General features: G+C 69.6%; 38 protein-coding genes and 1 pseudogene. 26 read left to right on the forward strand and 13 right to left on the reverse strand.

The annotated features are described in order from the left end of the window. The 4 genes and pseudogenes from MEICH_RS30145 to MEICH_RS0108525 form a co-directional block, all read left to right on the forward strand. Positions 1-926, forward strand: a pseudogene (locus MEICH_RS30145) (hypothetical protein); the annotation flags it as partial. 84 nt (positions 927-1,010) lie between these two features. Beyond that, entirely contained in the window at positions 1,011-3,680 is a 2,670-nt protein-coding gene (locus MEICH_RS0108515) for a coiled-coil domain-containing protein (RefSeq protein ID WP_218916395.1), read from the forward strand. 223 nt (positions 3,681-3,903) lie between these two features. Continuing rightward, positions 3,904-6,132 carry a RelA/SpoT family protein gene (locus MEICH_RS0108520; protein ID WP_027892253.1) on the forward strand — a complete coding sequence of 743 codons (2,229 nt, stop codon included), beginning with the start codon at positions 3,904-3,906 and terminating at the stop codon, positions 6,130-6,132. 204 nt (positions 6,133-6,336) lie between these two features. Then, on the forward strand, positions 6,337-6,981 hold the full coding sequence (locus tag MEICH_RS0108525; protein ID WP_027892254.1) for a DUF92 domain-containing protein: 645 nt from the start codon (positions 6,337-6,339) through the stop codon (positions 6,979-6,981). Here MEICH_RS0108525 and MEICH_RS0108530 read toward each other — a convergent pair whose 3' ends face one another. From MEICH_RS0108530 to MEICH_RS0108540, 3 genes are all read right to left on the reverse strand, one after another. After that, the gene (locus MEICH_RS0108530) at positions 6,982-7,422 is read right to left on the reverse strand and encodes a hypothetical protein (RefSeq protein WP_027892255.1); all 441 of its coding nucleotides are present in this window, start codon (positions 7,420-7,422) and stop codon (positions 6,982-6,984) included. Between the two features lie 72 nt (positions 7,423-7,494). After that, positions 7,495-8,250: an exodeoxyribonuclease III gene (locus MEICH_RS0108535; protein WP_027892256.1), complete on the reverse strand. Its 756-nt coding sequence runs from the start codon at positions 8,248-8,250 to the stop codon at positions 7,495-7,497. 35 nt (positions 8,251-8,285) lie between these two features. Further along, entirely contained in the window at positions 8,286-8,900 is a 615-nt protein-coding gene (locus MEICH_RS0108540) for a lysophospholipid acyltransferase family protein (RefSeq protein WP_027892257.1), read from the reverse strand. A 60-nt stretch (positions 8,901-8,960) separates the two neighbouring features. Here MEICH_RS0108540 and MEICH_RS0108545 point away from each other — a divergent pair, with 60 nt between their 5' ends. Then, positions 8,961-9,404: a copper chaperone PCu(A)C gene (locus MEICH_RS0108545; protein ID WP_051304057.1), complete on the forward strand. Its 444-nt coding sequence runs from the start codon at positions 8,961-8,963 to the stop codon at positions 9,402-9,404. A gap of 471 nt (positions 9,405-9,875) precedes the next feature. Next, positions 9,876-11,201 carry a ribosome biogenesis GTPase Der gene (gene der / locus MEICH_RS0108550; protein WP_027892259.1) on the forward strand — a complete coding sequence of 442 codons (1,326 nt, stop codon included), beginning with the start codon at positions 9,876-9,878 and terminating at the stop codon, positions 11,199-11,201. A gap of 422 nt (positions 11,202-11,623) precedes the next feature. On the opposite strand, the gene MEICH_RS0108555 is transcribed toward der, so the two are convergent. After that, positions 11,624-12,370, reverse strand: a complete 747-nt coding sequence (locus MEICH_RS0108555; RefSeq protein WP_027892260.1) for an SIR2 family NAD-dependent protein deacylase — start codon at positions 12,368-12,370, stop codon at positions 11,624-11,626. Positions 12,371-12,435: 65 nt separating this feature from the next. Between MEICH_RS0108555 and MEICH_RS0108560 the strand changes: the two genes are divergently transcribed. After that, on the forward strand, positions 12,436-13,425 hold the full coding sequence (locus tag MEICH_RS0108560; RefSeq protein WP_027892261.1) for a potassium channel family protein: 990 nt from the start codon (positions 12,436-12,438) through the stop codon (positions 13,423-13,425). A 79-nt stretch (positions 13,426-13,504) separates the two neighbouring features. Then, a complete protein-coding gene (plsY, locus tag MEICH_RS0108565; protein WP_218916412.1) occupies positions 13,505-14,113 on the forward strand; it encodes a glycerol-3-phosphate 1-O-acyltransferase PlsY in 609 nt (202 codons plus the stop codon). Positions 14,114-14,349: 236 nt separating this feature from the next. Here the strand turns inward: plsY and MEICH_RS0108570 are convergent, their stop codons facing one another. Then, the gene (locus MEICH_RS0108570) at positions 14,350-14,967 is read right to left on the reverse strand and encodes a hypothetical protein (RefSeq protein ID WP_027892263.1); all 618 of its coding nucleotides are present in this window, start codon (positions 14,965-14,967) and stop codon (positions 14,350-14,352) included. Positions 14,968-15,086: 119 nt separating this feature from the next. On the opposite strand from MEICH_RS0108570, the gene bshB1 reads away from it, so the two are divergent. The 6 genes from bshB1 (at position 15,087) to glyA (ending at position 23,312) form a co-directional block, all read left to right on the forward strand. Next, positions 15,087-15,767, forward strand: a complete 681-nt coding sequence (gene bshB1 / locus MEICH_RS0108575; protein ID WP_027892264.1) for a bacillithiol biosynthesis deacetylase BshB1 — start codon at positions 15,087-15,089, stop codon at positions 15,765-15,767. Positions 15,768-15,977: 210 nt separating this feature from the next. Continuing rightward, positions 15,978-16,496 carry a cytochrome c nitrite reductase small subunit gene (nrfH, locus tag MEICH_RS0108580; protein WP_027892265.1) on the forward strand — a complete coding sequence of 173 codons (519 nt, stop codon included), beginning with the start codon at positions 15,978-15,980 and terminating at the stop codon, positions 16,494-16,496. 12 nt (positions 16,497-16,508) lie between these two features. Then, positions 16,509-17,939, forward strand: a complete 1,431-nt coding sequence (locus tag MEICH_RS0108585) for an ammonia-forming cytochrome c nitrite reductase subunit c552 (protein ID WP_013158408.1) — start codon at positions 16,509-16,511, stop codon at positions 17,937-17,939. Between the two features lie 574 nt (positions 17,940-18,513). Next, positions 18,514-19,695 (forward strand): acetate kinase, encoded by a 1,182-nt coding sequence (locus MEICH_RS0108590; RefSeq protein ID WP_027892266.1) that lies wholly within the window; start codon positions 18,514-18,516, stop codon positions 19,693-19,695. 29 nt (positions 19,696-19,724) lie between these two features. Beyond that, on the forward strand, positions 19,725-21,806 hold the full coding sequence (gene pta / locus MEICH_RS0108595; RefSeq protein WP_027892267.1) for a phosphate acetyltransferase: 2,082 nt from the start codon (positions 19,725-19,727) through the stop codon (positions 21,804-21,806). Between the two features lie 273 nt (positions 21,807-22,079). Then, positions 22,080-23,312, forward strand: a complete 1,233-nt coding sequence (gene glyA / locus MEICH_RS0108600; RefSeq protein WP_027892268.1) for a serine hydroxymethyltransferase — start codon at positions 22,080-22,082, stop codon at positions 23,310-23,312. A gap of 60 nt (positions 23,313-23,372) precedes the next feature. Here glyA and MEICH_RS0108605 read toward each other — a convergent pair whose 3' ends face one another. Both MEICH_RS0108605 and MEICH_RS0108610 read right to left on the reverse strand, forming a co-directional pair. Continuing rightward, a complete protein-coding gene (locus MEICH_RS0108605; protein ID WP_147372784.1) occupies positions 23,373-23,609 on the reverse strand; it encodes a hypothetical protein in 237 nt (78 codons plus the stop codon). A 12-nt stretch (positions 23,610-23,621) separates the two neighbouring features. Further along, the gene (locus tag MEICH_RS0108610; RefSeq protein ID WP_027892270.1) at positions 23,622-23,843 is read right to left on the reverse strand and encodes a hypothetical protein; all 222 of its coding nucleotides are present in this window, start codon (positions 23,841-23,843) and stop codon (positions 23,622-23,624) included. Positions 23,844-23,959: 116 nt separating this feature from the next. Between MEICH_RS0108610 and MEICH_RS0108615 the strand changes: the two genes are divergently transcribed. Further along, positions 23,960-25,207 (forward strand): SLC13 family permease, encoded by a 1,248-nt coding sequence (locus tag MEICH_RS0108615; RefSeq protein ID WP_027892271.1) that lies wholly within the window; start codon positions 23,960-23,962, stop codon positions 25,205-25,207. Between the two features lie 40 nt (positions 25,208-25,247). Here the strand turns inward: MEICH_RS0108615 and MEICH_RS27920 are convergent, their stop codons facing one another. Beyond that, positions 25,248-25,409, reverse strand: a complete 162-nt coding sequence (locus MEICH_RS27920) for a DUF1328 domain-containing protein (RefSeq protein WP_027892272.1) — start codon at positions 25,407-25,409, stop codon at positions 25,248-25,250. 176 nt (positions 25,410-25,585) lie between these two features. On the opposite strand from MEICH_RS27920, the gene MEICH_RS0108625 reads away from it, so the two are divergent. The 4 genes from MEICH_RS0108625 (at position 25,586) to MEICH_RS0108640 (ending at position 30,155) form a co-directional block, all read left to right on the forward strand. Further along, positions 25,586-26,479: a hypothetical protein gene (locus tag MEICH_RS0108625; protein ID WP_157202678.1), complete on the forward strand. Its 894-nt coding sequence runs from the start codon at positions 25,586-25,588 to the stop codon at positions 26,477-26,479. Positions 26,480-26,800: 321 nt separating this feature from the next. Further along, entirely contained in the window at positions 26,801-27,220 is a 420-nt protein-coding gene (locus tag MEICH_RS0108630) for a gamma-glutamylcyclotransferase family protein (RefSeq protein ID WP_027892274.1), read from the forward strand. A 62-nt stretch (positions 27,221-27,282) separates the two neighbouring features. After that, positions 27,283-28,623, forward strand: a complete 1,341-nt coding sequence (locus MEICH_RS0108635; RefSeq protein WP_027892275.1) for a glycogen synthase — start codon at positions 27,283-27,285, stop codon at positions 28,621-28,623. Between the two features lie 323 nt (positions 28,624-28,946). Further along, on the forward strand, positions 28,947-30,155 hold the full coding sequence (locus MEICH_RS0108640; protein WP_027892276.1) for an aminotransferase-like domain-containing protein: 1,209 nt from the start codon (positions 28,947-28,949) through the stop codon (positions 30,153-30,155). A gap of 348 nt (positions 30,156-30,503) precedes the next feature. Here MEICH_RS0108640 and MEICH_RS0108645 read toward each other — a convergent pair whose 3' ends face one another. Next, positions 30,504-31,934: a PEGA domain-containing protein gene (locus MEICH_RS0108645; RefSeq protein WP_036218468.1), complete on the reverse strand. Its 1,431-nt coding sequence runs from the start codon at positions 31,932-31,934 to the stop codon at positions 30,504-30,506. An 82-nt stretch (positions 31,935-32,016) separates the two neighbouring features. Between MEICH_RS0108645 and MEICH_RS27065 the strand changes: the two genes are divergently transcribed. From MEICH_RS27065 to MEICH_RS0108660, 3 genes are all read left to right on the forward strand, one after another. Further along, the gene (locus MEICH_RS27065) at positions 32,017-32,700 is read left to right on the forward strand and encodes a uracil-DNA glycosylase (protein ID WP_051304058.1); all 684 of its coding nucleotides are present in this window, start codon (positions 32,017-32,019) and stop codon (positions 32,698-32,700) included. Positions 32,701-32,886: 186 nt separating this feature from the next. After that, on the forward strand, positions 32,887-33,687 hold the full coding sequence (locus MEICH_RS0108655) for a fructosamine kinase family protein (RefSeq protein WP_027892278.1): 801 nt from the start codon (positions 32,887-32,889) through the stop codon (positions 33,685-33,687). A gap of 64 nt (positions 33,688-33,751) precedes the next feature. After that, entirely contained in the window at positions 33,752-34,510 is a 759-nt protein-coding gene (locus tag MEICH_RS0108660) for a DUF4388 domain-containing protein (protein WP_027892279.1), read from the forward strand. A 239-nt stretch (positions 34,511-34,749) separates the two neighbouring features. On the opposite strand, the gene MEICH_RS0108665 is transcribed toward MEICH_RS0108660, so the two are convergent. Next, positions 34,750-35,457 (reverse strand): tetratricopeptide repeat protein, encoded by a 708-nt coding sequence (locus tag MEICH_RS0108665; protein ID WP_245587636.1) that lies wholly within the window; start codon positions 35,455-35,457, stop codon positions 34,750-34,752. A gap of 59 nt (positions 35,458-35,516) precedes the next feature. Continuing rightward, complete coding sequence (locus tag MEICH_RS0108670) at positions 35,517-36,662, reverse strand: deoxyguanosinetriphosphate triphosphohydrolase (RefSeq protein ID WP_027892281.1); 1,146 nt, start codon at positions 36,660-36,662, stop codon at positions 35,517-35,519. 150 nt (positions 36,663-36,812) lie between these two features. Here MEICH_RS0108670 and MEICH_RS27070 point away from each other — a divergent pair, with 150 nt between their 5' ends. Genes MEICH_RS27070 through MEICH_RS0108685 form a run of 3 tightly spaced genes read left to right on the forward strand, consistent with a single transcriptional unit; the run spans position 36,813 to position 41,628 of the window. Next, the gene (locus MEICH_RS27070) at positions 36,813-40,271 is read left to right on the forward strand and encodes a PAS domain S-box protein (RefSeq protein ID WP_157202679.1); all 3,459 of its coding nucleotides are present in this window, start codon (positions 36,813-36,815) and stop codon (positions 40,269-40,271) included. 4 nt (positions 40,272-40,275) lie between these two features. After that, entirely contained in the window at positions 40,276-41,292 is a 1,017-nt protein-coding gene (locus tag MEICH_RS0108680) for an HD domain-containing phosphohydrolase (RefSeq protein ID WP_027892282.1), read from the forward strand. A gap of 24 nt (positions 41,293-41,316) precedes the next feature. Beyond that, on the forward strand, positions 41,317-41,628 hold the full coding sequence (locus MEICH_RS0108685) for a hypothetical protein (protein ID WP_157202680.1): 312 nt from the start codon (positions 41,317-41,319) through the stop codon (positions 41,626-41,628). A 159-nt stretch (positions 41,629-41,787) separates the two neighbouring features. Here the strand turns inward: MEICH_RS0108685 and MEICH_RS0108690 are convergent, their stop codons facing one another. After that, on the reverse strand, positions 41,788-43,383 hold the full coding sequence (locus MEICH_RS0108690) for a polysaccharide biosynthesis tyrosine autokinase (RefSeq protein WP_027892284.1): 1,596 nt from the start codon (positions 43,381-43,383) through the stop codon (positions 41,788-41,790). 793 nt (positions 43,384-44,176) lie between these two features. Here MEICH_RS0108690 and MEICH_RS0108700 point away from each other — a divergent pair. Beyond that, positions 44,177-45,235, forward strand: a complete 1,059-nt coding sequence (locus MEICH_RS0108700) for a TIGR04053 family radical SAM/SPASM domain-containing protein (protein ID WP_027892286.1) — start codon at positions 44,177-44,179, stop codon at positions 45,233-45,235. A 90-nt stretch (positions 45,236-45,325) separates the two neighbouring features. Here the strand turns inward: MEICH_RS0108700 and MEICH_RS24330 are convergent. Next, positions 45,326-45,937 (reverse strand): protoporphyrinogen/coproporphyrinogen oxidase (locus tag MEICH_RS24330; protein WP_174422431.1); only part of this gene is annotated, 612 nt, incomplete at its 5' end.

Genomic DNA, 45,937 nt, shown 5'->3' on the forward strand with positions numbered 1-45,937 from the left:
CCGGCCCGGTCCGGGCGGCGACGGACGGCCACGAGGAGCGCTACGAGGGCAAGCTCGACGCCGGGACCCAGGCCCGGGTGAACGCGGTGCTGGCGCGGCTGGGCTTCGCCGGCCTGGGCGACTGGGTGCGGGCCATGAACCTCGACCTGCGCGCCCGCCTGGGCGAGGCCACCGCCCACGTCAAGACCGGCAACTTCGAGGAGGTGCGCGAGTACCTCGAGCTCTCCCACGACGCCTACAAGGAGCGCTACTACCCCGTGGTGCAGGTCCTCGACCCGGCCTTCGCCGACCGCTTCGACCGGCTGCTGGGGCGCATGCAGGACGCGGTAGGCCTGCGCGCCACCGACCTGGCCGTGGCCCTGGCCGAGGTGCAGGAGATCGAGGAGCGGCTGGAGGGGCGCAGCCTGGGCTTCAACCACACCCTGCAGGTGCAGCTCGAGCTGTTGCTGCTGGGCATCCCCCGGGCCTTCTTGTTCATCCTGGCGGCGCTTTTGGCGGTGTTCCCGCTCTACCTCGTCAACCTTACCTTCGGCGGGCGCAACGCCTACTGGCGCCTGTTGGGCCTGGCCTTCTTCTTCCTCTTCCTGCCCGCCATGATCGAGGGGCTGGCCTACGTCAGCGCCATCCTGGCCGACCCCCGCTTCGGCAACCTGACCTTCCTGGCGCCCCTCTCGACCTTCTCGATCCAGGGCAGCCTGATCGCCCAGCTCCTGTGGGGCCTCACGCTCTTCCTGGTGATCGGCCTCTCGGCGGCCGGCTTGCGGGGGATCGCCGTGCAGTTCGGGCTCATCCAGGACCGCCGCGCCCGCAACACCACCACCGTGGTCCAGACCAACCCGGGCCTCGCCGCCACCGCGCCCATGCGCGCCGCGCCCGACCCCAAGCTCACCAGCGAGACCATCGTGGAGTGGGACGAGGAGTTTTAATCGTCCCTGAAGGAACCTGGCCCTCGGCGGCGGAACCCGAGAGTGCAGCGGGCTTGAGGTAACTTAGAGCTGGAGGCGTCGCAAGTGTCTTTGTACCAGAACCTGTATCAGTCGCTCGAGCCCCTGCTCGGCGCCAAGACCCAGTCCATCCTGGAGGAGGGCGTGCGGCGGCTGGGGGTCGACCCCGACCGCCTGGACGTCGGACAGGCCGAGAGCATCCTCAAACGCCTGGTCTACCGCGAGCTGCAGGCCAACCGCACCCCCGCCGAGGCCCGCAGCCTCGTCGACGGCCTGCTCAAGGAGCTGCGCGAACAGGCCGGGGCCGAGGTCGGGGGCGGGCTGGCGGCGCTGGAGTCGGGCTTCAAGCGCTTCAGCCTCTACCTCGACTGGCCCGAGGTCGCCCGCCTGCGCGGCATCCTCAGCGTGCTGCGCAAGGAGCCCGAGGGCGCCGAGGCCACCCGCATGCTGCGCGAGGGCCAGGAGCTGCTGCAGCAGCTCGAGGAGCGCCTGCAGAGCGCCCTGCTGCGCCAGACCCGCGACATCGCCGACCTTCAGGCGGTGTTCGAGCGGGTCAAGATGATCGGCGGGCCCAAGATCCGGCGCTTGGAGTCGCTGATCCGCCAGATCCAGGAGGCCCACTCCGGCGAGACCTTGGCCCAGGCCGAGGTCGAGCGGGCGCGCACCCTGGCCGCCGAGCTGCGCAAGCTGGTGGAGTCGAGCGCCATCAGCGCCCCGCGCAACGCCACCGAGCCCGCGCTCTTCGTCGAGGACGAGGACGAGCCGGTGGTGGCGGCCGAGCCGCTGGTGGAGACCGACGCCCCCGAGGCCGCCACGGCCACCGGCGAGGCCTGGGACATCGTTATCGACCTCGACAGCCTCAGCCAGGAGCAGCAGACCCGCATCCGCGAGATCGACCTCGCCGAGGACCGCCGCCGCCTCGAGACCCTCAAGGAGCGCTACGCGGCGGTGCTCGCCCGCGCCGGCGTGGCCGAGGAGCTGGCCCGCCTCGAGGGGGAGCTGGCCCAGGGCAACCTGCTGGGCGAGGCGCTGGGCGCCTTCGAGGAGCGGCTCAAGGCCGCGCAGGCCGAGGCCCTCTCCGAGGCCCGCGCCCGCTACGAGTGGCTCAGCGACCGCATGCGCCAGCTCTCCGCCCCCGAGCACCGCGACGACGTGGACACCGCCAAGCTCGCCGCGCTGGCGGCCCGGCTGACGGTGGCCTGGGAGACGCTGCAGGGCGGGGCGGTGCCGCAGGACCTGCTCGAGCTCGCCGAGGACCTGCAGGCGCTGGAGGCCGAAACCCGCAGCCGCCGCGAGAGCCGCGAGCGGCTGGCCCGGCTGGCCCAGGCCCTCGAGGCCCTGCGCGCCGAGGCCGAGTCGGCGCTGGCGACCTACCGCGACCACCCCCAGGTACAGGCCTACCTGGCCCGCCTGGCCGAGGGGCAGCCCGAGGAGGCCGGCCTGCAGACCCTGCGCCAGGACTTCTCGGCGCTGATGGTGGCCCTCACCAAGGAGCAGAAGGAGCGCGACGAGAGCCTCAAGCGCTCCAGCCTCAAGGCCGCCGCCCAGGCCCTGCCGGTGGTGGCGGGCCTGGAGGTTCACCACGCCCAGCTCCTCCAGCAGATCGAGACCCCCGGCAACGACCTCGTGGCGCTGGAGAACTACCTGCACCAGCTCACCCAGCGCACCCGCGACCTCGTGGCCCAGCGGCTGGAGGCCCTGGCCCAGAAGGCCCAGGAGGCGGGCGTCGAGCTCGCGGGCCTGGCCGACGCCCGCGCCGCGCTGGCCGAGGGGCGCATCCCCGACCCGGCCGCGCTGGAGCGGCAGCTCGAGGAGCGCCTGAACGAGCAGGCCAACCAGCGCCGCCGCCAGCTCGCCGGGGAGCTCAGCCGCTACGAGGCCGCCGCCCAGGGCCTGCGCGGCCTGGGCGAGGACAAGCTGATGAGCCTGGTGGCCGACGCCCGCAACCGCCTGGCGCTGGGCGAGATCCCCGACACCGCCCCCATCAAGGCCGAGCTGGCCCGGCTGGTGCAGGTGCAGGACAACCTCCGCGCCGAGGTGGCGGTGAGCCTGGCCCAACTGCTCGAGCGCTTCAACGCCCACCGCGCGATGGGTGGCGAGACGGTGATCCGCCTCAAGCCGATGATCGAGTTCCTCACCTCGGCGGTCGAGCGCTTGGGCCGCGTGGGGCCCTCGGGCATCCTCGAGGTGCGCCAGGCCATCGCCGAGGCGATGCCGCTGGTGGACCAGCTCGAGCAGGAGCACAAGGCCGCCATGGCCCTCATGCAAGACCTCAAGGGCGGCGAGCTCGACGCGCTGCTGGGCATCTTCGACGCCCAGCCCCAGGCCGCCCCCAGCGCCCCCGCGAGCACCCCGGCCCCCGCCCCGGTCCCCGCCACGGCCACGCTCGAGGCCGAGCCCGCCGAGGAGGCCCCCGCTGGCGAGTCCGACGACGCCCTGGCCCCCTTCCGCCTGCGCGGGGTCGAGGCCGTGGCGCTGGTGGGGGAGAGCGGCGTGCTGATGGGCAAACTGCCCGCCGCCGCCCAGAGCGTGCGCAACGCCTTCAGCGACCTGAGCCTCTTGGCAGGGGAACTGGCGGGGGCCACCACCCGTCTGGCGGTGATCTCCCTGCCCCATAACGTCATGATCATGGTCCCGCTGGGCGAGAAGGGCCTGTTCATCCTGGCCGAGAAGCCCTTGCTCTCACGCCTGCTGACGCAGGTCGAGCGGCACCGGGCCGAGCTGGCGCAGTTGTAGCTGGGCTGATGGCCGGACGCCGATAGCTGATAGCCAAACGCCAAACGCCCTTTCTTTGCCCCCCTTAGCAAGGGGGGCTGGGGGGGATACCCCCTCCCCGCGGGCGGGGAGGGTGAACCACGAGCCACTAGCTGACGGCTGACCGCTGATAGCTGACCGCTTCCCGCTCACGGTTGTCACGCCCTGAACCATCTCGCGGGAGGCCAATGCTACACTAGGGGAAGTGTCGCAGGCGGTCGAAGTCAGTCCAGCTCAACTTTGGGGCCAGCTCGAGCCCAAAATCAGCCACCTCAACCCGGCCTCCCGGAGCAAGGTGCGGGAGGCGCTGGATTTTGCCTTCGAGGCCCACCAGGGCCAGCGGCGCAAGAGCGGCGAGCCCTTCATCACCCACCCGGTGGCGGTGGCCGAGATCCTGGCCGAGCTCAAGCTCGACGCCGACACCCTGATGGCCGGGTTGCTCCACGACACCGTCGAGGACACCGAGGCCCGGCCCGAGGCCATCGAGGCCCGCTTCGGCGCGGCGGTGCGCAAGATCGTGGAGGGGGAGACCAAGGTCTCCAAGCTCTACAAGCTCGCCCACGTCGCCAGCGAGGGCGAGGTCAAGCACGCCGAGGAGAAGCACGCCGAGGACCTGCGCCAGATGTTCATCGCCATGGCCGAGGACGTGCGCATCATCATCGTCAAGCTGGCCGACCGGCTGCACAACATGCGCACCCTCGAGTTCATGCCCCCCCACAAGCAGGCCCGCATCGCGCGCGAGACCCTCGAGATCTACGCGCCGCTGGCCCACCGGCTGGGGATCGGGCAGCTCAAGTGGGAGCTGGAGGACCTCTCCTTCCGCTACCTCAACCCCGAGGGCTACGCCCAGCTCACCGAGCGGCTCAAGAGCCACCGCGACGAGCGCGAGGCGGCGGTGGACAAGGCGCGGGAGAGCCTCGAGGCCGTGCTGCAGCGCGACTCGATCCTGCGCAGCCTGGTGCGCGGCTTCGAGGTCACGGGGCGCACCAAGCACCTCTACAGCATCTGGAAGAAGATGGAGCGCGAGGGCAAGGAGCTGGCCCAGATCTACGACCTGCTGGCCCTGCGGGTCATCCTCGAGCCGCGCCTCACCGACGACGCCGAGGAGAAGGCCATGCGCGAGAAGCAGGTGTGCTACCACGTGCTGGGCCTGGTCCACGCGCTGTGGCAGCCCATCCCGGGCCGGGTCAAGGACTACATCGCCGTGCCCAAGCCCAACGGCTACCAGTCGCTGCACACCACGGTGATCGCGGTCAACGGCCTGCCGCTGGAGGTGCAGATCCGCACCCGCGAGATGCACCGCGTCGCCGAGTTCGGCATCGCCGCCCACTGGCTGTACAAGGAGGGCCTCACCGACCCCGAGGAGGTCCGGCGCCGGGTGAGCTGGCTGCACTCGATCCAGGAGTGGCAGCAGGAGTTCTCGAGCTCGCGCGAGTTCGTGGAGGTGGTCACCCGCGACCTGCTGGGCGGGCGGGTCTTCGTGTTCACGCCCAAGGGCAAGGTCATCAACCTGCCCTCCGGCTCGGGGCCCGTCGACTTCGCCTACCACATCCACACCGAGGTGGGCCACCACATGGTGGGGGCCAAGGTCAACGGGCGCATCGTGCCGCTGAGCCACGAGCTACAGAACGGCGACATCGTCGAGATCCTCACCGCCAAGACCGCCCACCCCTCCAAGGACTGGATCGAGTACGCCAAGACCCGCAGCGCCAAGAGCAAGCTGCGGGCTTACTTCCGCGGCACCGAGCGCCAGGACTCGCTGGAGAAGGGCGCGCGCATGCTCGAGAAGTACTTCAAGCGCCGGGGCATCCCCAAGCCGCTGGAGAGCCAGCTCGAGGAGGCCGCCCGCAAGCTCGTGCGCTCCTCCTCCCCCGACGACCTCTACCTCGCCCTCGCCGGCAACCGCATCACCGCGCCGCAGGTGGCCCGCTTGCTCGTGCCCAAGCCGCCGGTGGTCGAGGCCGCCAAGCCCAAGCCCACGCCCAACCAGCTCGGCATCCGCCTGGAGAACGGGCTCATCGCCCCGCTCAAGCTGGCGAGCTGCTGCATGCCCAACAAGGGCGACCCCATCCTGGGCTACGTGACCCGCGGCCGCGGCGTGAGCATCCACAAGGCCGACTGCCCCAACCTGCGCCGCCTGATGGAGGGCGACGCCGGCCGCATCGTCCCCGCCTACTGGGAGGGCCTGGGCCGGGTGATGCAGCTCGAGGTGCTCGCCGACGACCGCGCCGGCCTGCTGCGCGACATCATGGACGCCATCGCCTCGATGGGCAAGAGCGCCATGGGCGTCAACTCCAACCCGGTGAGCCCTTTGAGCAAGGTCTTCAGCATCAAGACCCGCATCGAGGTCAACGCCGGCGAACAAGCCACCCTCGACGAGCGCCTGCGCCGGGTGAGCAACGTGCGCGAGGTGAACTGGTCGCCGGTGCGCTAGTACCGAGCAGCTTTCAGCCGTCAGCGGTCAGCTTTTGGCTCGTGGTTTGCCCCTCCCTGTCCCTCCCCGCCCGCGGGGAGGGTTCATCCCCCCTACCCCCCCTTGCTAAGGGGGGAACAAGGCGTCTTGCGCTTAGCGTTTGGCGTTCGGCTATCGGCTATCAGCTATCGGCCATCGGCTACCCCATTGCTGTACCCTAGGGCAATGTCCGTCGCCCTCTCCCTCCTGGTCGCCTTCGGCATCGGTTATCTCGCGGAGTTGGCCGGGTGGCTCAGGCCCAGGGCGGCATGGGCGGCGGCGCTGGTGGGGGGGATTCCGCTGGCGGTGGGCGGGCTGCCGGCTGCGCTGGTGGTCATCTTCTTCGTGGCGGCGGGGACGGCGGCCTCGAGGCTCAACCCGCGCAGCCGGGACCGGGCCGGGCGCACGGCCTTTCAGGTGCTCGCCAACGGGTTGCCGGCGGCCGTCGGGCTGGCGCTGGGCTCCCCGGCGTTCTTCCTGGGGGCCTACGCCGCGGCGCTGGCCGACACCCTGGCGACCGAGGTGGGCAGCCGCTCGAGCTGGGCCTGGCACCCGCTACGGGGGCGGGTGGAGAGCGGGACCAACGCGGCGGTGAGCGGGATCGGGACCCTGGCGCTGGTGCTGGGGGCGTTCTGGATGGCCCCCTGGGCCTTCGTGCTGGGAATCCCGGCAGGGCCGGTGGTGCTGGGCGGGGTCGCCGGGGCGGTGTGGGACAGCCTGCTGGGGCTCCTCGAGGACCGCTACCGCTGGTGGGGCAACGACCTCACCAACCTGCTGGCGACCGGCCTGGGCGGCTTCGTGGCCTGGGCGGTCTCGAGGCTCACCGGCTGATCAGGCCAGCCCGCTTGCCCGGTCGGGCTGCTCCTCCCGCACCCTCGCGCGGCGCACCCGCCAGGCCGCGAGCAGGTAGGCCAGGAAGTACAGGCCGTGCACCTGGACGAAGAGGCCGACGCCCAGGAGCAGAGCCGTGCCGAAGTAGGCCAGGGCATAGCGGGCGGCCCAGTGATCGTCCTGACGCTTCAGGATGGGGCCACGCGCCAGGAGCCAGACCAACGGGCCCAGCACCAGCAGGTCCAGCGCGACGTCGAAGGCGCTATCCGGCAGGTCATCCCCCTGGAACACCCCGCTGTCCTCCAGCCAGCGGACGCCCAGCGGCAGGGAGAGGGCGTAGCTCGCCAGGAACACGGCGGTAGTGCCTATGAGGTAGAACAGCCCCAGCCTCGAGCGCCCCGGCCGGACGCGGCGCTCGATGAGCCAGAGCACCCCGAACATCAGTTGAGTGATAAAGGTCGCGGCGAGCATCGACACCCCGATCAGCTATTAGGAATTAATAGCAAATTCGGGTCAAAGGGAGTAGTCGATGATCACAGGGGCGTGGTCGGAGAGCAGGGGCTCGGGGTGGATGCGCGGGCTGTGGGCCACCCCGGCGAGGCCCGGGGTGCTGAAGTGGTAGTCCAGCCGCCAGCCCACGTTCTTGGCCCGCGCCTGGCCCCGCTGCGACCACCAGGAGTAGTGCACGGCCTCAGGGCCCACCAGTTCGCGGAAGACGTCGCGGTAGCCTGCGGCCAGCAGCGCGTCGATCCAGGCGCGTTCCTCGGGCAGGAAGCCCGAGTTCTGCTGGTTGGCCTTCCAGTTCTTGAGGTCGACGGGCTTGTGGGCGATGTTGAAGTCGCCGCAGAGGACGTTCTCGCCCCCCAGCCCCCCCAAGAAGGGCAGGAACTCGCCCAGGAAGCGCATCTTCTCGGCCTGGCGCACCGGCCCCGACGAGCCGGAGGGCACGTAGACCGAGGCCACGCTGAAGCCGTCGAAGATGGCCCGCAGGAAGCGCCCCTCGCGGTCGAAGTCGGAGCCCATGCCCACCTGCACGTCCTCGGGCTTTTCCCGGCACAGCAGGCCCACCCCGCTGTAGCCCGGCTTCTCGGCGGGGTGCCAGTAGGCGTGGTAGCCCTCGAGCTTGCCCAGTTCGCGCGGCAACTGCTCGGGCAGGCAGCGCACCTCCTGCAGGCAGATGACGTCGGGCTCCTGGTCCTTGAGCCACTCCGCCAGGCCCTTGGCCGCCGCCGCCCGAATGCCGTTGACGTTGAGGCTGATCACCCGCATGGCCCACAAATTACCGCGCCTGCACCCCGGGCGCTTCAGGGTTTGGCCTCGAGCTCCGGCACTTCCTCCCTGAGCCGGACGGGCCCGGCGTTCTCGGGCTTCTTGCCCACCTTGTCGGCGTAGAAGGCCCGCAGCTTGTCGAAGTCGGCGCGGATGTCGCCGCTGGGCCAGAGGTAGGCCCCGATGCCCACCTCCCGGCGCGCGTAGTCGAGGTAGCCCAGGGCGATGGGGACCTGCGCGCCCAGGGCCATGTAGTAGAAGCCGCTGCGCCAGTACTCGGCGCGGCTGCGGGTCCCCTCGGCGGCCACCACCAGCACGATGGCCTCGCGGCTGCGGATAAGCTCGGCCACCTGGCTCACGAACTCGCTGCCCTTCTTCCTGCGGTCGAGGGGGATGCCGCCCAGGGCTTTCATCAGCGGGGCCAGCAGCGGCGGGAAGAGCTCCTTCTTGCCCACCCAGTTCATGGGCTGACCCGTGGCGAACTTCCACAAGATGGCGTAGAGGAAGTCCCAGTTGGAGGTGTGGGGGTAGCCCACCGCCACGAACTTGGGGCCGGGCGGGGGCTCGAGGACGGCCTTCCACCCCAGCATCCCCAGCGCGCGCGTGGCGAGGCGCTGCCCGAAGGTCTTGGGTACGTGTACTTGTGGCATTGTGAGCAGTATAGCCGGGCGGGATATTTGTCTCATCCTGCCGTGCTAGCGTGAGTCGCTATGAAGGTGCTGCGCCTGCTGCCCCACACCCTCTTCCTGCTCGGCCTGCTCGTGCTCGCCCAGAACAGCCTCACCGCCCAGAACGCCTGGGTTCGCCTGCTGCCCACCCCCAACCTGGCCGCCTACCTCACCTTCTCCAACCCCACCGACAAGCCCGTCCGCCTGCTCGGCGTGAGCACCCCCGTCGCGCTCAAGGCCGAGTTCCACGAGACCAAGACCCTGCCCGCCTCCGACCACAACGCCCATGGTCAGACGACCACCATGGTCCCGCTCAAGGACGTGGTCGTGCCCGCCAAGGGCAAGCTCGAGTTCAAGCCCGGCGGCAAGCACATCATGCTCCTGGGCGTCAAGCGCACCCTGAAGGAAGGGGAAAAGGTGCCCCTGGTGTTCCGCCTCGAGGGCGGCAAGTCCATCACCGTGCAGGCGGTAGTCAAGGCGCAGTGAGGGGGTAGTACAGCCGTCAGCTCTCATACCGGATTCAAAAAGATAATCATCCGATCCAAAGAGCCCGGAGGCTATCTTTTTGAATCCTAGAGCACACCCCTCCCTGACGGTCGGCGAAGCAAGCGTATCCCTTCGGTCGGGTTGGTCCGTCACCGAACGGTGACGGACCAACCGAATCTGGTATCAGCCGTCAGCGGTCAGCTATCATCCGTCAACTCGTGGCTCGTGGTGAAGGGAACCCTCCCCGCCGGCGGGGAGGGTTTATCCCCCCTAACCCTCCTTGCTAAGGGGGGGACAAGGCGTCTGGCGTTTGGCGTTTTGCGTACGACGTAGGACGTACGACGTAGGACGTACGACCGACCTTCTGCGTTTAGCGTCTTGCGTTTGGCTATCAGCTATCGGCGTTCGGCCACCGGCACCCTGTACAATGACCCTTTGAACGCGCGGGCAAGCCGCGCCCTGGAGATTCTTATGTATCGCGTACTGATCGTGGGCCGGCCCAACGTGGGCAAATCCAGCCTCTTCAACCGCCTGGTGGGCAAGCGCACCGCCGTGGTGGCCGACACCCCGGGCGTCACCCGCGACCTCAAGGAGCACGTGGTCGAGACCGAGAAGGGCCGCTTCATGCTCATCGACAGCGGTGGGATGTGGTCGAGCGACGTGTGGGAGCACAAGATCAAGGAGAAGGTCGAGCAGGCGCTCAAGACCGCAGACCTGGTCCTCTTCGCCGTGGACGGGCGCTCCGACCTCGCGACCGCCGACCTCGAGGTCGCCGACTTCCTGCGCCGCCAGCACAAGAACGTGCTCGTCGTCGCCACCAAGGTGGACGACCCCAAGCACGAGAACTACCTGGGCGACCTCTACGCCCTGGGCTTCGGCGACCCCATCCCCACCAGCACCGCGCACGCCCGCGGCCTCGACGACCTCGTTGACGCCATCTGGGCGCGGCTGCCCGTGCGCCAGGCCGACGACGAGCCCGAGGTGGTGCCCATCCGCATCGCCATCGTGGGCCGCCCCAACGCGGGCAAGAGCAGCCTGCTCAACGCCATCCTGGGCGAGGAGCGCGTCATCGTGAGCGAGCAGCCCGGCACCACCCGCGACGTCATCGACGTGGAGTTCGACTACGGCGGCAACCGCTTTTTGCTGGTGGATACCGCCGGCATCCGCAAGCGCCCCGAGACGCTGGTGGAGGAGATCGCCATCAGCCGCGCCCACAACGCCATCCTCGACGCCGACGTGGTGCTCTTGGTCATCGACCCCTTCGAGGTCGGCGACCGCGAGCTCAAGCTCGCCAACGAGGCCCTCGACGCCGGCAAGCCGGTGATCCTCACCATCACCAAGTGGGACCTCGTCGAGCAGGAAGAAGCCCGCAAGGTGCGCGCCGACCTCAACCTCAAGCTCGCGCACCTCGAGCACCTCCCCCGCGTCTACGTCTCGGCCGTGACCAAGGAGAACCTGCACAAGCTCTTCTCCGAGGCCGCGCGGCTGTACGCCGTGGCCCGCGAGCGCCGCGAGACCGCCGAGCTCAACCGCTTCCTCTCGCTGTGGACCGCCCACGTGGCGCTGCCCAACTTCAAGGGCAAGCCGCTGAAGATCTTCTTCCTCACCCAGCCCGAAGTCGCCCCGCCCACCTTCGTCTTCTTCGTCAACTACCCCGAGTTCGTGACCCGGGCCTTCGAGGGCTATTTGCGCAACAGGATCGGGGAGGACCTGGGCATCAAGGAGATCCCTTTCAAGATGGTCTTCCGGGGGCGGCGTGACCCGAAGGGCAAGGAGAAGGGGAAGGAAGAGGAGTAAGGTGGGTACGTCGAACGCCGAACGCCGAACGCCGAACGCCGATGGCCCATAGCCGATAGCTGATAGCCGATAGCCAAACGCAAAACGCCAAACGCAAGACGCCAAACGCAAGACGCCAAACGCAAGACGCGGGGCGCCTTGTCCCCCCCTTAGCAAGGGGGGTTAGGGGGGATAAACCCTCCCCGCCGGCGGGGAGGGTTCCCTTCACCACGAGCCACACGCCACGAGCTTTTGGCTACCGGCTATCGACAATCAACCCCATCGACAGCTCACCGCTGCCTCGAGCCCCCTGTCCAGGAGGTCAGGGCGAATAGTGCCATCAGAAACAGACCCCAAATCCAGCCGTCCATACCCCCATCCTCCCGCTTAAGTGTGGCCGAGGGGGTGTTAAATGACCGTTATTAGCTGCTCGGGTTACAGGTTCAAGGCTCCTTTAACCGAAACGCCTGCATCAGCGCTTCCATCCCCTCCACCGCGCCCATGCGCAAGGAGCAGTCGGCGATGGGGGAGAGGGGGGTCGACTCGGGGTTGATCTCGATGAGGTAGGCCCCGCTGTGGTAGGCGACGCGGCCGAGGCTGGCGGCGGGCTCCACCTCCCCGCTCGTGCCGATGACCAGCGCCACCTCGCAGGCCGCGAAGGCCTCGAGCGCCCGGTCGAAGGCGCCTTCGGGCAGCAGCTCGCCGAACCACACCACGTCGGGGCGGCCTCGAGCGCCGCAGGCGGGGCAGTGGGGGGGCGGGGTGAAGTCCTGGGGGGCGGGCAGGGGGAAGCGCTCCCCGCAGCGCTCACAGCGGCCCTGGGTGATGTTGCCGTGCAGCTCGACCACGCGCCTCGAGCCGGCCCGGCGGTGCAGGCCGTCGACGTTCTGCGTCACCAGCACGAAGCCCTCGCCCAGGCTCTCCTCCAGCCGCACCAGCCCCTCGTGGGCAGGGTTGGGCCTGGCCTCGAGCACGTTCTTGTAGCGCCAGGCGTACCACTCCCACACCTTCTGCGGGTTTTTGGCGTAGGCGCCGGGGGTGGCGTACTCCTCGAGGTCGAAGTCCTTCCAAAGCCCCGCGGCGTCGCGGAAGGTGGGGATGCCCGAGGGTTTGGAGATGCCCGCACCGGTCAGCACGGCCACGCGGTGGGCGCTCTTGAGGCGTTGGCGGGCGGCGTCGAGGTCGTTCACGACTCCAGCATAGGGCAGGGCACGGGTGCTGGCTCGTTCGCTGGGGGCCTGCCTACAATGGGGTCGTGCCCCCCGGCCTCGACCTGCGCACGCGGCTGTACCTGCCGCTGGGCACGGCGGGCTTCTGGTTGCTGTGGAGGCCCCACCAGGCCACCTGGCTCGACGCGCTGTTCATGACCGCCATCACCATCACCACCATCGGTTACGGCGAGGTGTACAAGCTGGACGCGGCGGGGCGGCTGTGGGCCATCCTGGTGGGCTTCGTGGGGATCGGCAGCCTGTTTTACAGCTTCGGCGTGGTGATGGACCATCTGGTGACCCGCCGTTTGACCGACCCGGGAGGGAGGCGCAAGGTGCTCGAGCGGATCGACCACCTCAAGGAACACGTGATCGTGGCGGGGTTGGGCCGCGTGGGCAAGCAGGCCGCGCTCGAGCTCAAGGAGGCCGGGGTGCCCTTCGTGGTGGTCGACCCCAGCGAGGCGGGCCGCGAGTACGCGCAGGGCCACGGGATGCTGCTGTTCCCGGGCGACGCCACCAAGGACGAGGTGCTCGAGCGGGCCGGGGTCCGGCGGGCCAGCGGCCTCATCGTCACCACCGGCGACGACGCCACCAACCTCTACGTCGTGCTCTCGGCCCGGGTGCTCAACCCCGGCCTCTTCATCGTCTCCCGCGCCGTCGACGAGGACAGCATCGGCAAGTTGTTGCGGGCCGGGGCCAACCGGGCCATCTCGCCCTACGCCATCGGGGGGCGCCGCCTGGCCCACCTCATCCTCTCGCCCAGCGTGGTGGACTTTTTCGAAACGGTGCTGCGCCGGGGCTCGGAGAGCCTCAACCTCGAGGACGTCACCGTGCCGCCGCACAGCCCCCTCATCGGCCGAACCCTGCGCGACGTGCTGCGCGAGTGCCCGCCGGGGGTGAGCGTGCTGGCAGTGTTCCGCGGCACCCAGGCCATGGCCAACCCTCACCCCGACCTCACCCTCGAGGGCCACGACCGCCTGCTGGCGATGGGGACGGTGGAGCAGCTCGACCGGCTCGAGGACCTCCTCCGGGCCTAAAGGCCTCCCTCGCCTGCTCCTGGACGAAGGCCAGAAAAGGGCACGCTAGAATAGGGAAACTGTGGAAACGCTGATCATCATGCTGCTCGCCTACCTCTTCGGCAGCATCCCCGCCGGGGCCTGGGTGGCCCGCACCTACGGCGTGGACATCCAGAAAGTCGGCTCGGGCAACACCGGGGCCACCAACATCCTGCGCACGCTGGGCTGGGGCCCGGCCCTGGTCGTGGCCTTCTTCGACATCTTCAAAGGCGGCATCGCCCTGCTCATCGCCCGGCTGTTCGGCCTGGACGGGCTGCAGCTCGGCCTGGTCGCGGTGTCCGCGGTGCTCGGGCACAACTACTCGGTCTTCCTGCGCTTCCGGGGCGGCAAGGGCGTGGCGACGAGCATGGGCACCACCGTCGTGCTCGACCCCCTGGTGGGCCTGATGATCCTCCCCATCGGCATCTGCGTGATCTGGCTGACCCGTTACGTCTCGGCCGGAAGCATGGTGGGCGCCATGTCCGGGGTGATCGTCGCCATCGCGCTGGGCCGCCCCTTGTGGGAGATCCTGACGCTGGCCCTGCTGGCCCTGCTCATCTTCTGGACCCACCGCGAGAACTACCGCCGCCTGCAAGCCGGAAACGAACGCCGCTTCGGCGAGCGGGTGAAACCCGAGGTCCCGGCGACGGAGACCTCGAGCACCGGGTAATTTTGGGCTGTCAGCCATCAGCTATCAGCCGTCAGCAAAGAGCGGAAGGCTCGTGGCTGGTGGCTAGCGGCCCGTGGTGAAAGGAACCCCACCCCGGCCCTCCCCGCGCGCGGGGAGGGTTTATCCCCCCTAACCCCCCTTGCTAAGGGGGGTGACAAGGCGTCTTGCGTTTGGCGTCTCGCGTACGACGTAGGACGTACGATCCGAGTTCGGCTATCGACTATCGACCATCGACCCTAACCCTCCCCCAGCACCAACTGCCTCCGCGCCGCCGCCACCGCGAGCTCGGTGCCGAGTTCCTGGCTGAGGTGCTGCAGCAGGCTCAGCCACTCGTCGTTGGGGAGGGCGGGCTCGAGGGCCAGGCGCAGCAGGGCGTTGTAGGGGTGTTTCCCGGCGGCGAGGGCGCGGGCGGTTTCGCCGGGCACTGGGGCGGTCTGGATGTCGCGCAGCAAGCTCAGGGCGTCGAATTGCAACCCGGACAGCGGGAGGAACTCCTCGGCGCTGGAGTAGGTCAGGGCGCTGATGTCGTCCAGCACATCCAGGGCCTGCTGGCGGATCTGGGCGAGCTCGAGCTGGTGCTTGTGGCCGTGCAGGGCCTCCATCACCTTGGGCAGAACCAACTCGTCGGGGCTCTTGCCGAGCAGCTCCTGGGCCTGTCCGTACCAGCCCTCCAGCAGCCGCGACACCTCCACGAGCTGGGAAGTCACCCCCGAGTGGGCCGGGGTGCCCTGCTCGAGCTGGAGCGCGGTCTGGCGCAGCACCTCGCCCAGCTCGCCCAACTGCTGCTGCAAGCGCTGCCCCTCGGAGATCAGCCGCTCCACCTCGGCGATTCCTGTGCCGACTGTAGCCTGCATACCCTACATCCTAGCGCTCGGTGAGAGCGCCCGCCCTGAGCAATCGTTCATCGAATTGTTCAAATGTCACAGCCTTCGGCCGCGGAGTCTGCTTGGCCTTTTCTGGTATAAACCATAGCGTGTCGCTCGACCTGCTGGTGATCGCCCCCCACCCCGACGACGCCGAGCTGGGCTGCGGGGGGCTGCTGGCCCGCGCCAAGGCCGAGGGCCTGAGCACGGGCATCCTCGAGCTCAGCCTCGGCGAGATGAGCACCAAGGGCACCCCCGAAGAGCGCCTGGAGGAGGCCGCGGAGGCCGCCCGCATCCTGGGCCTGGACTACCGCGGCAACCTGCGCTTCCCCGACGGCTCCTTGCGGGACACCCCCGAACAGGTCGCCCGCCTCGCCCACGCCCTGCGCGAGCTGCGCCCCGCGGTGCTGATCGTGCCGCACGAGTCCGACCGCCACCCCGACCACACGGGGGCCCACCACCTCTGCCGCAGCGCCGCGCACTTCGCTGCGCTGCCGCGGGCGCGGGTCGAGGGGGAGGCGCACCGGGTCTCGAGGCTCTTCTTCTACCCCGGCAACTACCCCGTCACGCCTACCCTGCTCGTTGACGTTTCGGCCTACATCGACACCTGGGAGGCTGCGGTGCTGGCCCACCGCAGCCAGTTCTTCGGCGAGGCCGCCTCGGAGACGGTGAGCCTGGCCGGGGTGGAGGCCCGCAAGGCCCTGCGCCGCCAGTGGGGCAACTACCTGGGGGTGGGGTACGCCGAGCCGCTGGTGAGCCCGCTCCCCCTGCTCACGGTCCCCTGGTACTAAAACGTGAGAACGGCCCCGAGGCAGGCTAGCCCGCCTGGAATTCTTTTGATAAGCTGGTAGATATCGCGTTACCGGGACATCTATCTCTAAGTGCCGGTCGAACTGGGGCGGTACGCTCTGTCGTGGAGCGGTCTAGCAGGTATCTGGCTCGAGCCGTGCCGTGACCCGGCGAGCCAGCGGCGAACAAATCCAGCGTCTCGAGGAGGACGAATGCGGCAGGGTTGGTCCAGGCTATCGCAGTGGCTCAGGCGCGGGGGCATCGTCGTGGTGGCCGCGGGGCTGGTGGGCGTCTTGGGCGGGGCCGGGCTGTACACCGCCCAGCACGCCGAAGCCCTCTCCTACCTCTCCAACGACCCCAAAGCCTGCGTCAACTGCCACATCATGCGCGAGGTCTACGACGGCTGGCAGAAGGCGAGCCACCACCACGTGGCGGTGTGCGTGGACTGCCACCTGCCCCACGACTTCATCGGCAAGTACCTCACCAAGGTCGAGCAAGGGTGGAACCACTCGAGGGCCTTCACCATGCAGGACTTCCACGAGCCCATCCAGATCGGGCGGCGCAGCGCGGCGGTGGTGGAGCACAACTGCGTGCAGTGCCACCAGGGGCTCATCGGCGGGGTCTTACAGGCCCAGACCGCTTTTCAGGACGCCCACGCCGGCTTCCGGTCGGCGGGCGACGGCTCATTCGGCTGCGTGCACTGCCACCGGGGCGTGGGGCACGGCGAGTAACCGGGGGAAATTATGGCGAGACGATGGATCTGGGTCAGCGCAGTGGTCGCGGTTTTTGCCCTGCTGGGCACGATCGGGATATTGGTGCTTCTGAACAACATCAACACCCGCAAGGCTGAAGCCCGCGAGACGGTGTTCCGCGTGGCCGACATCACCGAGGACACCACCGACCCCGAGGTCTGGGGCAAGAACTTCCCCCTGCAGTACGACTCCTACAAGCGCACCGTGGACACCGTGCGCACGCGCTACGGCGGTTCGGAGGCCATCCAGCGGCTCGACCAGGACCCCCGGCTGCGGGTCCTGTGGAACGGCTACCCCTTCGCGGTGGACTTCCGCGAGGACCGGGGCCACGCCTACATGCTCGTCGACCAGCGCGAGACCGAGCGGGTCAAGCAGTTCAAGCAGCCCGGCGCCTGCCTCAACTGCCACGCCAGCGTGGTCACCGCCTTCCGCGAGGCGGGGGTGAAGGCGGGCATCCCCAAAGACGACGCGCACTTCATGGAGGCCATCTTCAAGGGCTTCGAGGAGATCAACAAGATGCCCTACGCCGAGGCCACCCAGCTCGTCGAGCACCCGGTGAGCTGCATCGACTGCCACGACCCCAAGACCATGTCCATCCGCGTGACCCGCCCGGCCTTCATCAACGGCATCCGGGCGCTGGCGAAGTCCGACGACCCCGTGCCCCACCTGCCCAGCCTCGAGCGCTGGCGCCAGGGCGACCGCAAGAAGGAGTACGACCCCAACACCGACGCCACGCGCCAGGAGATGCGCTCGATGGTCTGCGGGCAGTGCCACGTGGAGTACCATTTCGCCCCGCCCGACAAGACCCTCACCTTCCCCTGGCACAACGGGCTCAAGGTCGAGCAGATCGAGCAGCACTACAAGGACGTGAACTGGAAGGACTGGACCCACAAGGACTCCGGCGCCGACGTGCTCAAGGCCCAGCACCCCGAGTTCGAGATGTGGTCGCAGGGCATCCACGCGCGCTCGGGCGTGGCCTGCGCCGACTGCCACATGCCCTACCAGCGGGTAGGCGCGGTCAAGGTCTCCAACCACCACGTGCGCAGCCCCATGCTGAACGTGGCCCAGGCCTGCCAGACCTGCCACAACTACCCCGAGGAAGAGATCAAGGCCCGCGTCGAGACCATCCAGGGCCGCACCAAGAAGCTCATGGACTCCGCGGAGGACGCGGTGGTGGACCTGATCCGGGCCATCCAGGCCGCGCAGGCTGCCGGGGCCTCGGATGAAGCGCTGAAAAAGGCCCGCGAGCTCCAGCGCTCGGCCCAGTGGCGCACCGACTACGTCAACGCCGAGAACTCGCTGGGCTTCCACGCGCCGCAGGAGGCCGCCCGCATCCTGGGCGAGGCCATCGACTTCGCGCGGCAGGGGCAGCTCGAGGCCGTCAAAGCTCAGCAGGCCGCGAAACCTGCCACCCAGCGCTAAATATCCCGCGCAGAAGGGGCGCACGGTGGTGCGCCCTTTCGCGCTGGTGGGGATTATTGGGTGAATGACGTTGGCGGGGACCGCTCCGCCGTCAGGGGCCGGAGGGGGAGGCCATTCCACATGGCGAGGGCATCGCGGTACGCGATCCGGCATACGCCGGAAACCTGCTCCCCCTGGCGGCCCCCAAGGGACTCCAGGTTACCGGCAGAGCCGGTATGGCCTACGGCCACCCCCTCGCGGACATGCCGCCGGGCCTCAGTGCCCGCGTGTGCGGGGGTGCGGGCCGCACCTTGACCCGGCGGCGTGCCCGTCTGCGCCACCCCGCCCACCCCCCGCGTGAGCCGCACACCCCGGCCGGGGACGGGCCCGCAGGTCGAGCGGGTGTCCCCTGGGGAGTGGGGCTGTAGTCGGCCTGCGGGCGGGGCACAACCCAAGTGGATGATTTTTAGCTATCGGCTATCGGCTATCAGCTATCAGCTATGGGCTATCGACCATCGACCATCGACCATCAGCGTTCTACGTCCAACTCCAGAAAGGGAATCTTGTCCTCCCCCTGCCGTTAGGATGGTCGGTGATGAGCCTGATTCTGGTGCTGAATTGCGGGAGTTCTTCGCTCAAGTTCGCGCTGCTCGAGCCCTCCAACCAGAGCACGGTGCTCAGCGGGCTGGCGGAGAAGCTCTTCGAGGACGAGCCCCGGCTGATCGTCACGGACGGCGAGGGCAAGCAGGCTGGCCCGCTGCCGGGGCAGGGGCACGCGGTGGCGATGCGGGGGATCCTCGAGGCCTTGCGGAGCCGGGGGTTGCTCGAGCAAGTCTCGAGCGTGGGGCACCGGGTGGTGCACGGGGGGGAGCGCTTCCGGCAGGCCACGCGCATCACGCCGGAGGTGGTCGCGCAGATCGAGGCGTGTGTGCCGCTGGCGCCGCTGCACAACCCGGCCAACCTCGAGGGCATCCGGGGGGCGATGGAGGCCTTCCCCGGCCTGCCCCACGTCGCGGTCTTCGACACGGCCTTCCACCAGACCATGCCGCCGCACGCCTACCGCTACGCGCTGCCCGAGGTGCTCTACCGCGAGCACGGGGTGCGGCGCTACGGCTTCCACGGCACCAGCCACCAGTACGTGACCCGGCGGGCCGCCGAGTTGCTGGGAATTCCGCTGGAGCACAGCGCCTTCGTCAGCGCCCACCTGGGCAACGGCTGCTCGATCACGGCGGTGAAGGGGGGCCGGAGCGTGGACACCAGCATGGGGCTCACGCCGCTCGAGGGCCTGGTGATGGGCACCCGCTCGGGCGACGTGGACCCCGGCATCCACGCCTTCCTGGCCGAAAACCTGGGCCTGAGCCTGCGCGAGGTGACCGAGGTGCTCAACAAGGGGAGCGGCCTGCTGGGGCTCTCCGGCCTCTCCAACGACATGCGCGAGCTCGAGCGGGCCGCCGCCGAGGGCCACGCGGGGGCCAGGCTGGCGCTGGAGGTCTTCTGCTACCGCTTAGCCAAGTACGTCGCCGCCATGTGCGTGCCGCTGGGCCGCCTCGACGCCCTCATCTTCACCGGCGGGATCGGGGAGAACAGCAGCCTGGTGCGGGAAAAAGTGCTGGGCCAGTTGGGAATCCTGGGCTTCCGGCTCGAGCCCGAGCAAAACGCCCGCACCGTGCGCGGCCAGGCGGGGCCGATCACCGCCGAAGGGAGCCCCCTGGCGCTGGTGGTGCCCACCAACGAGGAGCTGATGATCGCCTGGGAGACCCGGGCGGTCCTGGCCTGAGCCGCCGCTGGAAGCGCTACGATAAGCCCGTGAAAGCCATCTTCGTCGCACCCACCCGCCCCAACGTGGGCCTGACCAGCACCGCGCTCGGCATTGTGCGGGCGCTCGAGCGCTCGGGGCTCAGGGTCGGCTTCTGCAAGCCGGTGGCGCAGGACTACTCGGCCACCGACCGCAGCGTGCACTTCGCCCGCGAGGTGGGGCGCATCGCGGTGCCCGACCCCATCCCCCTGGGACGTGCCGAGAACCTGCTGAGCGAGGGCCAGGAGGACGACCTGATGGAGGAGGTGATGCGGGTTTACCAGCTCGCGGCCGAGGGCGCCGACGTGGTGGTGGTGGAAGGGCTGGCCCTGGGGGCTGCCAACGCCTACGCCGCGCGGCTCAACGCGGAGATGGCGCGCAACCTCGAGGCCCTCACCGTGCTCGTCACCACCCTCCAGGGCTCCACGCCCAAGGAGATCGCCGACCAGATGGAGCTGATGCTGCCCAGCTTCGGCGAGCGGGTGGTGGGCTACATCCTCAACTTCGCCCCGCCCGCCGAGGAGACCTACACCTCCAAGCTGCGCACCCGCAAGAAGATCCTCGCCGACGCCAAGCTGGCCCAGCTCGGGGTGATCCCCCTCAACCCCGACCTCACTGCCCCCCGGGTCTCGGACGTGGCCGACCACCTGGGCGCGACCGTGGTCAACGCGGGCGAGATGGCCACCCGGCGCGTCAGCAAGACCTTCGTGGCCGCCCGCAGCGTGCCCCAGATCGTCAGCCTCTTCACCCCGGGGGCGCTGGTCATCACCTCCGGCGACCGCGACGACGTGGTGATGGCGGTGTCGCTGGCCCACCTCAGCGGGGTGCCGCTGGCGGGGCTGGTGCTCACCTGGAACCAGCCGCCCGACGAGTCGATCCAGCGCCTGTGCCGCACCGCGCTCACCTCCGAGCTGCCGGTGCTGATGGTGGGGAGCGACACCTACACCACCGCCACCCGGCTGGCCCAGATGGACAGCCAGATCCCCCTCGACGACCTGGGGCGCGTGGAGCGGGTCCTCGACTACGTGGCCGACAAGCTCGACACCGCCCCCCTCAAGGCGCGCCTCCAGACCCCCGAGGAGCGCCGCATGACCCCCCCCGCCTTCCGCTACGAGCTCATCAAGCGGGCGAGCGCCGCCCGCAAGCGCATCGTGCTGCCCGAAGGCGACGAGCCGCGCACCGTGAAGGCCGCCGCGATCTGCCACGAGAAGGGCATCGCCCGCTGCGTGCTGCTGGCCAAGCCCGACTCGGTGCGGGCGGTGGCCGAGGCCCAGGGCGTCACCCTGCCCAGCAGCGTCCAGATCATCGACCCCGACGAGGTGCGCGAGCGCTACGTGGGGCCCATGGTCGAGCTGCGCAAGCACAAGGGCCTCACCGAGCCGCAGGCCTTGCAGCAGCTCGAGGACAACGTGGTGCTCGGCACCATGATGCTGGCTCTGGACGAGGTGGACGGCCTGGTCTCGGGCGCGGTCCACACCACTGCCAACACCGTGCGCCCCGCGCTCCAGCTCATCAAGACCGCGCCGGGGGTCAAGCTCGTGAGCAGCGTGTTCTTCATGCTCATGCCCGAGCAGGTGCTCGTCTACGGCGACTGCGCCATCAACCCCGACCCCAACGCCGAGGAACTCGCCGACATCGCCATCCAGTCGGCCGACTCCGCCGCCGCCTTCGGCATCACCCCCCGCGTGGCGATGATCTCCTACTCCACCGGCACCTCCGGCGCGGGCGAGGACGTGGAGAAGGTCGCCCAGGCCACCGCGATCGCCAAGGCCCGCCGCCCCGACCTCGTCATCGACGGCCCCATGCAGTACGACGCCGCCAGCGTGGAGAGCGTAGGCCAGCAGAAAGCCCCCGGCTCCCCCGTGGCCGGGCGGGCCACCGTGTTCATCTTCCCCGACCTCAACACCGGCAACACCACCTACAAGGCTGTCCAGCGCAGCGCCGGCGTGGTCAGCGTGGGCCCCATGCTCCAGGGCCTGCGCAAGCCCGTCAACGACCTCTCTCGAGGAGCCCTCGTCGACGACATCGTCTACACCATCGCCCTCACCGCCATCCAGGCCGACCGCGGGGCGGCAGGGAGCGGGGAGCGGTAAGCCGTCAGCGGTCAGCCATCAGCAAAGGGCGGGAGGCTCGTGGCTCGTGGGAACCCCCCCGTCCCTCCCGGCCGGCGTCGAGGGCCGAGGGTCGAGGTGTCCCGCGTCTTGCGTATTGCGTACGACGTAGGACGTACGACCCGCATCAGACGTACGACCCGCGCTTAGCGTTCGGCGTTAGGCGTTCGGCTATCGGCTATCGACCATCGACTATCGACCATCGACTATCGACCATCGACTATCGACCATCGACTATCGACTTATACTGTTGGCGTGATTAAGTCGCCCGAAAACCCCGCCCGTGACGACTTGCTCTTCGACCTCATCGCCAAGGAGGAGGCCCGCCAGCGCGAGGGCCTCGAGCTCATCGCCAGCGAGAACTTCACCTCCCGTGCCGTGCGCGAGGCCACCGGGAGCGTGCTGACCAATAAGTACGCCGAAGGCTACCCCGGCAAGCGCTACTACGGCGGCTGTGAGGTCATCGACCAGATCGAGCAGCTCGCCATCGACCGCGCGAAGGAGCTCTTCGGGGCGCAGTGGGCCAACGTGCAGCCGCACTCGGGCTCCAGCGCCAACCTCGCCGTGTACTACGCGCTGCTCGAGAAGGGCGACACCGTGCTGGGCATGGCCCTCGACCAGGGCGGCCACCTCACCCACGGCTCGCCGGTCAACTTCTCGGGGCTCAACTACCGCGTCATCGGCTACCCGGTGGACCCCCAGACCGAGTACCTCGACTACGACGCGGTGCGCAAGCTGGCCCTCGAGCACAAGCCCAAGCTGATCATCGCCGGGGCCAGCGCCTACAGCCGCGTCATCGACTTCGAGAAGTTCCGCGCCATCGCCGACGAGGTGGGCGCTTACCTGATGGCCGACATCGCCCACATCGCCGGGCTGGTGGTCGCCGGGCTGCACCCCTCGCCCATGCCCTACGCCCACGTGGTGACCTCCACCACCCACAAGACCCTGCGCGGGCCGCGCTCGGGCCTCATCCTCTCCAACGACCTCGAGATCGGCGCCAAGATCGACAAGATGATCTTCCCCGGCACGCAGGGGGGGCCGCTCGAGCACGTCATCGCGGCCAAGGCGGTGGCCTTCTGGGAGGCGCTGCAGCCCTCGTTCAAGGACTACGCCCGCCGGATCATCGAAAACGCCCAGGCCCTCGCCAAGAGCTTCGTCGAGCGCGGCTACCGGGTGGTCTCAGGCGGCACCGACAACCACCTCTTCGTCCTCGACCTGCGCCCGCAGGGCATCAAGGGCAACAAGGCCTCCAACACCCTCGACAAGGTCAACATCACCGTCTCCAAGAGCACCGTGCCCTACGACCCCGAGAAGCCCTGGGTGACCTCGGGCATCCGCATCGGCACCCCGGCCATCACCACCCGCGACTTCACCGCCGAGGAGATGCCCCTCATCGCCGCCTTCATCGACGAGGCCCTCACCCAGGGCCCCAGCGAGGACCTGCGCGAACGGGTGCGGGCCCTGGCCCTGGCCCACCCGATGCCCTGAGAGCCGGCCCCACGAACACCCCTCACCGCCCGGCGGTGAGGGGTGAAACCTTCGCCGGCGTCAGGACCCGGGCTGCTTGCGACGGCCCAGCAGCAGAAAAACGATCCCCACGACCACCGACATCCCGCCGAAGACCTCGAGGAAGGGCACGCGGTAGGTGGCGTCGTTGCTGGGCGGGCTCACCCTGAGCCCGGGGGCCGGGCTGGGGTCGAAGAGCTGGACCCCCAGCACCAGCAGCAGCCCGGCGACGATCAGCACCCACCCGATGCCGCGGTAAAACCATCCCGGTGCCTGCATGTTCACCCCCCGCTACGCCGCGCGGCGGCCCCGGTCACCGAACAGGGCCAGCAGAACCCCGGCCGCCACCGCCACCCCGCCCAGCACGTCGGGAAGCGGGATGCTGCGGGTGCGCTCGGTCTGGACCTCGAGCGGCCCGAAGTCCACGATCTTCTCGCGCTCGGTGAAGGTGATGCGGGGCACGGCCAGGACCGCCAGCCCCACCACGATGAGCACCACTCCGAAGATTCGCATGACCAACCTCCTGTGCTCCTGAGCCTACGCCGGGCCCCTGAACGGGGTCTGGGCCGGGCCTGAAATCTTTCTGAGCCGGGGACACTCCGGCCGCGGGGATCGGGCATCATGGAGGCGTGACGCCCGCGCTCCTCGCCCTGCTGGCTTTGATCGTCGTGCTCGTGCTGGGGGCCGTGCGCCCCGACCTCAACGTGGGGGTGCTGGCGACGGCCGTCGCCTTCGGGCTGGGGATGGGGCTGCTGGGGTTGGGCGTGGCCGAGGTGAGCGCCTTCCTGCCCGCCCAGCTCCTGCTCACGGTGGTGGGCATCGCGCTGCTGTTCGAGCTCGCCCGCTCCAACGGCACCCTCGACCAGATCACGCGGGCCGTGCTGCGGCTGGCCCGGGGCAACAGCCGGGTGCTCCCCCTCGTCTTCTTCCTCCTCACCTTCGCGCTTTCCGCCCTGGGGCCGGGCAACATCGCGGCCACGGCCCTGCTGGCCCCGGTGGCGATGGGCATCGCGGCGCGGGCCGGGATCAACCCCACGCTGATGGCGATCCTGGTCTGCACGGGGGCCAACGCGGGGACCTTCTCCCCGGCGGCCGTCACCGGCGGCATCAACGCCGCGCTGCTGCAGCGGATCGGCCTCGAGGAGCCCGGGCTACCGGTGCGCATCTTCCTGGCGGTGGCCGCCATCCAGTCGGTGACGGCGCTGCTGGCCTATGCCCTCTTCGGGGGCTACCGCGTGGGCCGCCCCGTCGAGGGCGTGAGCGTGGGCCGGGTGGCCCTGAACCCCGCCCAGCGCCTGACGCTGGGGGCCATCGGGCTCTTCGTGCTGGGCGTGATGGTCCTCAACGTCCCGCCCGTGGCCGGGGCCTTCGTGCTGGCGGCGCTGCTGACCCTGCTCAAGCTGGGCGACCTCGAGCAGTCCATGCGCCAACTCCCCTGGAGCGTGGTGATGCTGATCGGGGGGATCAGCATCCTGATGGGGCTGCTCGAGCGGCTGGGCAGCCTCGAGCTGCTCACCTCCCTGCTGGCGCGCTACAGCTCCCCCGACACCGTGAACGCCCTCCTGGCCCTGCTGAGCGGCCTGGCCTCGGTGGGCAGCAGCTCCTCGGGCGTGGTGATGCCGCTGATGGTCCCCCTGGCCCCCGAATTGCTGGAGAAGCTCGGCGGGGGCGACCTGGTGCGCGCGGTCGTCGCCATCGACTTCGGATCGCACATGGTGGACGTGAGCCCGCTCTCGACCCTGGGCGCTTTGTGCATGGCCGGGCTCCCGGAGGGCGCCGACCGCTCGAGGCTCTTCCGCCAGATGTTGCTGTGGGGTTTCAGCATGGCCTTCGTGGGGGCCCTGCTGGCCTTCGTCTTCCTCGACCTCCCGCAATGAAATCAGCCCGGCTCGAGCCGGGCTTCAGGTGGGCATGGCTTCAGACGGTGCGGCGCCCCGTGAACAGGCCGACGATGAAGAGGATCAGGAAGATGAAGAACAGCACTTTGGCGATGGTGGCGGCGGTGCCCGCAATTACGCCGAAGCCCAACACACCGGCGATGATGGCGATGACCAGGAATAACAACGCATTGCTCAGCATGAATTTCCTCCTTTCGTACAACTGCTAACAGGGTAAAGAGGGGATTTGAGGGGGGACTGTCGCACGGCTGAGCCGGTGCTGAAAGGGCGAAGCGCCCCGCCCGCGGTCTCGAGCCTGTATGCTGCTGGATGAAGGCACTGGATTCTCACGGCATTGCTGCTCGAGGATGATGTCCGATGGCATGGAGGAACCTGATATTCGTGTTGCTGGGGGCAATTGCCCTCCTGGCCTTCCTGCTGACCCGCCCCAGCCCGCAGACCCCGCTCCCGCCCGCGCTGCTCGAGCCCCCCGCCGGGGCCTCGCTCGAGTCGCCCCAGGTCAGGCTCGTCGGCAACGCCCAGCCCAACAGCCTCGTCGAGGTCTGGATCGACGGGCTCAGGGCCGCCTTAGTCGCCAGCGACGACGCCGGGCGCTGGAGCACCGAGGTCAACCTCAGCGGCCCCGGCGACCACCGCGTCCAGCTCAAGGCCGTCGACGCCGACCGCAACCCCCTCGCCGAGAGCGAGGAGTTCAGCCTCAGCGTCGAGGGGCAGCCGCTCTCGAGCACCGGCACCACCATCACCGCCCCCGCCGACGGCAGCACCCTGGGCAGCAGCATCGGGGTGTTCAGCGGCACCGGTCCGGCCGGGAGGGTCGTCGCGGTGCTGGTGGGGGAGAAGGTGGTGGGCCGGGTCGTGGTGCGCCAGGACGGCACCTGGACCTTCGCCTACGACTTCCGCATCCCCGGGGAGTACAACGTGCGGGCCAGGGCCCTCGACCCCCAGCAGAACATCCTCAGCGAGGGCAACATCGTCCGCATCAGCGTCCCCGAGGCCAGTAGCCAGCACAAGAGCTGCCCCTGCACCCTGCGCCTGTCCACCAACGCCGCCGGCGCCACCCTCACCCTGCGCCGCGAGAACGGGGAGGTGGTCTCGAGCCAGGCCGCTTCCTACGCCGCCTTCACCAACCTCCCCGAAGCCACCTACCGCTACACCGTCGAGGCCCCCGGCTTCCAGAGCTACGAGGGCACCGCCAAGACGCCGGACAACCGTGCGATCTCGGTGTGGCTCGAGGCGTCGCCGCGGCCGTAGGGATGCCGATAGCCGAATGCCCATAGCCGATAGCCAAACGCGAAACGCCAAACGCGAAACGCCAAACGCAAAACGCAAAACGCAAGACGCAAGACGCAAGACGCAAGACGCAAGACGCAAAACGCAAGACGCAAGACGCAAGACGCAAGACGCCATATTCCCCCCTTAGCAAGGGGGGCCGGGGGGGGATAAACCCTCCCCGCCGGCGGGGAGGGACGGGGTGGGGTCACCACAAGCTACGGGCCTCCCGCTGACGGCTGAGGGCTTATCGCTCTCCCTTCCCCTTGTCCCTTTTCGCCCTATCCACTAGCGTGTAGGGCGATGTCGCAGCCGTCTTCTCCCGTCGCGGTTTTCGTCTACGGCACCCTCAAGCAGGGGCAGCGCAACTTCGAGGTTTCCCGGCGGGCCGGGTGGGTGCGCTCGGAGCGGGCCTGGCTCGAGGGTTTCCAGCTTTACCACCTGCCCAGGGCTTCGGAGCGGCCTTACAGCTACCCGGCCATCGTGGCGGGGGAGGGGCGGGTGTGGGGGGAGGTGCAGTACTTCGCCGACCTCGAGGCCGCCCTGGTGCCGCTCGACGCGCTCGAGGACGCCGGGCGGGAGTACGAGCGCGTCGAGGTGGAGGCCCGGCGGCCGGACGGCGGCGCGGTGCGGGTGTGGACCTACGTGTACCCGAGCCTCGAGGCGGTCCGGCGGGTGAACGGGGTGCTGTGGCCCGAGGGGGATTGGTCGGACCCTGCCTAGCCGCCGGCCCCGCGAGGGGGCAGCAGTAGCCGCTGCGGACCCCGGCGGTGTAAAACTGTCCCATGCGCGTAGCCTTCGTAGCATCCGAGGCGTTCCCCTTCGCCAAGGTGGGCGGCCTGGCCGACGTGGTGGGAAGCTTGCCCCAGGCGCTCAAGCGGCAGGACCAGGGCATTGAGCCCACCATCTTCCTGCCGTGGTACTGGGGCATCGAGGGCTACTACGTGGGGGAGACCTGGTTCAACTTCGCGGGCGGGCGCGATAAGGCGGGCATCGGGCACGCCGAGCACGAAGGGGTGCGCTACGTGCTGGTGGGCCTGCCCGACTTCGCCCGCGACAAGCCCTACGGCTACGACGACGACTTCCGCCGCTTCCTCCGGTTCCAGATGGCGGTGGCCGAGCTGCTGCAAGGCTTCGACGTCGTGCACGCCCACGACTGGCAGGCCGCGCTGCTGCCGCTGCTGCGCAACCTGGGCTGGTTCGGCGGGCGCACCGTGTACACCATCCACAACCTGGCCTACCAGGGGGTGTGGGGCTCGCAGGACTTCTACGCCTGGAGCGGGCTGCCCGGCGAGACCTACTACGGGGCGGGCCTCGAGCACAACAACGCCGTCAACCTGATGAAGTGCGGCATCGTCAACGCCGACCGGGTGACGACGGTCTCGCCGAGCTACTCCTGGGAGATCCGCACCCCCACGTTCGGGGAGGGGCTCGACGGGGTGCTGCGGGCGCAGGAGTGGAAGCTCCGGGGCATCCTCAACGGCCTCGACACCGCCTACTGGAACCCCCGCGACGACCGCTACCTCGCGCACCCCTACGACAGCACCGACCTGAGCGGCAAAGCGGCGAACCGGGCCGAGCTGCTGGCGGAGTACGGCCTCGAGGACCGCCCCACCCTGGGCGTGGTGTCGCGCTTCGCCCACCAGAAGGGCATCGACACGATCCTCGACGCGCTGCCCGGTCTGATGGGCATGGGGGTCAACCTCATGGTGCTGGGCAGCGGCGACCCCTACCTCGAGCGCACCTTCGCCTGGGCCTCCCGGCACCACAAAGGCCGCGTGGCCTACGTCCAGGGCTTCAACGAGCCGCTGGCCCACCGCGTCTACGCCGGCTGCGACGGCTTCCTCATGCCCTCGCGCTTCGAGCCCTGCGGCCTGGCCCAGATGATCGCCATGCGCTACGGCACCCCCCCCGTCGTGCGGGCGGTGGGCGGCCTCAAGGACACCGTGCAGCACTGGGAAACCGGCTTTCTCTTCGAACACGCCGACGCCGGGGGCGTGCTGCACGGGGTGAGCGAGTTCCTCAAGCACCCCGACCGCCAAACAGTGGCCCGCAACGGGATGCTGCACGACTTCTCCTGGGACCGCCCGGCGCAGGAGTACGCCGAGCTGTACCGCTCGATGTAGGCGCGGGTCGGCGGCGAGCGGGTTTAGTGGCTCGTGGTGGACGGCGGTGAGCCGTCAGCCCTCAGCCGTCAGCGAAAGGCTCGCGGGAACCCCTCCCCGGCCCTCCCCGCGTGCGGGGAGGGTTTATCCCCCCCAGCCCCCCTTGCTAAGGGGGGTGAAGAATGGGCGTCTGGCGTCTTGCGTTTTGCGTCTTGCGTACGTCGTAGGACGTACGACGCACGTCCTACGCCCGGCTATCAGCTATCGACCATCAACTCCCATAACCCAACCCTCATGTAACGCAATTCCCTCACCCCGCCCCAAAAACGCAGTAGACTTGGGTCATGGGTTCTTCAATCTCATGGGATAGCCGCTTCGCGCGGCGCGCCACGCGCATCACCAGCTCGACCATCCGCGAACTCCTCAAAATGGCCCAGCAGCCGGGGATGATCACCTTCTCCGGAGGGCTCCCAGCGCCCGAGCTCTTCCCCGCCGAGGCCATGGCCGAGGCCAGCGCCCGGATCTTGCGGGAGAAGGCCAACCAGGCGCTGCAGTACAGCACCACGGAGGGCTACCCGGCCCTGCGCGAGTGGGTGGCGGCCCAGCTCCCGAACACCCAGCCCGACCAGGTGCTCCTGGTGTCGGGGTCGCAGCAGGGGCTCGACCTGCTGGGCAAGATCTTCATCGACGCCGGCTCGGCGGTCGCGGTGGAGTCGCCGACCTACATGGGCGCGCTCTCGGCCTTCAACCCCTACGAGCCGGAGTACCTCACGGTCGCGATGGACGAGGAGGGGATGGTGCCGGAGGCCCTCGAGGCCGTGCTGAAGCAGGGACCGCGCTTCGTCTACGCGCTGCCCACCTTCCAGAACCCCTCGGGCCGCCTGATGAGCCTCGAGCGGCGCCAGAAGCTCGTCGAGCTCGCCGACAAGTACGGCGTGCCCATCGTCGAGGACGACGCCTACGCCGAGCTGTACTACGGCGGGCAAAAGCTGCCCACCCTCTACAGCCTCGACCAGCAGATGCGCGGCGGGGGGGAGGGCAACGTGATCTACCTCAGCACCTTCTCCAAGACCCTGGCCCCGGGCCTACGCGTCGCCTACGCCGCTGGGCCGCGCCCGGTGATCCACAAGCTGGTGCAGGCTAAGCAGGGCGCCGACCTGCACACCGGCTCGCTCAACCAGATGCTGGTGTACGAGATGGTCAAGTACGGCCTGCAAGAGCAGCTTTCCAAGATCCGCGAGACCTACGCCGCCCGTCGTGACGTGATGCTCGAGGCCATGGCCCAGCACCTGCCCAAGGGCGTCACCTGGAACCAGCCCAAGGGCGGCATGTTCATCTGGATGCAACTGCCCCAGGGCGCCGACGCGGTGAGCCTGTTCAAGAAGGCCCTCGAGCAGAAGGTGGCCTTCGTGCCCGGCCAGCCCTTCCACGCCGACGGCAGCGGCCAGAACACCCTGCGCCTGTCCTTCTCCAACGCCGACCCCGAGCTCATCCGCGAGGGCATCCGGCGGCTGGGCCGTGCGGCCGAGGAGGAGCTGGAGCTGGTCAAGTAGGCGAGTGCCAGGTGCCGGGTGCGGGTCGTACGACCCGCACCCGGCGTCGTACGTCGTACGTCGTACGTTGTACGTCGTACGCCGAACGCCAAACGCCGAACGCCGAACGCCGAATGCCGAACGCCAAACGCCAAATGCCGAACGCCAAACGCCCTTTCTTTGCCCCCCTTAGCAAGGGGGGCTGGGGGGATACCCCCTCCCCGCCGGCGGGAGGGACGGGGAGGGGTTCCCACGGGCCTTTCGCTGACGGCTGATGGCTGACAGCTAACCGCCCACCTAAACGCTTAAGCCAGCACAGTGAACGAGGCCCGGAGCAATTCCGGGCCTCGGCCGGTCTCGAGCCTCTGCTCAGCGCGTCTCGATGCGGACGGTGGTGGTCCGGTTGGGCCGCACCTGCACGGCCTGGCGGTAGACGATCCGGCCGCCTGAGCGCACCTCGAGGGTGTAGCGGCCGGGCCGTAGCTGCAGGTTGATGGGGGTGCGGCCCGCCAGCCGCCCGTCGATGTACACGTCGGCCCCGGGGACGTCGGTCACGACGCTGAGCACCCCGGTGGCCCCGGTGGGCGGCGCGGGGAGGGTGAGGGTGGCGCTGACGGTGGTGGTGCGGCCCGCCTGGACCGTGACGGTGGTGCGGTAGTCCTGGTAGCCCGGGCGCCGGACCTCCACGGTGTAGGTGCCGCTGTTGAGGCGGGCGCTGTAGGGCGTGCGGCCTACCAGCCGGCCGTTGATGTAGACGTCGGCGTTGGAGGGGTTGGAGGTGACGGTGAGCACGCCCTGGCTGACGACCGGGCTCAGGTTGACGTTGATGCGGCTGTTGGCGCCGGGGGCGATGGCGACGGTGGTGCGGTAGGTCTGGTAGCCCTGGCGGCGCAGCTCGAGGGTGTAGCTGCCCGGGTTGAGGCTGAGGTTGACCGGGGTGTTGCCCACCAACTGGCCGTTGACGAAGACCTGCGCCCCGGGCGGGTTGGAAGTGACGGCGAGGGTGCCGCTGAGGTTGATGCGCCGCAGGTTGGCGCTGATGCGGGTCGAGGTCCCGCCCTCCACCGAGATGGTGGTGCGGTAGGGCTCGTAGCCGGGGTAGGTGAGCTGCACGCTGTACTGGCCGCTGTCGAGGGTGAGGGTGGCGGGGGTGGTGCCCGCGCGCTGGCCGTTGATGTAGACGGTGGCCCCGGCGGGGTTGGAGTCGATCACCAGGGTGCCGGTGGGAGGGGGCGGCGGGGTGTACTGGCCGACGTAGTAGAAGGCCACGTCGCTGACCCAGTCCTGGTCGGGCAGCGGCTCGACCACGATGGCCATGGCCTGGCCGAGCTCCTGGCGCCCGTTGACCAGGGCGCGGTTGTTGGCGATGTCGTAGACGCGGGAAAGGTCGAGCGGGGTGCGGCTGGCGACGGCCAGGACCACGCTCTCCCCGAAGGGCGGGGTGACGTCGAAGGTGTAGCGGGCCCCCACGGGCGGGAAGGTGGCGACCTCGTTGGCCCGGATGAAGTTGTCCTGGTCGTAGGGGTTGGGCAGGATGAGGTCGATGTCGCCGCTGGGCAACACCCCGAAGAGGTAGACGTAGGCGTCCTGGTTGGTCTGCACCGAGACGCGGATGTTCTCGCCCACCTGGTAGACCGGCGCACCGCTCTTGCTGGGGTCCTTGTCCACCCACACCCGCACCTGGAGGTCGGTGGGGACGGGGTTGACGATGATGCGCTGCGGGTCGATGCGCTGGCCCAGGGCCAGGCTGCCGAGGGCAATGAGGAGAAGGCAATGGAGCCAATGGATGCTTCGTATCATAGGGAACCCCTCGAGCAGTATAGGCTCAGCAGGTAAACAGGACTTTAGAGCACAATCCACAAGAGAAAGGGGGTTCATGGCTATGGACTCACTCGAGCAACTCAACCAGCGCCTGCGGGAGGGCGTGCGGTGCGACGGCGACTACCCGCCCGTGCCGGGGGAGGGCAACCCGAACAGCCCGGTGGTGCTCATCGGGCACAGCCCCTCCGGCACCGACGCCCAGACCGGCCGGCCCTACAGCGGCCCCGCCGGGGAACTGCTCGACGAACTGCTGGCCGAGGCCGGGGTCAAGCGCGAGGAGCTCTACATCACCAACCTGGTCAAGTGCTGGACCTGGCGGGAGGAGAACGGCCTGCGGGTCAACCGCACCCCCAGCGCCAAGGAGATCAAGGAGTGGGTACCGGCCTGGCTCAAGCCCGAGCTCGAGCTCATCAGGCCCAAGGCCATCGTCTGCATGGGGGGCCCCACCGCCCAGCACTTCCTGGGCAAGGACTTCAAGATCACGCTGCAGGGGGGGCAGTGGCTCGAGCTGCCCGAGGACTCCCCCTACCTCAAGCTCACCGGCCACCGCCTCGACCCCAAGCCCTTCGTGATGGGGGTGGTGCAGCCGAACTACCTCACCCACCTGCAGGAGCACGCCCCCGAGACCTACCCGGCCGCCCGCGCCAACCTCGTCGCCGACCTGCTCAAGATCAAGCGGGTGCTCGAGGGCAAGCTGCCCAAGCCCAAAGCCCCCAAGCAGGAAGAGCTGGACATCCCCTTCTGATACCCGGTTCGGTCGGTCCGGCGCCGGACGGCGGCGGGCTGCCAGGGCCGGAGTTATCCGCGTGGCGGAGGGAGCGCTCTGCGGTCCGAAAAGATAGCCTCTGGGGGTCTTTGGTTCGGTTTTGAACCCGGTATGAAGGGGCCGGGGTACGGCGACGGGCCGGCCGCTGGCGGTATTTTATTGCTCGTGCGTCCTGACCCTCTCCAAATCCTGCGCCGGGCCGGGCTGAGTGCTCAGGGCCTCGAGCGCCTCGCCGGGGGCGACGTGAGCGAGGTGTGGCGGGCCGGGCCCTACGTGCTCAAACTGCGCCGCGACCCGCCGCCCGGCATGTTCGAGGCCGAGGCCCGCGGCCTCTACGCCTTGATGCAGGCCGGGGCGCGGGTGCCCGGGATCGTGTGGGCGGGGGAGGAGGGGCTGGTGCTGGAGTACCTGCCCCCCACCGCGCCCGACTGGGAGACCTTCGCCCGCACCCTCGCCGCGCTGCACAGGCTGCGCCCGCCGGCCTACGGCTGGGACACCCCGGTGTTTTTGGGCAGCTTCCGGCTGCCGGAGGGCACCCTCGAGGACTGGAGCCTGTTCTGGACCGAGTACCGCGTGCGGCCGCTGCTCGAGGCCGCCTGGGGCCGGCTGGGGGAGCTCGGGCCCAAGGTCGAGCGCTCGTTGCAAGACCCCCTGCCCGCCGAAGGCCCCGCCCTGCTGCACGGGGACCTGTGGCACGGCAACGTGCACTTCTCGAGCGGCCCCGTGCTGCTCGACCCCTCGGCGTGGTGGGGCGAGCGGGCGGTGGACCTGGCGATGATGCGGCTGTTCGGCGGCTTCCCGCCCGAATTCTGGCGCTACTACCGCGCCCTCTACCCCGTCCCCGCCGAGGTCGAGGCGGCCATCCCCCGTTACCAGCTTTACTACCTGCTCGCGCACGTGCATTTCTTCGGCCAGGCCTACCTCCCGGCGCTCGAGCGCACCCTCCTTGAGCTTGGCTTTAGGTAACTGGCGTAACCGTTCGGATTCCAGGCCTTCCCCGCCCGGCCTGGGCTACCCTAAAGCCTCGGGTATGGACGGAGACTTCAGCCTCTTAGGGCCCATCGACTTGCTGCAAATGCTCGCCCAGGCCCGGCAGACCGGGGTCTTCCAGGTGCCGGGGGGCAAGGTCTTCATCGACGAGGGCAACCCCATCCATGCCGAGTACCGCGGGCGCAGCGGCCCCGACGGGCTCTACCAGATCCTCGCGCTCAAGGAAGGGCAATTCCGCTTCTTCAAGGGGGAGGTCGCCACCAAGGAGACCCTGGCGGGCACCCTCGACAACTACCTCCTGCAGGCCCTGCGCTACCTCGACAGCCGCGTCGAGATCGGCCCCTTCGACCAACTGGTCGTCGCCGACAGCCAGCGCACCCACAGCCTCACGCTCTCGCCCGACGAGCACGGGCTGATCATGCTGCTGGGAAAGCCCGTCTCGGTCATCGACCTCATGGGCCAGACCGGCATGACCTTCGAGGCCATCGTCTCGCTGGTGGGCCACCTCGCCCGGCTGGGCCTGGTGCGGGTGATCCACCGCACCCCCCACACCGTGCGGATGCGGGTGGAGATGCTGCTACAAGAAGGCATCAGCCGCATCGACGCCATGCTCCACAAGGCCTGGAAGCGCCAGTTCGGCGCCTTCGACGCGGTCGAGGTCAGCGTCGAAGGCCGCACCCTCCGCGTCCCCGTCGAGCCCGCCAGCGGCCTGGGCGCCCAACTCCTGGTCTCCCCCGAGGGCCTGATGTTCTACAACCTGCGCGTGGGGATGGAGGTGCTGGTGTGGCCGGCAATTTGAGGGGTGGGAAGCGGTCAGCCGTCAGCCCTCAGCCGTCAGCGGGAGGCTAGCGGCCCGTGGCTAGCAGCTCGTGGCGTGTGGGAGTATCCCCCCCAGCCCCCCTTGCTAAGGGGGGTGACAAGGCGTCTGGCGTCTCGCGTTTCGCGTATTTCGTATCGCGTACGACGTACGACCCGCGCTCAGCGTCCGGCGTTTAGCGTTTTGCGTTTGGCTATCGGCTATCGGCTATCGACCATCGACTAATTCCTCAACAACAAATACACCACCGCCACCACCACGACCAACACCAGCCACCGGCTGTCGAGGTTGCCCGGCAGGGTGCGGCTGGGGCGCGGGAGGCCCGCGTCGCCGAGGCGGCGGGCGGGGCTGCGGTAGAGCAGGCGCTGTTCGCGCTTGAGGTGGTGCACCGACTTGCCGATCTGGCCCAGTTTGCGGTAGGCGGCGGCCAGGTTGTGGTGGGCGTGGGGGTAGTCGGGGTTCGACTGCAGCGCCTTCTCGTACATCAGCACGGCCTCGGCGGTGCGGCCGGCCTCGAGCTCGAGGTTGCCCAGGTTGGTGATCGAGCGGTAGTGGCCGGGGTCGAGCCGCAAGGAGCGGTCGAAGGCCAGGCGGGCGGCCTCGCGGTCGCCCTCGCGCACCCGGATCACGCCCAGCACGCAGTTGGCCTCGGCGCCCAGGTGGGGGTCGTCGAGGAAGGGCGCGAGGGCGGCCGGGTCCTCGGCCTCGAAGGCCTTGATCGCCTCGCGGGCGGCGCCCAGGTTGAGGTAGGGGGTGAGGAACTTGGCGTCTTTCTCGAGGCTGGCGCGGGCCATCTCGTAGCGCTTGTCCCGCAGCCAGGCCCGCAGCTCCAGCAGCGCGGCCAGCCCGGCCTGGTCCCCCCCGGGCGCCAGGAGGCTCTGCTGCTTGGCTTCGTCGTAGCGGCCCTGCCGCAACAGCTCTTCCATCATCGCGCCCAGCCTATCAGGTCGGCGGGGCCGGGGCATCCGCCGAGGTGCCAATTGCCCCCTCAGCGGCCGTAGGGGTCGAAGAGCTTGGCGTACTCGTCGAGGGCGTAGCGGTCGGTCATGCCGGCGAGGTAGTCGCACACCGCGCGGTAGAGGCCCTGGCTCTCGATGGCCCGCTGGACCCCGGGCGGCAGCATGTCGGGCTGGCGGGTGTAGGTCTCGAAGAGCCGCTCGAGCACCAGCTTCGACTTGCTCACCTGCCGCACCACGTAGTAGTGGCGGTAGAGGTTGGCGAAGAGGAAGCGGCGCAGCTCGACGAGGCGGGGCTTGAGGTGGTCGGAGTAGCACGCCAGCAGCGAGGGGTGGGCCCGGACGGCCTCGAGGCTGGCGACGCCGTGCTTCTCCAGCGCCTCGTGGGTAGCCTTCACGCAGTCGGTGATGATCAGGCCCAGCAGCTCGCGGATGAAGGTGCGGCGCTGGAACTCGCTCAAGGTGCCGAGTTCGAACCCCAGCTCGTCGGCCAGCTCGGCCAGCAGGCGGATCTCCCCGAGCTGCCCCGGGCGCAGCAGGCCCGAGCGCAGCCCGTCGTCGAGGTCGTGGGCGTTGTAGGCGATCTCGTCGGCCAGGTTGACGATCTGGGCCTCGAGGCTCGGCCGCCGCTCGACCTCGAGGCCGTCGTCGGGGGTGTCGTAGAGGGTCTCGTGCTTCATGATCCCCTCGCGGGTCTCCCAGGTGAGGTTGAGCCCGCGGAAGCCGGGGTAGCGCTCCTCGAGGTGGGTCACGATGCGCAGCGACTGCCGGTTGTGGTCGAAGCCGCCGTGGCCGTCCATGAGGTCGTTGAGCACCCGCTCGCCCGCGTGGCCGAAGGGCGGGTGCCCGAGGTCGTGGGCGAGGGCGATGGTCTCGGCGAGGTCCTCGTTGAGCCCCAGGGCCCGGGCGATGGAGCGCGCGACCTGGGCGACCTCGAGGGTGTGGGTGAGGCGGGTGCGGTAGTAGTCGCCCTCGTAGTTGACGAAGACCTGGGTCTTGTACTCCAGCCTGCGGAAGGCGGTGGTGTGGATCACCCGGTCGCGGTCCTTCTGGAAGGGGGTGCGGAAGGCCGACTCCCCCTCCGCGAACTCGCGCCCCCGGCTGTTCGCCGAGGTGCAGGCGTAGGGGGCGAGGGCGGCAGCCTCGAGCTGCTGGAGCTTCTCACGGCCGTAGAGCATGCCTGTAGTGTACGGGCCCGGGGCGCGGGCGCTGGGTAAATCCCCGTGGCGCACGTACGGGCCGGGCCCGGCCGCGGGCGCGATTTCCCCGTGACCAATGTGAACCGGCTGGGCCGGGAAGCGCTTGTATAGTGCGGGGGAAGGGTGGCGGTGAGTACGGCACGCGGGCGGCATCACTACGCAAATCACCTCTGGCTGAACTTGCCGCTGAGCGGGAAGGCCGCCCTGGTGGTCATCCTGCCGGTGACCATGCTGTGCCTGAGCGTGCTGGCCTCCTTCGCCACCCAGCAGGCCGAGGAGCGCACCCTGCGCCTGGTGAACCAGGCCTACGAGGTCAACCGCGCCCTCGACGGCTTCCAGCTGGGCCTCGAGCAGACCGCGGCCATGCTGCGCGGCTACTGGCTGAGCGGCGACCGCGCTTTCCTCCAGCGCTACGCCGAGGCGTGGGAGCAGGCCCAGCAGCACCTGCGGCGCCTGGGCGAGCTCCAGGCCGAGGGGGTTGGGCGGGAGTACCTCGCCCGCCTGCGGGCGGCGGGCGAGCAGGTCTATGGGCTGGTCGCCCCCTACACCCGCGACCTACGACCCGACGCGCCGGGGGTGCGGCAGCAACTCGCGGCCCTCACCCGGCGGCAGCGGGATTTGCTCGAGGCCCTGCGCGGCGAGATCGCCGCTTACCGCCAGCTCAAGGAGCGGGAGATCGCGCTCGGGCAGGCCCAGGCCGAGCGCCAGCACCAGACCAGCCGCATGGTGCTGGTGGCCTCGCTGCTGCTGGGGCTGCTCTCGGGGGTCTGGGCGGCGCAGCTTTTGGGCCGGGGCATCGTGCAGCGGGTGCGGGTGCTGCGGCAGAACGCCCTGCGCATCGCCCGCGACCAGGAACTGCTGCCCCACCAGCCCAGCCGCGACGAGCTGGGCCAGCTCGCCGAGGCCCTGCGCCAGGCCAAGGAGCTCATCCGCTCCGAGCAGGAGCGGCTCTCGGTGGCCCTGCGCGCCGGGAAGCTCTCGCTGTTCGAGGTCGAGGTCCCCGAGCAGCAGGACAAGCTCGAGGCCCACGCCGACCTGCTCTTCCGCCGGGGCACCATCGCCGACGAGCGCCCCTCGAGCCTCATGGACATCCTCGAGCGCGCCCACCCCGACGACCGCGACAAGGTGATGGCCGCCTGGAACCGCGCGCTCGCCACCAAGGAGCCCACCGACCTCGAGTACCGCGTGCTCGACTTCGCCGGGCAGCCGGGCTGGCGCTCGGTGCGGGCCCAGATCATCCGAAACCGGCTGGTGGGGGTGAGCATCGACATCGACGACCGCAAGAGGGCCGAGGAGGCGCTGCGGCGCGAGCGGGCCCTGCTGCAGGACATCCTCGAGTACGCCCCGGCCATGATCTTCATCAAGGACGCCCAGGGGCGCTACCTGATGGTCAACCGCGCCTACGAGCTCATCGACGGGCGCCCGCGCCACGAGATCGTGGGCAGGACCGACTTCGAGCTCTTCCCGCGCGAGATGGCCCGTGCCTTCCGGGCCCACGACCACGAGGTCATGCACCTCGGCCAGCCCGTCGAGTTCGAAGAGGCCGACCCCCACCGCATCTTCGCCTCCATCAAGTTTCCCTTGCGCACCGCCTCCGGCGAGATCTACGGGCTGTGCGGCATCTCCACCGACATCACCCACCGCAAGCACATCGAGGCCGCGCTGCGCGACAGCGAGACCCGCTTCCGCCTGCTGGCCGAGGCCAACGTGGCGGGGGTGGTGATGAGCGACGCCGAGGGCGGGCTGAGCTACGTCAACCAGGCCTACCTCGACATGCTCGGCTACACCCGCGAGGAGTTCGAGCAGGGCAGCATCCGCTGGACCGAGATCACCCCCCCCGAGTGGCTCCCCGCCGACGAGCGGGGCATCGCCGAGGCGCGCAGGGGCAAGCCCTCGGTCATCTACGAGAAGGAGTACCTCCACAAGGACGGCCGCCGGGTGCCGGTGCTGCTGGCCCTCGCGCGCGCGGAGATCGCGGGGCAGGAGCGCTTCATCGTGACCGTGCTCGACCTCTCCGAGCGCAAGAAGGCCGAGCGCGCCCGCGAGGAGGCCATGGCCCTGCTGCGCACGACCCTGGAGTCGGTGGAGGAGGGCCTGATCGTCACCGACCTCGAGGGCCGCGCCAAGGTCTACAACCGGCGCTTCCTGGAGATGTGGGGCATCGGGGAGGAGATGCTGGAGGGCGACCTCCTCCGGCGCCACGCGTTCTTCAGCTCCCAGCTCACGCAACCGGCCGCCTTCCGCCTCGAGCCCACCGGCCTGCTGGCCGACCCCCGCGTCGAGGTGCGCGACACGTTGCGCCTGAAGGACGGGCGGGTGCTCGAGCTGCTCAGCCGCTCGCAGCAGGCGGGGGGCGAGGTGCTGGGGCGGCTGTGGGCGCTGCGCGACATCACCGCGCAGGTGCAGGCCGCCGCCAGCCTGCAGGCCGCCAAGGAGGAGGCCGAGCGGGCCAACCGGGCCAAGAGCGAGTTCCTCTCGCGCATGAGCCACGAGCTGCGCACCCCCATGAACGCCATCCTGGGCTTCGGCCAACTGCTGCGCATGGAGGAGCTCACGCGCGAGCAGTCCGAGAGCGTCGAGCAGATCCTGCGGGCCGGTCGCCACCTGCTCGACCTCATCAACGAGGTGCTCGACATCGCCCGCATCGAGGCCGGGCGGATGTCGCTGTCCATCGAGAACGTGGCGATGGACGAGGTGGTGCGCGAGTGCCTCGACCTGCTGCGCCCCCTCGCCCACGCCCGCGGCCTCGCCCTCGACACCTCCGCCCTCGAGGCCGGGGCCGCCTCGCGCTGCGTCCTGGCCGACCGCCAGCGCCTCAAGCAGGTCCTGCTCAACCTCTTCTCCAACGCCATCAAGTACAACCGCGAGGGCGGGCGGGTGAGCCTGTCGTGCCAGCGGCGCCCCGCGGGGCGGCTGCGGCTGAGCGTGCGCGACACGGGGGCGGGCATCCCGCCGGAGAAGCTCGAGCGGCTCTTCCAGCCCTTCGACCGCCTCGACGCCGAGGGCAGCGGGATCGAGGGCACCGGGCTGGGGCTGGCCCTCTCGCAGCGCCTCGTGGAGGCCATGGACGGCAGGCTGGGGGTCGAGAGCGTGGTCGGGGTGGGCAGCACCTTCTGGCTCGAGCTTCCCCTCGCCCAGGCGGAGCCCACCGGGCAGGAGCCCCCGTCCGAGGCCACGCCCCCGCCCCCGGCCCCCCTCCCCGGCGAGGGCCGGACCCTGCTGTACATCGAGGACAACCTCTCCAACCTGCGCCTGCTCGAGCGCCTGCTGGCCTACCGCCCGGGGCTGCAACTGATCTCGGCGATGCAGGGGCGGCTGGGCCTCGAGCTCGCCCGCTCCCGCAAGCCCGACCTCATCCTCCTCGACCTCCACCTCCCCGACCTCGCCGGGCAGGAGGTGCTCGCCCGGCTCAAGGCCGACGCGCACACCTCGGAGATCCCCGTGGTGGTGCTCAGCGCCGACGCCTCCCCCCAGCAGATGCACAGCGCCCTGGCCCGGGGCGCGGTAGAATTCCTGCCGAAGCCCCTGGACCTCGAGCGATTCGACCTCGTATTGAGCCAAGTGTTGGGGGGTGTGCGTGAAGCCTGAACCCATGACCATTCTGCTCGTCGACGATGAACCGGCCAACGTCGTATTCCTCGAGCGCCTGCTGCGCAAGGACGAGGGCCTGCACCTCATCAGCACCCAGGACCCCCGCGAGGTGGCCGGGCTCTACCTCCGCCACCACCCCGACCTCGTCCTCCTCGACCTGCACATGCCCCACCTCGACGGCTTCGAGGTGCTCGAGCAACTCCAGCGCCTCGACCGCAACACCGACCTCGTGCCCAAGGTAGTCCTCACCGCCGACGCCACCCCCGAGGCCCGCCACCGCGCCCTCTCGCTGGGGGCCAAGGACTTCCTCACCAAGCCCCTCGACGCGCTCGAGGTGCTGCTGCGGGTGAAGAACCACCTCGAGACCCGCCGCCTGCACCGGGCGCTGCAGGGCGAGAACTCCCTGCTCTCCGAGATCGTGCGCGACCGCACCCAGGAGCTCGAGGCCGCCCGGCTCGAGGTGCTCGACCGCCTGGCCCGTGCCGCCGAGTACCGCGACGACGAGACCGGCGAGCACGTCAAGCGCGTCGCCGCCAACGCCGCCCGCCTGGCCGAGGCCTTAGGCCTCGACTTCAACACCGTCGACGTCATCCGCCACACCGCCCCGCTGCACGACGTGGGCAAGATCGGCATCTCCGACCTGATCCTCAAGAAGCCGGGCAAGCTCACGCCCGAGGAGTTCGAGGTCATCAAGAGCCACACCGTCATCGGCTCAGGCCTGCTGGCCGGGGGCCGCACCGAGATGCTGCAAGTCGCCGAGCGCATCGCCCGCTCGCACCACGAGCGCTGGGACGGCACCGGCTACCCCGACGGCCTGGCCGGGGAGGCGATCCCGCTCGAGGCCCGCATCGTCTCAGTGGTCGACGTCTTCGACGCCCTCACCAGCAAGCGCCCCTACAAGCGGGCCTGGACCGTCGAGGAAGCCCTGGCCGAGCTCAGGGCCCAGGCCGGGCGGCAATTCGACCCCCGCATCGTCGAGGCGCTGCTGCGCATTCAAATGAACCTCCAGGTCGAGTGAGGCCTGCTATAGTCTGAACTGCTTATGAAGAGATTTCTATTGCTCCTGGGTCTGCTCAGCCTGTTGGTCGCCTGCGTGCCGAGGACGGGGGTGCTCGGGCGTTACTACACCCTGGTCGTTCAGAACAAGTGCTTCGGCAACTACTCGACCGTCTACGTCTACATGGACGGCGCCCAGTTGCTCGGGGCGGTGTCCAGCGGCGAAACCCGGACCTTCATCAGCATCCCCGAGGGCAGCCGCGAGTTCAAGGCCGTGCCCTCCACCGGCAAGGGCGACCCCTACTTCGTGGCGTACCGGATGGACGCGGACAAGACGTGGGTGTTGTGCGGGAAGTAGGGGTGAGGGGTCGATAGTCGATAGCCAAACGCAAAACGCCCTTTCTTCACCCCCCTTAGCACGGGGGGCCAGGGGGGATACCCCCTACCCGCGCGCGGGTAGGGGTGCAGGGGCGGCCGGCCGCCCCTGCGTTGTCTTGGTGCGCGGCCCGGCTGGCCCTCACGAAGAGCCGGGGCCGCTTGGCCTCAGTGAGGCTTTGCGTCCTTTTCCCCGGCCGGGATTGGACCCGTAGCCGTAGCCATAGCCGTAGGTGAACCGGCCGGAGAACGCCGGCCCGTGCCGCAGGTTGGTCATGACCAGGCCCACGACCCTCGCCCCCACCCGCGACAGCACCTCGAGGGTGGCCTCCAGGCGCTTGCGGTCGGTGCCGCCCTCGCTGACGGCCACCAGCACGCCCGAGGCGTGCGGCGCGAGGACCAGGGCGTCGCTCACGGCCAGGGCCGGGGGGGAGTCGACGACGATCACCTTGTACCGGCCGGTGTGGACCAGGTTGTTGAGGAAGTCCCGCCAGTGCTCGGCCAGCAGCTCGGCCGGGTCCTCCGGGGCCGCGAGGCAGGGGAGCACCTCGAGGTTGGGCGCCACCGGGTGGGCGTGCGCGGAGTAGGTGAAGTCCTTGAGGCTCTCGACCAGGTCCCAGCCCCGCGCGATCCCGAACTCGCGGTGGATCACCGGCTTGCGCAGGTCGGCGTCGACGAGCAGCGTCGGGAGGTCGGCGCGGGCGTAGGCGCGGGCCAGGCTGATGGCCACGCTCGACTTCCCCTCGGCCTTCTCCGGGCTCGTCACCAGGACCACCTTGGGGTGCTTGTCGGCCAGGGCGTGGTGGACGCCGGTGCGCAGGAAGGCGGCGGCCTCGGCGGGCAGCTCGCGCCTGCCGTTGGGGGGCATCCGGGGGAACTCGCCCAGCACCGGCAGGCCGCTCACCCGGGCGGCCTCCTCCGAGTCCCGGACCACCCGGACCAGGGCTTCTTGGAGGAGGACGAGCCCGAAGAACAGGAAAGGGGTGATCGCCGCGGCCGCGGCCGCGCCGAGGAGGGGCCGGGGTGCGGAGGGCTCGAGGGGGACTTGCGCTTGTTCCAGCGAGGCGAGCAAGCCCACGGCGCTCTCCTCCAGGGCGCGGGCCAGGTCCCGGTCGTGCGCCAGGTTTCCCCGCAGCGCGTCCAGGCTGCGCAGGCGGTCGGGGTCCTTGAGCTGGCGGGCCTGGCGGATCTCGGTGAGGATGGCCTCGAGCTGGGCCTCCACCGAGCGCCGGTAGCGGGTGAAGTGCTCGCGGGCGCGCTGGTCCTCCCACGACCGCAGCGCAGCAGCCCAGGCGTTGGCCAGCCGTGCGGCCCGCGCGGGGCTGTGGTCCCTCACGCGCAGCGTGATCACGCTGGACTGGCGCCCTTCCGCGGTCCTGACCTTGGCGGCTTTACGCAACCTCGCCAGGGCCTGCGGGTCCCCCGGCTCCCCGGCCAACGCCAGCGCTTGGCGGAGAACTTGCGTGCTCAGGGCGGCTTCCTTGTAGGCCTGGGCGTCCAGGGGGGCCACGCTCACCAGCGGCGCGGTGAAGGAGCCGGTCGAGCCTGCCGGGCCGGGCTGAACGGCTACCAGGCTGCTGGCCGACTCGTACACGAGCGGTTGTTGCTTGAGCGCGAAGTAAGTGGCGGTAGCGCTCAGCAAAGCCGCGGGCAGGGCCCACCGGATGGCCCGCAGCAGCAGCGGGATTAAGCGCTCGAGGCTGATTTCTTGGGTGCCGTCAGAAGTGTAGGGCGTCATAGCCACTCCATGGGATAGAGGGTGAGAACGGTTCGTAGCCTTGCCTTCCATACACTCGCTCGAGAACGACCGTACTGCTTAAGCCGAACAGCTACGCTCGTAGTTCATGCTTCCCCAGGGGTTATCCGGCCTCAGGGATACCGAGCGTGAGCCGAAACGAAACTATAGAAAGCAGCCGCCCAACCGTCACGAGTGTTACTTGAAACCGCGTCGCTCATCGAAGTGGGTGTAAGGGACCTGGCCGTTTCGAAAAGGCTGAATACGGGCAGAACGGGGGAGATCCATCGGCCCTGCTAAAGACGAGATCGGAATTCCACAGATCAGCGAGGGCAAAGAACATAAGGATGCAGCTCACCTCCTCGAGCAATGGCTTCCCCAAGATTGGAGCGAAAACCTCCGTCAGCCGGGATTCACCGGGGAAGTGAGCCAAAACTACTTCTCTACCGCAACAAAAACGCAACGGTTCGGTCAAACGGCGACGTGGGGCGGCCCTGGGGGTGCATCCCCGCAGCTTGGGGCACCCTCCCCGAGGTCATCTGCCGCATCCCCGAAGCCTGGGGCGGCATCCCCCGGGTCTGGGGACGCATCCCCGAAGCGTGGGGCACCATCCCCAAAGCCCGGGGATGCTCCCCCAAGGCTGGGGGACGGGCCCCCAAGGCTTGTTGCTGCATCCCCAAAGCCTGGGGATGCATCCCCAAAGGCCGGGGCAGCACCCCCGGGCTCGAGGGGCCGATGAGCCGCCGGGAGGAGTGCCGGGGACATCTGTCTGGCAGGGCTTCCCGAACATGGGGGCGTGCGACCCGACTTCAACCGCTACCCCTTCCTGGTGGCCTGGGAGATGACCCACGCCTGCCTGCTGGCCTGCAAGCACTGCCGCGCTTCCGCCGAGCCCGACCCGCTGCCGGGCGAGCTCAGCACCGAGGAGGGCCTGCGCCTGCTGGAAGAGCTCGCCACCTACACCCCCAAGCCCATCCTGCTCCCCACCGGGGGCGACCCCCTGCGCCGCCCCGACCTCTTCGTGCTGCTGGAGAAGGCCCGGGAGCTGGGGCTTACCGTGGGGATCACCCCGGCGGTCACCCCGCTGCTGACCCGGGAGGTCGTCGGGCGCTTCAAGGAGCTGGGGGTCCACCAGATGGCCCTCTCGCTCGACGGGGCCAGCCCCGAGGCCCACGACGGCTTCAGGGGCGTGCCCGGGACCTTCCAGCGGGCCATGGAGGCGCTCGAGTGGGCCCGGGAGGTGGGCCTGCCCACCCAGATCAACACCACCGTCACCCGCCTCACCCGAGCCGAGCTCCCCGGGATCGCCCGGGTCATCGTGGAGAAGGGCGTCGCCACCTGGGAGGTGTTCTTCCTGGTCCCCGTCGGGCGCGGGGCCGTGCTCAGCCAGCTATCGCCCGAGGAGTACGAGCAGGTGATGCACTGGCTCTACGAAACCAGCCGCGACCAGGGGATCAAGATCCGCACCACCGAGGGGCCGCACTTCCGGCGGGTGGTGATGCAGCGGCGCAAGGCCGAGGGCGCGGAGGACCAGGCCCTGGTGGGGCACGGGCGCGGGGTCCACCTCTCCGACGGCAACGGCTTCGTGTTCGTCTCGGCCACCGGCGAGGTCTACCCCTCGGGTTTCCTGGCCGAGCCGGGCGGGAACATCCGTCAGCGCCCCCTGCGCGAGATCTACCAGAACAGCCCGCTGTTCACCGACCTGCGCGACAAGAGCCTGCTGCGCGGCAAGTGCGGGGTCTGCGAGTACAAGCAGCTTTGCGGGGGGAGCCGCGCGAGGGCCTGGGCCGAGACCGGCGACTACCTGGGCTCCGACCCGCGCTGCGCGTACCGGCCTCGAGGCTGGGAGGGTTGATACGAAGGACTTCTTGCGGAAGTCGTCGATAGTCGATAGCTGATAGCCGATAGCCACGTGGGGCCGGCTCGGGCGCGAGGCCTCGAGTCCCTACGGGCGCGAAGCTAGGAAGGCCAGCGCCTGGGCCGCTTTCTCCTGGCCCATCCGCACCACCTCCGGCAGGCCCACGCCGAAGTAGGCGGCCCCGGCGAGGAAGAGCCCGGGCAGGGCCTCGGCCTCCATCGCCGCCGCCACGCGCTGCTGGTGCCCCAGGGTGTAGTGCGGCAGGCCCTCCTGCCAGCGGAAGACCCAGGTGCGCCCGGGCGGGGGCACCCGGCCCCACAGCCGTTGCAGGTCGGCCAGGGCCAGCCGGACCAGCTCGGCCTCGTCGGCCCTCACCCCCGAGAAGTAGGCCCGCACCAGCCCGTAGCCCTCGGGGGCGCGGCCTTTCCACTTCTGGTCGGTCCAGGTGAAGCCCCGCACCGCGAAGCCCCGGCCCGCCGCCATCAGCATCCCGTGGCCCACCCGCGGGGGCAGGCTCTGGAGGGGGAAGGCCAGCGAGACCGTGGCCGAGTCGCCGTAGGGGATCTGCCGCAGGGCCTCGGCGGCCGAGGGGTGGAGGGGCTCGAGCAGGCGGGCGCTCACGCCGGCCGGGGTCGCCAGGATCACGGCGTCGGCCTCGAGCCAGCCCTCCGGGGTGTGGACGCGCCAGCCCTCGCCCCG

The sequence above is a fragment of the Calidithermus chliarophilus DSM 9957 genome (assembly GCF_000430045.1).
In the GTDB taxonomy this organism is placed as follows: domain Bacteria; phylum Deinococcota; class Deinococci; order Deinococcales; family Thermaceae; genus Calidithermus; species Calidithermus chliarophilus.

Excerpts from the sequence above, each read along its gene's own strand:
- MEICH_RS0108585 (WP_013158408.1), top strand. The coding sequence starts at position 16,509 with ATGGCGAGACGATGGATCTGGGTCAGCGCAGTGGTCGCGGTTTTTGCC.
- MEICH_RS0108545 (WP_051304057.1), top strand. The coding sequence starts at position 8,961 with ATGAAGGTGCTGCGCCTGCTGCCCCACACCCTCTTCCTGCTCGGCCTG.
- MEICH_RS27920 (WP_027892272.1), bottom strand. The coding sequence starts at position 25,409 with ATGCTGAGCAATGCGTTGTTATTCCTGGTCATCGCCATCATCGCCGGT.
- MEICH_RS0108665 (WP_245587636.1), bottom strand. The coding sequence starts at position 35,457 with ATGATGGAAGAGCTGTTGCGGCAGGGCCGCTACGACGAAGCCAAGCAG.
- MEICH_RS0108540 (WP_027892257.1), bottom strand. The coding sequence starts at position 8,900 with ATGCCACAAGTACACGTACCCAAGACCTTCGGGCAGCGCCTCGCCACG.
- MEICH_RS0108605 (WP_147372784.1), bottom strand. The coding sequence starts at position 23,609 with ATGCAGGCACCGGGATGGTTTTACCGCGGCATCGGGTGGGTGCTGATC.
- MEICH_RS0108610 (WP_027892270.1), bottom strand. The coding sequence starts at position 23,843 with ATGCGAATCTTCGGAGTGGTGCTCATCGTGGTGGGGCTGGCGGTCCTG.
- MEICH_RS0108625 (WP_157202678.1), top strand. The coding sequence starts at position 25,586 with ATGGCATGGAGGAACCTGATATTCGTGTTGCTGGGGGCAATTGCCCTC.
- nrfH (WP_027892265.1), top strand. The coding sequence starts at position 15,978 with ATGCGGCAGGGTTGGTCCAGGCTATCGCAGTGGCTCAGGCGCGGGGGC.
- plsY (WP_218916412.1), top strand. The coding sequence starts at position 13,505 with ATGCTGCTCGCCTACCTCTTCGGCAGCATCCCCGCCGGGGCCTGGGTG.
- MEICH_RS0108640 (WP_027892276.1), top strand. The coding sequence starts at position 28,947 with ATGGGTTCTTCAATCTCATGGGATAGCCGCTTCGCGCGGCGCGCCACG.
- MEICH_RS0108530 (WP_027892255.1), bottom strand. The coding sequence starts at position 7,422 with ATGTTCGGGGTGCTCTGGCTCATCGAGCGCCGCGTCCGGCCGGGGCGC.
- MEICH_RS0108660 (WP_027892279.1), top strand. The coding sequence starts at position 33,752 with ATGGACGGAGACTTCAGCCTCTTAGGGCCCATCGACTTGCTGCAAATG.
- MEICH_RS0108685 (WP_157202680.1), top strand. The coding sequence starts at position 41,317 with ATGAAGAGATTTCTATTGCTCCTGGGTCTGCTCAGCCTGTTGGTCGCC.
- MEICH_RS0108670 (WP_027892281.1), bottom strand. The coding sequence starts at position 36,662 with ATGCTCTACGGCCGTGAGAAGCTCCAGCAGCTCGAGGCTGCCGCCCTC.
- MEICH_RS0108525 (WP_027892254.1), top strand. The coding sequence starts at position 6,337 with ATGTCCGTCGCCCTCTCCCTCCTGGTCGCCTTCGGCATCGGTTATCTC.
- MEICH_RS0108630 (WP_027892274.1), top strand. The coding sequence starts at position 26,801 with ATGTCGCAGCCGTCTTCTCCCGTCGCGGTTTTCGTCTACGGCACCCTC.
- MEICH_RS0108680 (WP_027892282.1), top strand. The coding sequence starts at position 40,276 with ATGACCATTCTGCTCGTCGACGATGAACCGGCCAACGTCGTATTCCTC.
- MEICH_RS0108690 (WP_027892284.1), bottom strand. The coding sequence starts at position 43,383 with ATGACGCCCTACACTTCTGACGGCACCCAAGAAATCAGCCTCGAGCGC.
- MEICH_RS0108635 (WP_027892275.1), top strand. The coding sequence starts at position 27,283 with ATGCGCGTAGCCTTCGTAGCATCCGAGGCGTTCCCCTTCGCCAAGGTG.
- MEICH_RS0108645 (WP_036218468.1), bottom strand. The coding sequence starts at position 31,934 with ATGATACGAAGCATCCATTGGCTCCATTGCCTTCTCCTCATTGCCCTC.
- der (WP_027892259.1), top strand. The coding sequence starts at position 9,876 with ATGTATCGCGTACTGATCGTGGGCCGGCCCAACGTGGGCAAATCCAGC.
- MEICH_RS0108535 (WP_027892256.1), bottom strand. The coding sequence starts at position 8,250 with ATGCGGGTGATCAGCCTCAACGTCAACGGCATTCGGGCGGCGGCGGCC.
- MEICH_RS27065 (WP_051304058.1), top strand. The coding sequence starts at position 32,017 with ATGGACTCACTCGAGCAACTCAACCAGCGCCTGCGGGAGGGCGTGCGG.
- MEICH_RS0108590 (WP_027892266.1), top strand. The coding sequence starts at position 18,514 with ATGAGCCTGATTCTGGTGCTGAATTGCGGGAGTTCTTCGCTCAAGTTC.
- MEICH_RS0108570 (WP_027892263.1), bottom strand. The coding sequence starts at position 14,967 with ATGCAGGCTACAGTCGGCACAGGAATCGCCGAGGTGGAGCGGCTGATC.